The organism is Desulfuribacillus alkaliarsenatis (assembly GCF_001730225.1).
GTDB lineage: Bacteria > Bacillota > Bacilli > Desulfuribacillales > Desulfuribacillaceae > Desulfuribacillus > Desulfuribacillus alkaliarsenatis.
The window spans coordinates 1-57,671 of record NZ_MIJE01000034.1 but is presented as its reverse complement, the minus strand read 5'-3'; the positions used below and the strand labels follow the sequence as shown (position 1 = coordinate 57,671).

Annotated in this window: 49 protein-coding genes and 2 pseudogenes (1 of these 51 running past the window's edge); 6 read left to right on the top strand and 45 right to left on the bottom strand. The window is 38.4% G+C overall.

Features of this window, described 5'->3' with window-relative positions:
• Together amrA and amrS are read right to left on the bottom strand one after the other, a co-directional pair.
• Positions 1-997, bottom strand: partial view of an AmmeMemoRadiSam system protein A gene (amrA, locus tag BHF68_RS13115; RefSeq protein WP_069644126.1) — the 5' portion only. The gene continues 440 nt to the left of window position 1, outside the view; only the first 997 of its 1,437 coding nucleotides appear in the window; the start codon lies at positions 995-997; the stop codon falls past the left edge of the window.
• A gap of 33 nt (positions 998-1,030) precedes the next feature.
• Positions 1,031-1,888 carry an AmmeMemoRadiSam system radical SAM enzyme gene (gene amrS, locus BHF68_RS13110; protein WP_069644125.1) on the bottom strand — a complete coding sequence of 286 codons (858 nt, stop codon included), beginning with the start codon at positions 1,886-1,888 and terminating at the stop codon, positions 1,031-1,033.
• Positions 1,889-2,011: 123 nt separating this feature from the next.
• On the opposite strand from amrS, the gene BHF68_RS13105 reads away from it, so the two are divergent.
• Positions 2,012-2,779 (top strand): esterase family protein, encoded by a 768-nt coding sequence (locus tag BHF68_RS13105; protein ID WP_069644124.1) that lies wholly within the window; start codon positions 2,012-2,014, stop codon positions 2,777-2,779.
• A gap of 34 nt (positions 2,780-2,813) precedes the next feature.
• Here the strand turns inward: BHF68_RS13105 and BHF68_RS13100 are convergent, their stop codons facing one another.
• The 12 genes from BHF68_RS13100 to BHF68_RS13045 all read right to left on the bottom strand — a co-directional run bounded on the left by BHF68_RS13100 (position 2,814) and on the right by BHF68_RS13045 (position 15,177).
• Positions 2,814-3,218, bottom strand: a complete 405-nt coding sequence (locus BHF68_RS13100; protein ID WP_176719945.1) for a bacteriohemerythrin — start codon at positions 3,216-3,218, stop codon at positions 2,814-2,816.
• Positions 3,219-3,324: 106 nt separating this feature from the next.
• Positions 3,325-5,268 (bottom strand): thioredoxin domain-containing protein, encoded by a 1,944-nt coding sequence (locus BHF68_RS13095; RefSeq protein ID WP_069644122.1) that lies wholly within the window; start codon positions 5,266-5,268, stop codon positions 3,325-3,327.
• A 146-nt stretch (positions 5,269-5,414) separates the two neighbouring features.
• Positions 5,415-6,173 carry a response regulator transcription factor gene (locus tag BHF68_RS13090; protein ID WP_069644121.1) on the bottom strand — a complete coding sequence of 253 codons (759 nt, stop codon included), beginning with the start codon at positions 6,171-6,173 and terminating at the stop codon, positions 5,415-5,417.
• 389 nt (positions 6,174-6,562) lie between these two features.
• Positions 6,563-7,234 carry a TVP38/TMEM64 family protein gene (locus BHF68_RS13085; RefSeq protein ID WP_069644120.1) on the bottom strand — a complete coding sequence of 224 codons (672 nt, stop codon included), beginning with the start codon at positions 7,232-7,234 and terminating at the stop codon, positions 6,563-6,565.
• A 100-nt stretch (positions 7,235-7,334) separates the two neighbouring features.
• Positions 7,335-8,165, bottom strand: coding sequence for a GDSL-type esterase/lipase family protein (locus BHF68_RS13080; RefSeq protein ID WP_069644119.1), 831 nt, complete (start codon positions 8,163-8,165; stop codon positions 7,335-7,337).
• Positions 8,166-8,179: 14 nt separating this feature from the next.
• Positions 8,180-9,193, bottom strand: a complete 1,014-nt coding sequence (locus BHF68_RS13075) for an ABC transporter permease (RefSeq protein WP_436796442.1) — start codon at positions 9,191-9,193, stop codon at positions 8,180-8,182.
• 15 nt (positions 9,194-9,208) lie between these two features.
• A complete protein-coding gene (locus BHF68_RS13070) occupies positions 9,209-10,108 on the bottom strand; it encodes an ABC transporter ATP-binding protein (protein ID WP_069644117.1) in 900 nt (299 codons plus the stop codon).
• 140 nt (positions 10,109-10,248) lie between these two features.
• Positions 10,249-11,262 carry an ammonia-forming cytochrome c nitrite reductase subunit c552 gene (locus BHF68_RS13065; protein WP_069644116.1) on the bottom strand — a complete coding sequence of 338 codons (1,014 nt, stop codon included), beginning with the start codon at positions 11,260-11,262 and terminating at the stop codon, positions 10,249-10,251.
• Positions 11,263-11,292: 30 nt separating this feature from the next.
• Complete coding sequence (locus tag BHF68_RS13060) at positions 11,293-12,297, bottom strand: ammonia-forming cytochrome c nitrite reductase subunit c552 (RefSeq protein ID WP_069644115.1); 1,005 nt, start codon at positions 12,295-12,297, stop codon at positions 11,293-11,295.
• A 256-nt stretch (positions 12,298-12,553) separates the two neighbouring features.
• The gene (locus tag BHF68_RS13055) at positions 12,554-13,147 is read right to left on the bottom strand and encodes a TetR/AcrR family transcriptional regulator (protein ID WP_069644114.1); all 594 of its coding nucleotides are present in this window, start codon (positions 13,145-13,147) and stop codon (positions 12,554-12,556) included.
• A gap of 186 nt (positions 13,148-13,333) precedes the next feature.
• On the bottom strand, positions 13,334-14,191 hold the full coding sequence (locus BHF68_RS13050; RefSeq protein WP_069644113.1) for a sugar diacid recognition domain-containing protein: 858 nt from the start codon (positions 14,189-14,191) through the stop codon (positions 13,334-13,336).
• Positions 14,192-14,319: 128 nt separating this feature from the next.
• The gene (locus BHF68_RS13045) at positions 14,320-15,177 is read right to left on the bottom strand and encodes a methyl-accepting chemotaxis protein (RefSeq protein ID WP_069644112.1); all 858 of its coding nucleotides are present in this window, start codon (positions 15,175-15,177) and stop codon (positions 14,320-14,322) included.
• A gap of 260 nt (positions 15,178-15,437) precedes the next feature.
• Here BHF68_RS13045 and BHF68_RS13040 point away from each other — a divergent pair, with 260 nt between their 5' ends.
• From BHF68_RS13040 to BHF68_RS13030, 3 genes are read left to right on the top strand one after another with little or no spacing between them, the layout of a single operon-like run.
• Entirely contained in the window at positions 15,438-16,430 is a 993-nt protein-coding gene (locus BHF68_RS13040) for an ABC transporter substrate-binding protein (protein ID WP_069644111.1), read from the top strand.
• On the top strand, positions 16,430-17,212 hold the full coding sequence (locus tag BHF68_RS13035; RefSeq protein WP_301553644.1) for an ABC transporter ATP-binding protein: 783 nt from the start codon (positions 16,430-16,432) through the stop codon (positions 17,210-17,212). Before BHF68_RS13040 ends, BHF68_RS13035 begins: the two co-directional genes overlap by 1 nt.
• Positions 17,202-18,029: an ABC transporter permease gene (locus tag BHF68_RS13030; RefSeq protein ID WP_069644110.1), complete on the top strand. Its 828-nt coding sequence runs from the start codon at positions 17,202-17,204 to the stop codon at positions 18,027-18,029. Before BHF68_RS13035 ends, BHF68_RS13030 begins: the two co-directional genes overlap by 11 nt.
• A gap of 73 nt (positions 18,030-18,102) precedes the next feature.
• Here the strand turns inward: BHF68_RS13030 and BHF68_RS13025 are convergent, their stop codons facing one another.
• The 10 genes from BHF68_RS13025 to BHF68_RS12980 form a co-directional block, all read right to left on the bottom strand.
• Entirely contained in the window at positions 18,103-19,107 is a 1,005-nt protein-coding gene (locus tag BHF68_RS13025) for a DUF697 domain-containing protein (RefSeq protein ID WP_069644109.1), read from the bottom strand.
• 81 nt (positions 19,108-19,188) lie between these two features.
• The gene (locus BHF68_RS13020) at positions 19,189-20,217 is read right to left on the bottom strand and encodes a sulfate ABC transporter substrate-binding protein (protein ID WP_084019447.1); all 1,029 of its coding nucleotides are present in this window, start codon (positions 20,215-20,217) and stop codon (positions 19,189-19,191) included.
• Between the two features lie 100 nt (positions 20,218-20,317).
• Entirely contained in the window at positions 20,318-21,007 is a 690-nt protein-coding gene (locus tag BHF68_RS13015; RefSeq protein ID WP_069644107.1) for a lytic transglycosylase domain-containing protein, read from the bottom strand.
• 163 nt (positions 21,008-21,170) lie between these two features.
• Positions 21,171-21,995: a dimethyl sulfoxide reductase anchor subunit family protein gene (locus BHF68_RS13010; RefSeq protein ID WP_084019446.1), complete on the bottom strand. Its 825-nt coding sequence runs from the start codon at positions 21,993-21,995 to the stop codon at positions 21,171-21,173.
• Positions 21,995-22,561 carry a 4Fe-4S dicluster domain-containing protein gene (locus tag BHF68_RS13005; RefSeq protein ID WP_069644105.1) on the bottom strand — a complete coding sequence of 189 codons (567 nt, stop codon included), beginning with the start codon at positions 22,559-22,561 and terminating at the stop codon, positions 21,995-21,997. The genes BHF68_RS13010 and BHF68_RS13005 overlap by 1 nt, the downstream gene beginning before the upstream one ends.
• A 12-nt stretch (positions 22,562-22,573) precedes the next feature.
• On the bottom strand, positions 22,574-24,772 hold the full coding sequence (locus tag BHF68_RS13000; protein WP_245669685.1) for a molybdopterin-dependent oxidoreductase: 2,199 nt from the start codon (positions 24,770-24,772) through the stop codon (positions 22,574-22,576).
• Positions 24,744-25,556, bottom strand: coding sequence for a TorD/DmsD family molecular chaperone (locus BHF68_RS12995; RefSeq protein WP_176719944.1), 813 nt, complete (start codon positions 25,554-25,556; stop codon positions 24,744-24,746). Before BHF68_RS12995 ends, BHF68_RS13000 begins: the two co-directional genes overlap by 29 nt.
• Positions 25,462-25,773 carry a hypothetical protein gene (locus BHF68_RS15435; protein ID WP_069644102.1) on the bottom strand — a complete coding sequence of 104 codons (312 nt, stop codon included), beginning with the start codon at positions 25,771-25,773 and terminating at the stop codon, positions 25,462-25,464. Before BHF68_RS15435 ends, BHF68_RS12995 begins: the two co-directional genes overlap by 95 nt.
• A gap of 146 nt (positions 25,774-25,919) precedes the next feature.
• Positions 25,920-27,617 (bottom strand): PucR family transcriptional regulator, encoded by a 1,698-nt coding sequence (locus tag BHF68_RS12985; protein ID WP_069644101.1) that lies wholly within the window; start codon positions 27,615-27,617, stop codon positions 25,920-25,922.
• A complete protein-coding gene (locus BHF68_RS12980; RefSeq protein ID WP_069644100.1) occupies positions 27,614-28,189 on the bottom strand; it encodes a 4Fe-4S dicluster domain-containing protein in 576 nt (191 codons plus the stop codon). Before BHF68_RS12980 ends, BHF68_RS12985 begins: the two co-directional genes overlap by 4 nt.
• A gap of 61 nt (positions 28,190-28,250) precedes the next feature.
• Between BHF68_RS12980 and BHF68_RS12975 the strand changes: the two genes are divergently transcribed.
• Positions 28,251-30,269, top strand: coding sequence for a molybdopterin-dependent oxidoreductase (locus BHF68_RS12975; RefSeq protein ID WP_069644099.1), 2,019 nt, complete (start codon positions 28,251-28,253; stop codon positions 30,267-30,269).
• 22 nt (positions 30,270-30,291) lie between these two features.
• On the opposite strand, the gene BHF68_RS12970 is transcribed toward BHF68_RS12975, so the two are convergent.
• On the bottom strand, positions 30,292-30,795 hold the full coding sequence (locus BHF68_RS12970) for an RDD family protein (protein ID WP_176719943.1): 504 nt from the start codon (positions 30,793-30,795) through the stop codon (positions 30,292-30,294).
• Between the two features lie 171 nt (positions 30,796-30,966).
• On the opposite strand from BHF68_RS12970, the gene BHF68_RS12965 reads away from it, so the two are divergent.
• Positions 30,967-32,205 carry a BREX system ATP-binding domain-containing protein gene (locus BHF68_RS12965; protein WP_069644098.1) on the top strand — a complete coding sequence of 413 codons (1,239 nt, stop codon included), beginning with the start codon at positions 30,967-30,969 and terminating at the stop codon, positions 32,203-32,205.
• Positions 32,206-32,303: 98 nt separating this feature from the next.
• Here BHF68_RS12965 and BHF68_RS12960 read toward each other — a convergent pair whose 3' ends face one another.
• The 20 genes and pseudogenes from BHF68_RS12960 to BHF68_RS12870 form a co-directional block, all read right to left on the bottom strand.
• The gene (locus BHF68_RS12960; protein ID WP_069644097.1) at positions 32,304-32,492 is read right to left on the bottom strand and encodes a ferredoxin; all 189 of its coding nucleotides are present in this window, start codon (positions 32,490-32,492) and stop codon (positions 32,304-32,306) included.
• 147 nt (positions 32,493-32,639) lie between these two features.
• A complete protein-coding gene (locus BHF68_RS12955; protein ID WP_218070367.1) occupies positions 32,640-33,146 on the bottom strand; it encodes a chemotaxis protein CheW in 507 nt (168 codons plus the stop codon).
• A 12-nt stretch (positions 33,147-33,158) separates the two neighbouring features.
• Complete coding sequence (locus BHF68_RS12950) at positions 33,159-35,261, bottom strand: methyl-accepting chemotaxis protein (protein ID WP_069644095.1); 2,103 nt, start codon at positions 35,259-35,261, stop codon at positions 33,159-33,161.
• A 59-nt stretch (positions 35,262-35,320) separates the two neighbouring features.
• Positions 35,321-36,415: a protein-glutamate methylesterase/protein-glutamine glutaminase gene (locus BHF68_RS12945; RefSeq protein WP_069644094.1), complete on the bottom strand. Its 1,095-nt coding sequence runs from the start codon at positions 36,413-36,415 to the stop codon at positions 35,321-35,323.
• Positions 36,416-36,468: 53 nt separating this feature from the next.
• Positions 36,469-37,065 (bottom strand): hypothetical protein, encoded by a 597-nt coding sequence (locus BHF68_RS12940; RefSeq protein WP_084019443.1) that lies wholly within the window; start codon positions 37,063-37,065, stop codon positions 36,469-36,471.
• A gap of 11 nt (positions 37,066-37,076) precedes the next feature.
• Positions 37,077-37,925 carry a CheR family methyltransferase gene (locus BHF68_RS12935; RefSeq protein WP_069644093.1) on the bottom strand — a complete coding sequence of 283 codons (849 nt, stop codon included), beginning with the start codon at positions 37,923-37,925 and terminating at the stop codon, positions 37,077-37,079.
• Positions 37,926-37,937: 12 nt separating this feature from the next.
• On the bottom strand, positions 37,938-40,070 hold the full coding sequence (locus BHF68_RS12930; RefSeq protein ID WP_084019442.1) for a chemotaxis protein CheA: 2,133 nt from the start codon (positions 40,068-40,070) through the stop codon (positions 37,938-37,940).
• 12 nt (positions 40,071-40,082) lie between these two features.
• The gene (locus BHF68_RS12925; protein ID WP_069644092.1) at positions 40,083-40,463 is read right to left on the bottom strand and encodes a response regulator; all 381 of its coding nucleotides are present in this window, start codon (positions 40,461-40,463) and stop codon (positions 40,083-40,085) included.
• Positions 40,463-40,753, bottom strand: coding sequence for an STAS domain-containing protein (locus tag BHF68_RS12920; RefSeq protein WP_069644091.1), 291 nt, complete (start codon positions 40,751-40,753; stop codon positions 40,463-40,465). Before BHF68_RS12920 ends, BHF68_RS12925 begins: the two co-directional genes overlap by 1 nt.
• Positions 40,754-40,771: 18 nt before the next feature.
• Positions 40,772-42,598 (bottom strand): hypothetical protein, encoded by a 1,827-nt coding sequence (locus BHF68_RS12915; protein WP_069644090.1) that lies wholly within the window; start codon positions 42,596-42,598, stop codon positions 40,772-40,774.
• Positions 42,599-42,759: 161 nt separating this feature from the next.
• Complete coding sequence (locus BHF68_RS12910) at positions 42,760-45,999, bottom strand: DEAD/DEAH box helicase (protein WP_084019441.1); 3,240 nt, start codon at positions 45,997-45,999, stop codon at positions 42,760-42,762.
• A gap of 85 nt (positions 46,000-46,084) precedes the next feature.
• Positions 46,085-46,423, bottom strand: a complete 339-nt coding sequence (locus BHF68_RS12905; RefSeq protein ID WP_069644089.1) for a hypothetical protein — start codon at positions 46,421-46,423, stop codon at positions 46,085-46,087.
• Positions 46,410-48,044, bottom strand: a complete 1,635-nt coding sequence (locus BHF68_RS12900; RefSeq protein WP_069644088.1) for a SpoIIE family protein phosphatase — start codon at positions 48,042-48,044, stop codon at positions 46,410-46,412. Before BHF68_RS12900 ends, BHF68_RS12905 begins: the two co-directional genes overlap by 14 nt.
• Positions 48,045-48,204: 160 nt before the next feature.
• Positions 48,205-48,945: pseudogene (phnC, locus tag BHF68_RS12895) on the bottom strand (phosphonate ABC transporter ATP-binding protein).
• A 12-nt stretch (positions 48,946-48,957) separates the two neighbouring features.
• Entirely contained in the window at positions 48,958-49,716 is a 759-nt protein-coding gene (phnE, locus tag BHF68_RS12890; protein ID WP_069644087.1) for a phosphonate ABC transporter, permease protein PhnE, read from the bottom strand.
• A gap of 60 nt (positions 49,717-49,776) precedes the next feature.
• Positions 49,777-49,947, bottom strand: a pseudogene (locus BHF68_RS15875) (phosphate/phosphite/phosphonate ABC transporter substrate-binding protein); the annotation flags it as partial.
• A gap of 164 nt (positions 49,948-50,111) precedes the next feature.
• Entirely contained in the window at positions 50,112-51,998 is a 1,887-nt protein-coding gene (locus BHF68_RS12885) for a SpoIIE family protein phosphatase (RefSeq protein WP_069644086.1), read from the bottom strand.
• A 145-nt stretch (positions 51,999-52,143) separates the two neighbouring features.
• Positions 52,144-54,948: an HD domain-containing phosphohydrolase gene (locus BHF68_RS12880; protein ID WP_069644085.1), complete on the bottom strand. Its 2,805-nt coding sequence runs from the start codon at positions 54,946-54,948 to the stop codon at positions 52,144-52,146.
• A 172-nt stretch (positions 54,949-55,120) separates the two neighbouring features.
• Positions 55,121-57,139, bottom strand: a complete 2,019-nt coding sequence (locus tag BHF68_RS12875) for a methyl-accepting chemotaxis protein (protein ID WP_069644084.1) — start codon at positions 57,137-57,139, stop codon at positions 55,121-55,123.
• Positions 57,140-57,242: 103 nt separating this feature from the next.
• The gene (locus BHF68_RS12870) at positions 57,243-57,422 is read right to left on the bottom strand and encodes a hypothetical protein (RefSeq protein ID WP_069644083.1); all 180 of its coding nucleotides are present in this window, start codon (positions 57,420-57,422) and stop codon (positions 57,243-57,245) included.
• Positions 57,423-57,671: the final 249 nt, after the last annotated feature.

Genomic DNA, 57,671 nt, shown 5'->3' with positions numbered 1-57,671 from the left:
CGTCTTTAATAAGCTCTTTATAGATAGACCAATCTAGTTCTTGTTTATTATGTACCCACTCCGTAATGACAGCTCTCGCAAACTGTACATAGTCATCCTCGGACTTTTTACGCGCATTATAGCGCTCCTCTATCCCCTGCTCTATTACCTGTAATATGCTGTCACTTTGAATGTCAGCACCTGATAAGATAGCATTCATATAGCCAACACCAAAGGGCCCTTCATAGGAAAGCACATGTGCATCAACTTTCTTCCCTTCGAACAAACCTAGGGTTATTACAATCGACTCCATGGCGCAGGTGGCTGCAGGCTCTATTACATCCTCTGAAATTGAGAATATTTTTTGGAGCTCATTGGATCTAAAAGCTTCCACAATTTTATTATCAAACTCAGGCCCAGCTGGCTCATATCCATAGGGTCCGTCTTCCTTAAGTGTATGGGATAAATCTCCACTGGCCATGACAACTGTTGGGATTCCTGCATTATCGATTGCCGTCCTAAGGGCCATACCTACTTCATATAACTCTTTAGTACTCATTTTACCAACAGTAATATGTACGATTTCATAATTAGTATACTCACGGTCAATATAGTATAGCGGCACTAGACAGCCGTGGTCGAGCTCTGTGCTCACCTGATATTGCTGGGCGTTTTTCTCATCCATGAATACGCTAGGAATCTGTTCAGCTTGAAACGTGCTTTTAATCGTAGCTAAAAACGGCTGATTTACAGCTTTAGTTAATTTCAAATCTGGGTTTCCGAAGTTCGCAAAGCTACCTGATAGCTCTGCCTTATCTAATACACAAATTCCATCAGAAAATACATTTCCGTGGGGTGTAATACATATAATTACTTGAGGCTTTAAGACACTAATATGTTTAGCAATACCGACAAGACCATCTACGGTTATCTGAGCTTCTTTTTCTTTGCCTTTGCCGATTTCTGGCACAATTATAGGTGGGTGTGGCACAACTACTGCACCTAAGTATTTACTCATGATTTAATAACTCCTTTTAAAATCAATATAGTGTTACATGTTTCCAAGATAAACGTGTTGCAGGTGTTTTTTTGCTACTTGCTCAGCCTTATACATTAGCTGTAGCTCCGTCGCTTGTTCATCGTATTTGTAGTTAGGGAAGTACCTTGATAGGTGTAACGGTATGTCAGATCTTATCGATGCCAGCCAAGCAGCAAGTTCTTCTATTTCCTCAATGTTATCGTTTATCTTTGTCACAACGAGGGTGGTTACCTCTACATGAATTCGTTTGGCTGCTATTTCAATTGTCCTTTTGACTGGTTCTAGCATACCACCCATATAGTCTGTATAGCAATCATTAGTAAAGCTTTTCAAGTCAATATTCACAGCGTCAATATAGGGTAGTAATTCCTTCAGTGGCTCTTCTTCTATATAGCCATTGGACACTATTACATTGCTTAGCTGTTTTTCCTTTGCTAGTTTCGCTGTATCTAGCATAAATTCATAAAAAATAGTCGGCTCATTGTATGTGTAAGAAATAGACGGTGTGTCATACTCGAGCGCCAACCCAACAATTTGTTCAGGTATCATATGGCTTGTAGGAGCAATAGACTTAATATCCTTCTCCTGTGCGATATGATGATTTTGACAGAACACACAGGTAAAGTTACAGCCAAAGCTGCCAAATGATAATGTTTTTGTTCCTGGCAGGAACTGATATAGTGGCTTCTTCTCAATCGGGTCAATCTGCAATGCTGCAATTTTGCCATAGTTTAAGGAATATAGTATGCCTTGATTATTCTGGCGCATGCCACATTTGCCAATCTTTGTATCCTTAAGGTGACAATGATGCGGACACAGCTTACATATAACATATGTGGATTCACGTTCATAAAATAGAGCTTCCTTCATCGTGTCATCATCCTAGCATATTTTAATTAAATAATATGCCCCTGCGACATATGTATTAATTATACGACTAGTATTTACCAGCTTCAAGTTTTTAACTCAGAGAAGTATGGGAGGCAGATATATATGAAAGTTGATTATAAGGCTTGGTACAGCAAAGAACTAGGCCAAAAAATGGAGTTTAAAATCTATGGTGATTCTGGGAAGCCTGTGTTAGCTTTTCCTGCAACAAATGGCCGCTTCTATGATTTTGAAAACTTCGGCATTATAGATGCATGTAAAGACTATATAGCTAACGGTCAAATACAATTATATACATTAGACAGCGTAGACCAGCAATCGTGGTTAAACAAGCATATATCAGCTCAAAAAAAAGTAGCAAGACATAAGCAATACGTTTCATATATTATGAAAGAAATTGTACCTTTCATACAGAATAATAGTACGCACAATGGTAGCTTTATGGTAACAGGCTGCGGCATGGGTGGCTATCACAGTGCTAATTTTTACTTCCGTTATCCAAATATCTTTGATAGCATGATTTCCTTAAGTGGACTTTATAGTTTAGATTTTGCAGTTGGTGATTACGTAGATGAGGATATCTATTTTAATTCTCCGATAGCATACCTAACAAATCTAACCGATGCTAATTATTTAAATAAATACTGTGGCGGCTGCATTGTCATTGCCACTGGACAGGGAGCAGGATACTGGGAAGAGCAATCATTGAAGGATGTCTATGCATTAAAAGGTATTTTGGAGCAGAAAAACATCTTTGCCTGGGTAGATATTTGGGGCCATGACGTTACCCACGATTGGTATTGGTGGAGAAAGATGCTGCCCTACTTTTTAAGTCATTGTGGTATGAAAAAAGAGTGTCGCAGAACTACTTAATTCAAGTAGTTAGCGGCACTCTTTTTATAATTACCTACTTTACGCTATCAACAAATCTCTTATCTGTTTCATTAATATGCTCTACTAATAATTCTACAATAATATATTTTAAGTCCTCTGCAAACTCTATGTCATAGCCCGTTTCTTTTAGTTTTTTATTTAATTTGCCGACTTTTTTAATAAACTGAGTATGCTCTGCTTTATGGCTTTCAAAATCTTCGTAATTACATTGCTTCATCAGATTTTCTTCTGCATTAAAGTGTTCAAACATATAAGATATTAGAAATTTAAAGTCCTTTAGCAGCTTTTCTTTACTATCTTGGTCTATATTTTCCGTTGCCGTTAGCTTAAACACTTCATCCGCCTTTCGAAATATTTCCTTATGTTGGTCATCAATTTGCTTATTCCCTGTCGCCAGCTGCTCCGTCCAGATGAACACTACCATCATCTCCCCTGCGATTATTATAAATATAAATGTATTATAACATGATAGTAGGTGTTTTTATTATATAATTGTTACAATCCTATTGAAAAAACCCCAGGCATTATGCTTGGGGTTGTGATTGTGTTTGGTATTGTGTTTGTGCTTGAGTTTGAATTTGTGCTTGCGCTTCGTCTGTGGGCACTAGTTCTTGTATGTCCTTACTATCTTCTGTAATTGGTGGTCTACGGCCCGTATTACCAAGGGCAAACTGAATAGCAATTAAGAAGAAGCTATAGGCCCGAGGATACTCGTTAATCGTACCAGCAAAGGCCCTCATTATTTGTTCGGCCTCCTGCTCGTACTCTTGCTTTCCAGTAATCCTTGCTAATCGAAGGGCATTATACACTGCTACTGAATTGCCAGACGGAATTGCACCATCATATATTTCCTTAGGACGGCTAATTAATTCCTCGCCATCATTGCCATAGAAGAAGTATCCGTGCTTCTGCTCATCCCAGAATAACTCCTTCATCTGCTGATGCAATTCAATTGCCTGCTCTAAATAACGCATCTCAAAGCTGGCTTCATATTGCTCAATAAGACCCCAAATTAGAAAAGCATAATCATCTAAGTACGCTAAATACTTTGACTCGCCATCACGAAATCTAGCTAGCAAACGTCCATCTGAACGTCGCAAATACGTCATTATGAAATCAATCGACCTACGAGCTACGTCTTTATAGATTGGTTTCTTTAAAACCTGGGCACCTTTAGCAAAAGCGGCAATCATTAATCCATTCCACGCTGTTAGAATTTTATCGTCTTTAAGGGGCTTAATTCGTTTGTCTCTTGCATCAAATAACTTTAGTCTAATTTGCTCAAGCCTTGTACGTAACTCCTCCTGAGAAATTCCGTACTCATGGGCAATCCGTACATAGGAAGTATTGATTAAATTAGGGATGCTTTTGTTTTCAAAATTCGCACATTCGCTAATATCGTACACCTTGCAATAGAGTGCAGCATCTTCAAAATCCAAAATATCGTTGACCTCCTGAGGTGTCCACACATAAAATTTACCTTCTTCTCCTTCAGAGTCTGCGTCTTCGGCAGAGCAAAACCCACCCTGTTCGTCAGTCATATCACGCAAAACATAGGTGAAAATCTCGTCAGCAGCACGGGCATAGTCGTCCTTCCCTGTAGCTTGATATGCCTCTAAGTACGTATATGCTAGCAGAGCATTGTCGTATAGCATTTTTTCAAAATGAGGGATTAACCACTGCTGATCGGTAGAATATCTTGCAAATCCAAAGCCTATATGATCATAAATGCCACCTCGATACATTGAGTCTAACGTCTTTTCTACCATGTTTAATGCCTGCTCATCGCCAGTTTGTTTCCAGTAGCGAAGTAGGAACATTAGATTATGGGGTGTCGGAAATTTAGGCGCCCCACCAAATCCGCCAAACTTAGTATCATAATCAGCGGCAAACTGTTTATACGCACGCGTCAATGTTCTATACTCGACCTCACCTGGCTCAAACTTACTATAGCGCGGCTCTACCGATTTCACCATCTGTTCACTTGCTGCCAACACTTTGTCGTGCTCATTCTCCCACTTCTCATGTAGCTGTTGAATGACTTCTATAAAACCAGGTTTACCCCATTTGGATTCAGGCGGAAAATAGGTGCCAATATAGAATGGCTTTTTGTCAGGTGTCATAAAAACCGACAGAGGCCAGCCTCCATGTCCTGTCATTGCTTGACAAGCAGTCATATATATATGATCTACATCTGGTCGTTCTTCGCGGTCTACTTTTATTGAGATATAATGCTCGTTTAAGTATTTAGCTATCTGTTCATCTTCAAAGCTCTCCCGCTCCATGACATGACACCAATGGCAAGTCGAATAGCCTATACTTAAAAAGATCGGCTTATTCTCTGCTTGAGCCTTCTCGAATGCTTCATCACACCAGGGATACCAATTTACAGGATTAAGTACATGTTGTAGCAAATAAGGGCTTTTCTCATTTTTTAATCTATTAGGCTGCATATTATTGTTCGTCATTTAATCACACCTTTTGAATTGATATAACTTGCAATTGAAATGATTTGAAATCAAAATAAAAAAGCAGAGCGCTATACAATATATAGTGCCCCACTTTACCAGCTTTATTAATAATTGTCTTCTTTAGAGAATCAATAGGTTTTTCGTTAAGATAGTACTCCCGCAACAAGTTTTGCCAATGACGTTGCATCTCTATCTGCAGTTACATTAACCACATTCGATTCCTTTATTACTATATCATCCATGCCCAGGCTCTTTGTTATTTTATCTAAAACAATCTTAGTTCCTGCTTCATCAGTTAACGGTAGTATTAGTAATATAGCTTTGTTTTTTCGAATTAATATTTGATCGATTTCCCTTAATACTTCAGCCATTTTTACAACAGCTCTCTGAATTAGATTGCCCTCAACCTTAACCCTCATAAAAGCAACTGACTGTTTCCCACGAATTGCTCGACTATATTCTATACTTAGTAGTTTTTCAATTTCCTTATCATCTATATACGGAACTCGATTTTCCTGCTTAAGAAGTTGATTTTTAAGGATATTTTCCACCCTTTTTATTAACTGCTTTTCCTCAAAGGGTTTGACAATATAGTCAACTCCACCTGCATTGAGTGCGTTTTTCACTGTAGGTATATCACTCCTACTAGTTAGAAATATCACTGGAATCGTATTATATTCACTATGATTTCTTAACCAATGTGTCGCATCAATTCCGTTTGTTCCTGGAAGGCCTATATCCATAATAATTAGTTTTACGTTTTGCAAATAGAGATATGGCGAGTCAATCATTAAATCTGCTGTCTCTATTGCTACTACATCTTCGTACCCATTATTTTGTAATGCGCTTTTAATATGCGTTCTAAGCATGCTTGAATCTTCAATAATTAGTATCTTGTGCACCTTTTACACCACCATAATCAAACTCTCAACAATAATTATAGCCTTTAGCTTTTCATATCTATTGTATTCCACTAATCGATGTATAAATCCTGCTTTGAAACAGTTTTTGTCATTTAGGTTTTAGCACAATCTTATTAAATCATAGCATACGCCTAGTCCGTTTTGTTTTCTTTATGCATTTATTGTTAGTAAAAGGAGGCGATTAATATGAGTGGTTGTTATCCTGATAAACACACATTACGTTTTTATGGCTTTATCCTAATTGCTATAGGGTACTTTCTCTTAGCATACTCACAGTTTTAATTTTGGCTTAAATAAGCCGCATACGAAGACCCCTGGGAGACTATTCAGGGGTCTTAAACTTAAATAAAGCTACATTTAGTGGTAGCCTATTTAAAATTGTAGTCACTCTTAGCTCTATTTTGATAAGCCTTCGCTAACAGCACGGAAGCTAGAATAATTATTAAAAACACAGCAATCGCTATCCAAAACTGTTGACTTCCCACATCTAAGACATTAGCACCTAAATAGGAGTATGCAAATATCCTCGGTGTGACTCCTAGAATTGTCGCTAATAAAAATGTTTTCATCCTTATTCCCGCAAGGCCACCAGCATAGCTTACTAAATCGAAGCTCAGCATAGGTATTAAGCGGATTAATAGTATATTTCGAAACCCTCGATTATTTATCCTCCCCTTAATATAAGTGATTCGTCCTATCCATTTATCAGAAAGAAAGCTAGTTCCTGTTTTGTAAACAATGCTATAAGCAACAAGAGCACTAATTGATGCCCCTGTTAAAGCAATTACTCCTCCCCATAATGGCCCAAACGCCAAGCCGCTTGCAAGATAATATATTGTAATAGGGAAAAATACTAACGGACGTATTAAGGCCAGCAGCAAAAAAACTAGCGGTGCATACCAACCGAAGGATAGTACCCAACCTTGCAATACTTCAGGTGTTAAGTGCTCATAGGTTTCCTGCAGTGAACTAATGACCATTATCCCGATGATAAACGCTAGAACTAAATATAATGGTTTTTTACTTGCCGTTGCCGCCATATCTACTTCTCCAATTCTTAATGATAACATTTGTATTATTATAATTCACAATTCGTATATAGTAAATGTATGGAGTTGAAAGTAAGGATATGACAAAGTATCACAGCCCGATAGCCGAACGAAAATAATTTGCTAACCTTTTCGAAATCGCTTGATAACCCTCAGCATTTGGATGAATATTATCATAGGATATATACTGCTCTGTGTTCCATTTAAACAAATCATATGTTGGCAGGTATATAGCTAGCTTGTCCTGCTCAATAAGCCGCTGTGCCTGGTAGTTCCATTCTAAGAAATAGTCCATATATTCTGTATCAAGCATCATCATCTCCATTAAAAAATCATTGAATGGATTATATAATCCGACTAATACAATATGGCAATCTTCGTTTTTGTCTCTAATAGCTTGTAAAGTCAGCTCTAGATTATATATGTACTCTGACAACCGCCCCTGAAATCCTGAGGGTTCTAAAAATGTCCCATCCCGCCTTAGCAGGCCACGAAGATCATTGCCTCCAATAGAAATAATCGCTATGTCCGTGTTCTTTAACAATTCCTGATTAGCTTCTAATTGAATTAACTCTAGTAGCTCCTCGGACACGTAACCATCAACTGCTATATTTTTCACTTCTGTTTCAATGCCTTGCTCTTGCAATACATTTACAAGCTCTTTGGTTAGTCCGTAGCCAGATTGGTCTCCCGTCCCTCGGGCAATTGAATCTCCCATAACTGCAATATTAATGACATCTTCACGGTTTCTAAAATCTACTTGTTTATTATTTTCTATTGCTTGCAGATTTTGCCCGTTGTCATTACTTATATCCGTTTGGTTCAAAACTGTGACCTGAAAGGCCTGTATTATGCCGATTGCAAACACAACCACACCTACCAGAGACGTTCCGATAATCACAAACCATAATTTGCGCACCATACCACCTGCCTCCTCTATGCCAGTACATCCTGCTTATTAAATACATAGAAACTAATTACTATTGCTGCAAAAGCCCATACAACTAGGACTGTAAATGAGAATAAAAACGTCATTCCTTCAACTGGTTGCATAGAACCAGACAAATAATTAGTGATGTTTAGATTTAGCATAAATAGGTATTTAATAATTGGCCAATCATTTAGAAATACACGCATAAAACCGCCAGCTATAAGCACCGACATCATCACACCAATAGCAATTCCTGTATTCTTAACTAAGACTGAGACCATTAGTGTAAGGGCGCCTATTGTTATACCTACTACCCAAGCTAATCCATACACCATAAATATTAACTGCCATTGTGGTATATTTACAACATTTGTCGTATCTAAGTGCCCGTTGATAACAGTGAATCCTGTAGGCACAGGTGCATTCCATCCACCATAACCAAAAAGAATACTTGAAATCGTCGCGGCTACAGCAGCAATCATTATAGCTAATATTGTAACTAAAACTAGCATAGTCACTAGTTTACTCATAAGAATTTTCCACCGTGGTATTGGTTTCGTTAGCAATAGCTTGATTGTTCGGCTTGAATATTCACCAGAGACAATATCTGTAACCAAAACCATAACAAGCAGTGGTAGAAACAACAGAATTGACTGCTCCATAAATGAGCGGGTAAAAGTAGCACTACCCATAACTAAAGGATTGATTCCTTTCTCCAAATAATATTCATATTGCTCTACTTCTAGCTGTATGCTCGCCCTTCGAGAATCTGTGATGTACGGATTATCTAACCTATTCTGATGATCCCTTAGCTGTTGCTCAACCATAGGCCGCCAATCGCCTGTATGTTCAATTCCTAAGCGCTCCGCCATTCGCTCCATCGTCCGTTCTGAACGATAATGCTCTCCATAAGCAAATAATAATACTAGTAATGTAATAATAAGAAAAACAATCCCGAGCTTCCTTCTATATAATACCTTCACTACTTCATTCTCAATTAAAGACAGCAACAGAAACACCCTTTCCGATAATCATCAATTGGTCATTTCTAAAAATATGTCCTCTAAGGTCTTAGAATCCTTTTGTACGTAAAAAACTTGTATCCCCGCTTGAAACAATGAAGTGTTTATATCCCCTAGTAAGTTATTGTCAATTGCCGCTGATAGATGTCCCTTTTCTAAAACTGCAACATCTATATTCCATTTGCTCTTAAATATCCTAATAGCTTGTTCAGCATCCGATACTTGCCAGTAGGTTTTTTGGTCTTTTGTTAGCTCAGCTATCGAAGCTGTTTTAAGTAATGTACCGTTCCTGATAAAGCCTACCTTATCACACATAAGCTGGATTTCAGATAATATATGACTAGAAACAAAGACACCCATACCTTCCTGTTCAGCTAACATTCGAACTAACTCGCGAAACTCGCGAATTCCACTAGGATCTAAGCCATTAGTTGGCTCATCAAGAATCAATAGCTTTGGCTTACTCATAATTGCCTGCGCCAAGCCTAGACGCTGACACATACCTGTGGAATATTCTTCAACCCTATCATGTATGCGTTCTTTCAGACCGACAAGTTCTACTACTTCATCAATACGTTTTTGCGTAACCCCTTTATGCATGTTAGCAAAATGCTTTAAATTAGCCAGCCCAGACATATATCGGTACATATCAGGACTTTCTATTATACATCCGACATGCTCCATCGCTTTAGTAAACTGCCTTTGCACGTCATATCCACCTATCCGAACAGTCCCTTGTGTAGGTTTAATTAACCCTACTATCATACGGATTGTGGTTGTTTTTCCAGCTCCGTTAGGGCCTAGGAAGCCAAAAACCTCAGCTTCATTGACTGCTAAACTGACGTCCTTGACAATTTCTTTGTTTTTTATTTGCTTTTTCAGGTTTTCTATTTCTAGAACTTTTGATACCATCAGCAATTCTCCGTTTCCTAATGCAATGTAAACTTGTAAATAATTCCTTTCTAGTATAACTGTTTTTTACACTAAAAAACCCACTAGCGCAAATTCTTTTGCGTCTAGTGGGTTTTAAGTTTTAATTTAAGATTATTCTACTATTCAGCAGTTAATCTCTTTAGTGATTCGTTTAATAATGCTTTTGCATATGGAGGGTTATGAACACCATATGTTCCATCATATTTAACAGTATCACTACGTTGCCCTGCTACTAATTTGTAGTTATAAGCAGCAATTAGTTGTTCTTCAGTCATAGCACTGAATAACTCTGGATCAGGGTTGTTAGCAAAGATATCATCGATATCAAAGCCTTCTGGTAATCCAGCTTCAACTGCATTTTTAACTTTATATGCTAGTTCTTTAATCTCTTTTTGGAAGCTATCAATGTATTGACGATCAATACCTAAGTGACAGCTACCGCAAGAAGCTTGTAAGAACTCATCGCTCATACCATTACCCTTAACACCGAAAGCATGTGATGCATAGCCTTCGTTAGTTTGTGGCATATGGCAAGTTACACAGCTATCCTCTAGGTTACCATGTGTTCCTGATGGATAAGATGCATCAGCATACTTCATACCACCAAGTCCTGTAATAAGCTCCATAGCAGAACTGTAGTGAGGTGTTCTAACACGCTCACCAGCGTTAAATGCTGCTAATTTTTCATCTGGAGTACCATATCTAAGATCATGGCAGAACATACAAGTCGCACCTTTACCAACATTATCAATATAACCCATACGCTCTGACTCATATCCACCAGCATGCATTAAATCTTTACCAAAGCCAGTGTGACACGCTTGGCAAGTAATTCCAATAACATGTGGTCTTTCTTCAGATAATTCATTTCTTATATCTGGAAGCACTACATCAGTTCCATTTAGTGTAAAACCTAGTCCATCATGGCAACTAGCGCAGCTAGAAGAAGCACGTGCACCGTAACCAGACCAACCAGCAGTAAATTGCTTACCGCTATCCATCCACTCTTGCGTAATTTGAGTTGTTACTTGTAATCCATTTAGCTTAGGCTGCTCCGAAGCAGTAGCTTGAGCTCCCACAACTAGTGCTAGGGCACTCAATAATAATAACATTACGACTAATGTTTTCTTCATTTTTTAGTTTCTCCCCTTTCTTTAGAATTTTTACCACTCTAAAGTTTGACCAGTGATTTTTTCGTAAGGTACATTTAATAATGATTTTGTGTAAACTGGGTTATGAACTCCATAACTTCCATCACGATAAATCATATAATAGTTATACATAGCAGCAAATACTTCTGGTGCAATATTTTCTTTATTTGGAGCAATCGTTTCTCCACTTGCGTCTACAAATGTAATACCTGCACCGCCACCAAATCTAACTTCAGCAGCTCCACTAGCTTCAAATGCAGCATCGTATACAACCTTTAGATTGTCTTTAACTTTGTCTTGGAAACCTCTGAAGTTAAAGTCTGTTGCACTAGAGTGACAATCTTGACATCCTTCTACAGTTGCTTTAAACGTATGGCTCTTATAACCATCACCTGTTTCAGGCATGTGACAACCTACACAGCTCATATCAGTATGCACTGGAGATGTAGCATAATCTACATCTGGGAATTGCATTCCACCCTGACCAGATACTAATGCTGCTGGTCCATAGTGGTTGTACATAAATCCTGCTTCACCTTCAATGTAATTAGCAAGTTTTGCACTTGGATTACGTCTTCCGTTGTGACAAGCGATACATAATGCAGATGAGTCAGTTTCAAAACTCTCTGTAATATACGTATTGTTAAAGTACGGTAGGCTTGCATCTACTAAGCCTGTCTCGATAAAGTTAGCACCTACACCACTGTGACAAGCCGCACAGTCCATTCCTGTGAAGTGGCTTCCAGCTAGCTCCCCTGAGATTCCTGCAGCAAATGTTGCTCCATCATGACAATGTAAGCAGCTATTTGCATTCGTAGTTTCACCATAATGGCGCTCAACGATTGAATACGTAGCAAAAACTTTACCAGTTGTTGCCCACTCTTCAGTAATCTTCTCAGCGATTGCCAAATCACTTGGACCCGCTGGAACTACTGGAGCATCAATTGCGTCTTCACAGCCTGTAAATACAAACATCGCTGCAATGAAGACTAACATTAAAACTAATGCTTTTTTCATAATTCTTTTTTCTCCCTTCCTTTTTATGTAATACAAACCATCAAATGCAATGCAAGTGTACACTTGCATTACATTTGTAATCATTATATATGACGAATATCACATAATCAATACAAATATGAACTATTTTTGAAATATTTTTGTCTAACTTATGTCCGAAATGAAGAATATGAAGACCCAGCAACTAATCAGTGCTGGGCCTTCATATTCTATTTATTGTTATATTATAACTGCGTAATATTAAGTGTTAATTCTTTTACTTTCCGTTCATAAGTTTATTATAAAACATTTCTACACATTCTTTTACTATAGTTGCTTTATCTACTTGCATGATATTTTTAGCTCCCGACATACTATAGTTGCTAATTACATAATGATATAAGACACTATACATCATTTGGCTCGTCAAATAAAAGTCATTGTTTGGTATAATACCATTTTCATGTAACTTGTTGAGATAGTCAGCTAGAAAACCTGTAATCCGCAGCGCTATTTGCCCAACTAGACGACCCATCTCTGGATCTCTAGGTCCGTCCATCAATCCTAAATTTAAGAGCATAATTCTCTCACAGGCCGACTCTATGTAAGTATTGGCAAAAAGTGTTAAATCCTCTCTCAGATTTCCTATGAATTGCTTTTCAAATTCATCATTAAACACAGCAACCGTTGTTATGCTGCCCATCACTTCATTGAACAGATTTTCCTTACTACCGAAGTGTCTAAAGATTGTAACTTCATTGACATCAGCCCTGCGGGCTATCTCCTTAGTTGTACTATGGACATAGCCTTGCTCTTGAAACATCTCTTTTGCTACTTCGATTATTTTTTCCCGAGTCTTACTCTTTTGCAAAACTATTCCCCCCAGGCAGCTTAGCCAATCCAAACCTTAAGCAATATATATTTTTTATCATATATTTAATAAATTTTCTATCCGTATTTTATACCTATTATTTTTCAACAATAATCCTTCGAAAGGCAAAAAAAAGAAAACTAAGCTCCTACTTTAAAGAAGTTAGTTTTCTTATGCAACTTATATTTACAGTTGTTCAGCAATGTCTTTGAGACTTGTCACTACGTCCTGAACGGAATCTGCTAATCTTGCAATGTCCTGCAATGCCTTCGATTGTTCATTGGCAATTACACTAGTCTGTTGTATATCATTAGATACCCTTTCAATAACATCCTTAAGCGTCCCTAAAATCTGTACTATTTCTTCCGATGAATTGCGGCTATCTTCCGCTAGCTTACTTACCTCTTTAGCAACAACTAAAAAGCTACGTCCATATTCCCCTGCCCTCGACGCCTCAATTGCTGCATTTAAACCTAACATCTTCGTCTGTTGCGCAACCTTAGCCAATAAATCTAATATATTATTCGTATTTTGCACATAATTCGTGGCTTGTACTGCTGAAGTTGCTACTGTTTCACTAGTTGAAGCTAATTCTTCTGATGAAGCAGTAATTTCTTCAATCGCAGCCACCGTGTCTTGAGCAACATCATTTAAGGTAGAGACATATCCCTGCAACGTTTCCTTAGTAGCCTCGTCACGCAAGCGGACAGAAATAAGTTCTGCAGCAATATTGGCAATAGGAAGTGTATAATTTAAATCCCCAGTAATTCCGAATGTACCAATAATTTGTCCACTGAATATAATCGGTAGACTTGTCCCTTCTTTCATTGTTCCATTGGAATTAGTAGCCATTTCAGCTGTCACTTTAAAAATTTCCAGTTTATCTTGAATAATTTGTTTTGCACCACCATGTGTTTTGCCAATACGGGTGCCCGCAGAATCTGCAATTATCACAGCTTGTTCGTTACAAACTATTGAATGAAAGCCTGTTTTATCGTAAATAAAGTCAACAATATATCGCCCTATTCCCGCAGAAACCTCCATTACAATATCACCTCTCTATCTTTCACGCTCTAAACTTTAGAGTTGCTAATAATTAAACATTATATATGATAATTACTAGATTTCCAGTAGTTTTTCTACAATTATTTTATCACGTTTATTAGAGGGCTCTAAAGTTGTTCAGCAATGTCTTTAAGACTCTTTACTACATCTTGAACGGACTCTGCCAGGCGGGCAATATCCTGTAATGCTTTCGATTGTTCATTGGCAATTACACTTGTTTGCTGTATATCCTTAGATACCCTTTCAATAACTTCTTTTAGCGTCCCTAAAATCTGAACAATTTCTTCTGATGAATTGCGACTGTCTTCGGCAAGCTTACTAACTTCTTTGGCAACAACTAAAAAACTACGTCCGTACTCCCCTGCCCGTGATGCCTCAATTGCCGCATTTAGACCGAGCATCTTAGTTTGTTGGGCAACCTTAGCCAATAACTCTAAAATATTATTCGTGTTTTTCACATAGTCCGAGGCTTGTACAGCAGCAGTTGCTACCGTTTCACTTGTTGAAGCTAGCTCTTCAGAAGATGCAGTGATTTCTTCAATCGCAGCCACCGTATCCTGAGCTACGTCATTTAATGTGCCCACATATTCCTGTAGCGTCTCCTTAGTTGCTTCATCACGTAAGCGTACAGCAATAAGCTCTGCTGCTATATTTGCTACAGGTATAGTAAAATTTAAGTCTCCAGCAATGCCGAAACTACCTATCTTTCTACCCTCATAGAAAATGGGTAGATTTGCCCCTTCCTTCATTTTCCCATTAGATGCTGCCGATTCTTCTGCAGTAACCTTATAAATATCTATACCAGCTTTTAATACCTGTTTAGATCCAATATGTGTATTGCCAAGTCTTGTCCCTGCTGAATCGGCAATTATCACTGCCTGGTCATTACATACAATCGAATGAAAGCCTGTCTTATCATATATGAAATCTACAATATATTTTCCAATGCTCTTAGATATTTCCATGCTCATTTCCTCCCATTATCTAAATACAATCTTTTTCTATATGTTTCATTTAGCTCTATATATTCCCTAGTTATATTCTACTATATATGCCCATCTGTATCAGTCATTATTAACTACTGTTATTATACCATAAAAACGCGAATCATCCGCATATTTTTTTGTTGAACACACATAGGCAATTGTGAATACAATACAATATCCTATTTAGACTTAATTCACCTAAAAAAATTATAAAACTATTTTAAAGGAGTGATTTATTCATGAGGAAAGCGCAGTTTATATTAATCATGCTTATATCGGTAGCATTGTTGTTGCCAGCATGTGGAGGTAGTTCCAGCGATTTAACAAAAATAGAAGTAGCTGAAGTTACACGTTCAATCTTTTATGCTCCTCAGTATGTAGCCGTGACGGAGGGTTTTTTTGAAGATGAGGGATTAGACGTTACAATCACAACTACCTGGGGTGGAGATGTTACAATGACCACATTAATCTCTGGTGGAGCAGACATCGCCCTTGTCGGAAGTGAAACTAGTATTTACGTCTATCAACAGGGCGCAGATGATGTAGTTGTGAACTTTGCGCAGCTCACACAAACTGATGGGACATTTCTTGTTGCCAGGGAGCCTAATCCCGATTTTACCTGGGACGACTTAAAGGGTAGTGTGTTCTTAGGGCAGCGAGTTGGCGGTATGCCACAAATGGTTGGGGAGTATGTTCTTAAGAGCAAAGGAATTGATCCGCACAACGACCTTGATTTAATTCAAAACATTGATTTCGCAAATATCGCAAATGCCTTCGCATCAGGGACTGGCGAATATGTACAATTATTCGAACCTCAGGCAACTATCTTTGAACGGGAGGGCTTGGGTCACGTGTTAGCTTCCTTTGGTACTGAAAGTGGCAATATCCCTTATACAGTTTTCATGGCTAAGGACAGCTACATTCAGAAGAATCCTGAGATTATCCAAAAATTCACTAACGCTATTTATAGAGCACAAACATGGGTATATGAACAGCCAGCAGAGGTCGTTGCTGCGTCTATTGCACCATTCTTCGCCGACACAGAAATAGATATAATTACAGCAGTTGTTGACAGGTACCGAGCGCAGGAATCTTATGATAGAAATCCAATACTAGATGAGCAAGAATGGAATCTCCTTCAAGATATTATTGAAGAAGCAGGCGAACTACAGCTGCGTGTCGAGCACTCAGTTTTAGTAAATACTAGCTTTGCAGAGAAGGCAATGCAGTAATGATAGCTATGGATACTACTAAAATTCAACTGCAAAATATAACCCACGTCTATGTCAATTCAACCGAGGCTAACACTGCAATTGAAAACATTAATTTAGACGTAAAAACAGGTGAATTTGTTAGTATCGTCGGTCCCAGCGGCTGTGGAAAAAGCACAATCCTATCTTGTATTGCAGGGCTACTTAAGCCTACTTGCGGAAAGATATTAATAGATAATATAGCAATAACTAAGCCTTCATCAAAGGTTGGTTACATGCTTCAGTCCGATTATTTGTTTGACTGGCGCACAATCTTTAAAAACGCCTGTATCGGCCTAGAAGTAATGAAGCAGCTAACGAAGGAAACAGAAGAGTATGCCTTACACCTGTTGAAAGAGATGGGCCTAGCAAAATATAAGGATCATTATCCGAGTCAGCTATCTGGAGGTATGCGTCAACGGGCAGCACTCGTCCGCACACTAGCTGCCAAACCAGATGTGCTACTGCTAGATGAACCATTCTCCGCACTAGATTATCAAAACAAACTTAAGCTCGAAGATTTAGTCTCTATGACCTTAAAGAAACATAACAAAACAGCAATCCTTGTTACCCACGATATTGCCGAAGCAATTGCAATGAGTGATCGCATCATTATTATGGATAACTACCCAGGTAAAATTAAGGAAACCGTTATAATTCCTGATGAAATTCGAAATACTGTGCCCTTCAGTGCCAGAGAGGTTGAAGGCTTCTATGATATCTTCCATAAAATATGGAAGGAGTTGGATGTCGATGAACAATGATTGCGATAAAATATCTAACATAGACCCTAAGACGATACACGCCAATTACTTAAAAAATGAGCGCAAGACAAAACTACAGGTCTTATCGGTTCAATTAACAATCTTAATTGGCTTCTTTGCAACCTGGGAATTAGCGTCTGTCAATCGTTGGATTAACCCATTAATCTTTAGCTATCCATCGAGAATATGGAATCTGTTTTTAACAAAAATCAGCGACGGCACTCTACTGCCACATGTTACGGTTACACTAACAGAAACAGTCCTGGGATTTTTATTAGGGACGATTATAGGAACTATTGTTGCATCGACAATCTGGTGGTCACCGTTTTTAGACCGTGTACTAGAACCATACTTAGTAGTCCTAAACAGTATGCCTAAGGTTGCCCTAGGACCAGTATTCATCGTAAGTCTTGGACCGGGATTCTTATCAATCATGGCGATGGCCTTGTCTATTACCGTAATAATCACAACAATCGTAGTCTACAACAACTTCAAAGAAGTGAATAAGAACTATATCAAAGTTGTCGATAGCTTTGGTGGACGCAAGCAAGACACTTACACCAAAGTAATCCTACCAGCTTCATTTCCAGCAATCGTATCGACTCTAAAAGTTAACGTTGGCCTCGCTTGGGTAGGTGTTATAGTAGGGGAGTTTCTAGTTGCTAAAAAAGGGTTGGGATATTTAATCATCTACGGTTTCCAGGTATTTAATTTCACCCTTGTTATGCTTAGCCTACTTATCATAGCTTTAATAGCAACTATGATGTATCAAGCTGTATATCGCTTTGAAAAGTGGCTGCTTAAAGGCCGCGCATAAATATAGCTTATCGACTAAAAGACATTTAAGAGGGGATGTGCTTTATCGGCACATCCCCTTAATCATTTTCACCCTACACTTTGCTCTTGAAGAATTTACCAAAGAAGTTCTTAGATGTGCTCACTACAAACTCCTTACTAGCTTGATACGATTCCTCACCCGCTCGTTTAGCTGCCCTAATAACTGCTTTGCTAACTACAGCTGTCGATTCGTTAACAACTCCCTTTAACATCCCCACAGCCTCAACGGCTGCAAAGTGGCGTAGGCCTTGTTGCTCTACTTTTGTTACTGACGCACAATATTTTTTCGTTAATACGCCTACACGCAAAGTTAAATAGGCATTGGCCGACCCCTGCAAGACAGAGTTAATAATCACTGTAGCTACGGCATTACTGCCCGCGAGTACATTAGATACAGATCCACCTACCAGTGTACTTCCTAATACAGATGCAATTACAGGCTCGATTTGTTCTTCCATTAGCTCTATATCTTCAACCTGATTGACAAGCAGTGCCGTAGTAAATACGTTAATATACAAATAGACCATTTCCCTAATCGATGGACGCTGGTGAAAAATTCGACTCACTTGCCAAATCATACGCATTTGCGCTAATAATACAATCAGTCCATCAAGCCTTCCATGCTGCGAGATTGCCGTAGCGATAAACACCTGTGAAGCATTTGCTTTGATGCTCTCATCGGCTCTCTCCTGCAAAAAAACTAGCGCTTCCTCAATACTCTTTTTATCTGTTGAATCAACAACTACACCATGCTCTATTAAAATCTTATTGGTAGTCAGTCTTTCTCCCAATAGCTTTATATATTCTTGGTACTCTTCTGTTCCCTCCGCTTCAGGAGGCACTAGAGATTTAGGCATGCGATAGAACCAAATCAATGGCGCTATGATTGCCATTAGCGAACCAATAACTAAAACAAGCAAAACAGCTTGTCCTAATATCGGATGAAAATTAGCAGCTAAACCAGCTAATTGCGCTACCTGATTTAGCCATATTATAGCTAGAAACACCGCTAGAACAACACAAATGATTGTCACTAGTTTTTTCAAATCATTAAACATCCTGCACTCTCCTATAATAATTTGACACAAGAGAACCGTGAACTGCCCCCTTGTGTCTTTTGAACTAAGTTTTCTTTATCTTTATGGTCGATAGATTTTGTCGAAATATCCTCTGTCACTAAAGTGAGTCTCATGGGCCTTTGTCCAGCCACCAAACATTTCATCATCAATCGTAAATAGTTCAACATCTGCAAAAATGTGCCTATACTGATTTAATACTTGTTCATTTCTTGGTCGAAAATAGTGTTTAGCAATAATATGCTGCGCTTCTTCCGTATATAAATGCTCGAGATATGCCTGTGCTACCTCGTAGTTACCTTTTCTTTTTGCGTTTTTATCCACTAGAGCAACTGGTGGCTCACAGAGAATACTAACACTAGGGACAACAATTTCAAATGCCTTATCTGCAATTTCTTGTATTGCTAAATATGCTTCATTCTCCCATGTAATAAATACATCTCCAATGTCTCGTTCAACAAAGGTCGTAGTAGCACCACGCGCTGCCGCATCTAGTACTGGCACGTTTTTATAAAGCTTCGTAATGAATTCAAGGGCCTTTTTTTCATCATTGCCGTATGCATTCATCGCATATCCCCAGGCCGCCAAGTAATTCCAGCGTGCCCCGCCAGAAGTTTTCGGACTTGGGGTAATTACTGCAACATCATCACGAATCAAGTCGTCCCAATCTGTTATATTCTTAGGGTTACCCTCCCGTACTAAAAACACAATCGTAGATGTATATGGGGTTGAATTATATGGCAGCCGACCTTCCCAGTCTGATGGTAGTAAATTAGATAGCTTGTGAATCATATCAATATCATAGGCTAACGCCATTGTTACTACGTCGCCAGCAAGTCCTTCTATAACTGCACGGGCCTGACTTCCCGCCCCGCCATGTGACTGCAGCACATGCACCGTCCCACCAGTCTCTTGCTCCCAATATTCTATAAATAGTTGATTGAAATCACGGTAAAATTCCCTTGTAGGATCATAAGAAACATTAAGTAAGGTATAATCTGTATTGCTAATCTTCAGTCCGCAGCCTACTATTGATACACCAATAATACCCACTAACAGCAGAAAAATTGTTCGCACTCCCCACACCCCCATACTACTAATCGTAACCTATCTATAAATCAAGCTTGCATACCAGCAATTGAAGCTTACATACAATGTTTATGGGGGATGTTATGCATATATACCATAGCTACTAATTAGGAGAAGTATTTTTGAAGCTCTCATATAATTCAATAACTTTATTGCTATAGGTAGAGCTTGTACGTTGATTGTTTTCTATAAATCGTTCCAGTCCTGTAGGCCCTCTATTATAAGCTGTCAGAGCACTATGTAAGTTGTTATCATACATATCGAGTAGATAATCTAAATAATAGCATGCTAGCTCGATGTTATATAGCGGGTCATATAGTAGATCTATGGTAAAAGGTCGCTCTAAAAACTCTGCTAGCCACTCCCCTGTTACTGGCATTATCTGCATAATACCAATTGCTCCAGCATGACTGACGGCAATTGGATTATAGCTGCTCTCGACAAACATCACAGCAGCAATTAAATTGCTATTAAGTGACTCATAACGTCCTGCCTCTTCCACTATCTTTCGAGCTATTTCATCATCCAGACCTGTCTTATACTGGATAGCAGCAATCTCTTGTTTTCTAGCTACTTCTGTCAGTATCGCTTGCTCTAAAGCTTGCTGTTGCTCGTATGCTAGCTCAATAGCTAATCTACGTTGTTCTTCTGCTATTTTCGCTTCATAAATAGCTATTAGGGCAAATACTAGACTAATAATTAATACTATTAAATTAACTGTTAGATACACTATCCAATCTTTTTTCGTTAGGATTTTCAGTGGATTCATAGAATTATTATTTAGTCTAAACATAAATCACATCCAAGCTCTATAGTAAATTCATTAATATTTTATCTGGTATACTCACTAAATACAAACAATTAATACCGTATTAAAGATTGTGTGCAATATAAAAACGGTGTGGGCTTTGTTGTTTTAAGCTTACACACCGTTTTTGCTAGTTTAAAAGTTACATTTACAGGCCAATTTGCATACCTACAATAGCACTATAAAACAATTCTCTTCCTACAAGCTCGCCAACAAGTAGCAATAAGAACACAGTTATAACCACTGGTTGTGTCATTTTTTGCTGTTTATAGGCGAAATATCCGAGAATGCCCAGAGGTAATAACCAACCGACTGCAGCCCGTAGCCAAAACGCTTCGCTGGCAATTATGTTAACAGCCGTCAGGTTTTGTTCAATCACCCCTGCTTGCATTGTTGTCAGATACAGAACAAAGCTAATGATTGAGAATCCAAGTACTACAGAAACAGCTACAGGTATTTTAGGTGCCTCAATGTCGTCCTTAAATCTTAATACCATGAACGTGTATATCGGACCTAGCAAAAATGCTGTTACAAGGAAGAATAATACTGGTGAAAAGTTGTTCCATGCTGGCATTGCTGGTAAGACATAAATCATTCCTGAAAACATTACTGCTACTGTACCGATTATCGCAGTGACACAGCCGACAATTTTTCTTGCTTGCTGTTGTCCTTCCTTCCATTGCAGCAGATATACAAGTGCCGCCACGAAGAACAAGCCAAACATTAATATTTCTCTACTTAACCAAGAGTTTGCAATATTACTTAACGCTAGAAATGCCATCGCTGGGCTACCTAGATGGAATAACGAAATCACTATACCTACAGCAGTAATTCCCAAAACGGTAGTTGTCAAAAACTTTCCTGTTTCAACCTTAACTTTCTTGCCTAAGGTCTCTAGTAGCCACAGTGTAACTAATGCACCCACAGCAAGCTGTGTTAGGACCGTGAACAGAACTAAGGTAATTTCACTCATTATTTTTCCCTCCTTACTTGCATGAGAGCTTTAGGCTTAATAAATCTTGTTGTCGACTTAGTTATCTCAGGATTAGGAAATCCTGCATAATTAGTGTCCATACCAAAACCAGATATAGCATTTAGATCAATGATGTCTATCGCATCCACTGGACAACCTTCAACGCATGCTGGTTTATCTCCTCGATCAATTCTTTCGTAGCACATATGACACTTTTCTACTTTCTTCATGCTCGCATTGTATTCAGGAACATTATATGGACAGGCCATAATACACATCTTGCAACCAATGCAGCGACTTTGATGATGAACAACAATGCCATCTTGACGCTTACTATATGCCCTTGCTGGACACGCCTTCATACATGACGGTTCTTCGCAATGGTTACAGGCAACTGATATATATTCTCTTAGCGGGATAGTTGAATGAGCCCCTTCTTTAACTGCATATACTTTTCTCCAGCGAATTTCAGGATCTTGCTGATAATAGTTCTTGCATGCCATTTCACAGGAATGACAGCCCACACAACGATCACTATTTACTAGAAACCCTAATTTTTTCGACACATTAATCCCTCCTTACACTTTTGTTATGTTTACGAAATTATCATGGAATGCAATACCTGGCATACCTGTTGCTTTTGCACCCATATCTGCTGGTATCGCTTTAACAGTATAGTTGATATTGAAATTCTTGTTTTTATACCAAGCTTCATAAACAACTAAGGTATCTTCTGATATCGTACCTGTGATTTTAGCAGCCAGCTGGACATAACCTAAGTCGTTATAGACCTTAACCGCATCACCCGTTTGAATTCCTAGTCGTTTAGCTACATTAGGATGAATCTCTACAAACGGTTGATCATTGATTGCTTCCATCCAGTCAATATTTTGGAATTGACTATGAATATTCAATTTCCAATGTGGTGAAATGCAACGGAATGGATACCCACTAGGTGCTTGCATTTCTTCTACATACACTGGCAGCGGATGATTACCAAATTTCTCAGCTTCTTCTGAATACAGCTCATATTTTCTTGAAGGAGTACGGAAGTTCCCTCTTTCCCATGCGATTAAACCACTTTTAGCTTTTACCGTACCTTTTTGCTTTAACTCATCAAAGTCTTTTAAGCCAAATTGTTTTAAGATACCATCATTAAATTCTTTTTCTACCCATTCGTCTAAATCACCTGATGTTGGATAGGTGCATGAACCTGGTGATAGCTCGTTCATTTTTGCTGATAAGCCCATAGCGATCTCAACATCGTTCTTGCATTCACCTATTGGTTTTATTGCTTGTTCGTTTAAGTTCAACCAATAATGCCAATAGCTTACGTTAACTCCAGGTGATTCAAAAGGCGTGGTAACAGGAAGTACAATGTCTGACATTTTAACAGTATCATTCATGAATAGGTCTGCTGTTACTACAAAGTCCATAGCTTCGAATGCTTTTAAAACTACAGAAACTTCTGGGTCCTGTGCCACTGGATTACGGGCTGCAATCCACATCATCTTTATTGGTGGATCCTGTGCTGCCAAAACATCTGCACCAAAGTTATTCATATTTATGCCTCTGTCGCCATCACCTGTAGTACCTTCCGGTTGAGGTTTGACCATAGCATGGTAGTTAAAGCCCCATGTTTCTAGCTGAGCATACTGAGCACCGCCACCTTTTTTACCTACGTTTCCAGTAATAGCTGCTAATGCATCAATCGCGCGTACGTTAGCACCACCATTTGTGTGACGTTGCATACCATAACCTATCCAAATGTTTGCAGGGTCTGCAGTTGCATATTCCCTTGCAAGCTGTTCAATTACCGCTACTGGAATACCTGTTTTTTCTGCTGCCCACTCCAAAGTAATATTGTTGTTCACATAACCGAAAAATTCTTCGTACCCTTTAGCATTCCTAATCAACCAATCAGCGTCATAAAGGTTATTATCATAAATATATTTAGCCATTCCTAAGGCAAGTGCTCCGTCCGTACTAGGTTTAATCTGAATAAACATATCTGCCCTAGAAGCCGTAGCCGTTAAAATCGGGTCTATAGCAATGATTTTACAGCCATTTTTCTTCGCTTCCTCAATAATATACATGGAATGAACAGCGCACCAAGCAGGGTTTACTCCCCATAAAATTAAATACTTAGAATTTAAAATATCCTCTGGATCATTGTTATAGATTGTTCCAAAATCAAATGTCTGAGCGTCTATCCCCGCTGGCCAGCATGGTGTGCCGATTGCCCTTGTAGTGTAGCCAATGCTAGCCATTGTACCTTCAATACCATAGTGCATGATATCGAAGTTTCCTGAATATTTATTGAGACAAATAGGTAGTGTACTACCATAGGTTTCTTTGATTTTTAGAATATTCTGTGCGATTTCTGTAAATGCTTCATCCCAAGAGATTCTTTCCCAGTTGCCAGATCCTCTGCCCTTTTGACGCATTGGATATTTAATGCGATCTGGAGCATATACCATTCTCGTATAAGAGTTTCCTTTTACACATAGCTTTCCACGTGTATAGGTATTATCTGGATTACCAGTAACCTTTGTAATTACGCCATCTTCAACCGTTGTCAGAATGGCACATGTATCATAACAATTTCTCGGACAAGCATTTCTAAAAGTCTGCGCATTTACGTTGTTTTGAGCTTTGGCTTGTTGCAGTCCACTGAGTTCATACCCGGCTGTAAGACCCAAGCTTGCAAGCGCCCCTGCTGCCGCAGCCCCTTTTACAAATGTTCGTCTAGAAAGTTTGCATTGTTCGCTCATCATGTTTCCCTCCCTGTAAATCTATAAATACGTTCCTATCTGAATTTTCTACTTCCATCATACCTTTTAACAACAAAGCCATAGCACGACATATTACACTGCCACTATTCTCTAAAACCTGTTCACAATGTTTAGGCACCCACTGCAATATGTGCTGCTCCAAGAACTCTTTATAGACTTCTAAATACTGACTCTGCAAATTCTGTTCTTTTAAAATTTGTTCTTGTGAATTCTGTTCTTGTGAAATCTGTTCCTGTTGATTTTGCTCCTGCAATACACAGTGTAATAAGTAACTCATAAACTCTAATTCTAACCCTAAGTGATCATCAGGCTGACTTCCATTATCCTTACACTCAATACCGAGCTTTCTATAGAAATTTCTCACAGCTAAAGTCTCTTGCTGCATTAATAATCGTTTTGGATTCCTGTATACTGATTCATATGGAGGTGCTTTGACTTTTCCAGGACCTACAAATAGCTTGTTATAGTCAAATTCTGTCTGTTCTAAAGTCTTAGCGTCAATAAGACTGCTATCTTCTAGCATCTTTATAGCTGTGAGAATATGCTGATTATCGAAGTCTATATTATCAATAAGCATGCGTATTCTGTCATCATTGATTACTTTAACCCCATCTTGGTAATACATTGATGCCAGCTTATATACAATAATCCGCTGTTCTAATGAACTTCTATTAAATGTTTGGTCTGGCACGTTCCTCGCCCCCATCATCTTCTTCGTCTGATGATTGTTCGTCAGTATCTTCTTCATCACTACTATCTTTGTCATTACTTCCTTCAATTGTGACTTTTTGCACACCATTCTTCTTCTCTTCTTCTGTTAATTTGAATTCCATAGGAATTTGTGGATTTACTACCCCTTCGTATTCCTTATCAATTACCCCACTACTTACCGAAACTTCAGAAGTCTCAGAACCACAGCCTACTAAGGCGATTAACAACATGAATATACTAAGTGCTAAAACAATTTGCTTTCTTGTAAACATAAACATCCCCCTTTCAAATTTAGGTTTGTTAGACTAGTCTTGCTTATATTATATTTGAATTTTTTGTGAAGCTGATTGTGATATTATTCAAACCTTTCTATTGTTTTTTGTATTTTTTACAATCAAAAAAAAGCTCCACAGGGAGCTCATTTATTTTGATTCAAATTATGAATTAACGATGCAACATATAAATTTACAAAGTCACCTGGTTTTTGCAGGTCTACTTTTAGAATCTCTTCAGCTTTTTTTAGTCGGTAGCGCAGTGTGTTTGTATGAACATATAATTTTTTTGCTGCCGCCTTTAAGTTTCCATTTTCGGTAAAGTACACGTTTAATGATTGCAGGAAATTCGTGTTGTTTTCTTCATCAAACATCAAAAGCTCTTCTAAATATTCCTTAAAGAAATCCTCTAACTGCTCGTTCCTAATATTAGTTAACAGGCGCATTACACCCAAATCCTCGAAATGCATAATGTGTACATCTGGCATATACTTGCTTAACTCTACAGCAGTCTTGGCCTCTTGATAAGCTCGACATAAATCATCAGTTGTTGGGTAAAATCTGCCAATACCTACTGTGACTTTACTTTCAGGGAAAACATTTCTAATTTTTTCTTGGATTGTCTCGGCAATCGCCAATGCAGATTCTTTACGTTGTTTGCGGACTTTAGCTATGCCAATACTGTCTGAGTACATTACAACGATTTGTCCATTTAACTCTTCTACAATTGCCACTTTAAAACTACTAGCTAATAGATTTTTAATTAGTAATTGAGTGTGCTTATATTCCTCATGATTCAATTTAGTTATATTTTGCCTTGAAAATTCAATAAGTAGTAGCTGGTACGGCTTTGTTAAATCCCAGTCCCATAATTTTCCCTGGCTTATAACCAGGTCCGAAGCCTCCTCTAGGTTATTATGCAATAAATCATATAGAAAGCTTTGTTTATAGGATTTTTTAGTTTCAGTAATTTCCCGTTGTTTTAATAGCTCTGCTACTATTAACGGCAAAGCTCTTTGTACATGGGCTACATCAACTGCCTGTAATTGTCCGTTTTCTTCAAGTATTCCGACATACCCCTGTTGCATGTCAATTTCTATATTTAAGAGCTTCCAATTTTTCGTTTTTCCAGTTGCTGCACTTTTAGCTGTTAGTTCTATATGTTCCTGCTTAGTTCCTTTATACATTTGAAAAGCAGATCTTAATTCAGTCCACTCTTCTTTTTTTGCTGCTATTTCATCTACCATAGAATCCGTTAATGCTAATGGTTCAAGTCGTGAGTTGAATAGAAATATTGATTGCTGGATAGTCTGCTCCAAAAACGACCAGAGGTAGCTTATACCGTGCTTGTTTAATAATGAATATAGATAATTGTTTGAAGCTCTTATATATTCTAGTAGCATACCGCTTTCCTTAAGCTGCTTTGCAAATTGATAATAGCTTAGTAACTGCTCAAAGGTTAACTTCTCTAAAAATATTACTGGTATATGTACTTGCTTAATTGCTTGATATACGATTTCTGGTATAGCGATATTATTTTCATGTAATAAACAAAGGGCTTTTATATTGTCCTCTAATATATTTCTATGCATCGATTCTTGCTTCAAGGTGTCTATAGTATCCAATAGCGAACTGTTGTCTAATTCTAGAACTAGCATTGATTTTTCAGCTAGTTGTACATCTTTTCTGGCAGCCTTGTTGACATCTTTACTGGCAACGTTACTATCGAAGCATACTAATTCCGAGATTGAAATCTCATTAGTAATTACACCATTTAACAACTGGTACCTTACGAGGGGTTCCATAAATAACAGTTCCCGTAGTAACAATGAGTCTACTTTCATATTGAATCCTCCTTGCGCCGACCGCTTATGTTCGCTAAGTAGCGTTTCGGTTTTTCGGGCAATATAAAACGAACAGACGGTTCCGTAAATTGTGCCATTTTAATTCCCACTGGTAATTTACTATACTCGTTTTCCATTGAAGGTATGTCAACATGTACTAATGCTTTTGGAATGCATGCACTTACACAAGCAGGTAATAAGCTGGCTTGTTGACGATTTATACACATATTACATTTATCTATTTTTCCAGTTAATGCGTTAAACTTAGGTGCATTAAACGGACATGCTCCTATGCAGCTTTTGCAGCCTGAGCAGCGACTTGCATCATGTGAAACAATTCCATCACGCCTTTTTTTGAAACATTTATTAGGACAGATTGCCATACATGCAGGATTCACGCAGTGGTTACAAGACATCGATAAAAACCCGATAACATTTTCCCTTTCGCCTAAGGAGGTTACATTTCTCCGTTTATGGTCTTGGAGTCGATGTTCATTCTGGCAAGCCATCTCACACCCATGGCAACCTATGCATTTTTGTAAATTCATTAAAAATCCAAGTTGCTTCTTCAAATCTCATCACTCCACTATAGTCAATAGTATGATATATTTTGTAGAAAGGGGTGTATTTATCATGGCTACAGAAAATCAATCATATCGTATTACACGTCATGCTTGCCCAAGGAATTGTTATGATACTTGTAGTATACTTGCTTATACACAAAACGGCATTTTACATAAAGTAGAAGGCGACCCCTCACATAGTTACACCAACGGGAAGCTGTGTACAAAAGGGTATAGCTATACCAATAGAGTATATCATCCCGAACGTCTACGTACACCAATGCTGCAAACCCACAGAGGTTCTGGGAGATGGCAAGAAATATCATGGGAAGAAGCAATGAAGATAATTGCTGATAAAATCCTTTCCCTTAACCATCGTTATGGAAACAATCTTGCATTAGCATTGAATAAATACTCTGGTAATTTCGGAATTTTACACAATGCTGCTGAAGGTATGTTTAACAGTTTAGGACCAACGACGCAGGCTATTGGCTCTCCATGTTGGTCAGCAGGTTTAGACGCTCACACCTATGATTTTGGTGATTATTTGACATCTGACCCCGAGGAAATGGTTCATTCTCAGCTTATTATATTGTGGGGAGTAAATCCCGCATGGACTGCTGTCCATAGTATGCCTTTCATCTATAAAGCTAAAGAGCAGGGTGCAACTGTTGTTGTTATTGACCCTATATATACTACGACTGCTAGAAAATCGGATATTTATATCCAGGTTAATCCTGGTAGTGACATATATCTAGCACTTGCTATTGCCAAAGTAATCATAGAACAAAATTGGCAAGATACCAAGTTTATTAAGCAATATACACATGGCTGGGAGCACTACAATGAAAGCTTAAAAAATTACGACTTTAACGATTTATTAAGTCTCTGTGGTCAAACAATCGAAGTTATTACAGAGCTTGCTGAGCTAATGTATCGTAAACGGCCAATGATGATTTGGACTGGTTTTGGTCTTCAGCGTCATTTGCAAGGCGGCCAAACTATACGAGCAATCAATGCCCTTGCTGCAATAACTGGTAACATAGGAACTATCGGAAGTGGTGTGCAATTCGCCCAGCAACAAACATGGCAGTTCAACTATAATATCTTAATGCGTTCCGCACCGCATTCATTTCGAGCCGTTGATATAAATACCTTTGATACTGCACTGCAGGAATTAGATAATCCACCTATTAAGCTACTGTGGATTTCATGCAGAAATCTACTCACCCAATCACCTGCTCGTAAATCATTAATGAAGTCACTGAAAAATCTCGAATTAATCGTAACCGTTGATCAGTTTCTTACGCCTACGGCGCAGCTCTCTGATATAGTCTTACCTACTACCACTCAATTTGAGGAGTGGGATATAGTAGCGAGCTACTGGCATCATTGGATTGCTATCAACGAGCCAGCTATTAAGCCATACTACGATAGTAAAAGTGAGTTAGAAATAGCTCAATTGCTGTCTAAAACGCTAAATGTTCTTCAACCTGGATTCTGTCGTTTTCCAACTGATCTTAGCTCAGAAGACTTTATTGATAATGAATTTAATAATGAATTATACCAACAATTAGACATTAATAATTGGCGTGAGCTACTAGACGGTCCAAAAAAAATCAAGCTACCTACTGCTTGGGAGAATTTATCCTTTAAAACTCCGACTAAAAAGTTTGAGTTCTTAATGGCTACCCTAGATAAAAAAAGCAACTCCCCTAAATATCCTTATTGGCTTTTATCACCACATGCCCAGTTTGCGATAAATTCACAGTTCCAAAATAATCCTTGGATTCAAAAGCTGAAGCCAGAGCCTGAGGTTGTTATTAATCCTATAACAGCTACAGACTTGGCAATCATCACTGGTTCCATGGTTAAGGTTTTTAATCAAAATGGAAGTATAGTCGCTAAGGCTAGGGTCTCAAATGATGTTCCCGGTAACTCTATCGTCTTCTACCAAGGCTGGACACCTAAGTCGAATGTATTTGTAAATGATCTAGTCGAAAATCAACCTACAGACATGGGCAATTTTGTCACAGGTAGTCCTGGAGTAGCCTTTTATAACACATTTGTAAATATCCAAAAACTATAGCTTTTTGTCATCGAGTGCTATATTACCGTTTAACAACATAAGTCTTTGCTAGCATGTCATGTAATCCAGTATTTTTTGATGTAAAGGCAATCATTAGAAATCCAATATAGAATATGATTCCTGATAAGATTGTACCAAGGTACCTCCCTACAGAGCGTCCTACAGTTAGGCGGTTTCCATCTTGGTCAATTATTTTCAATTTGAATATATACTTACCAAAACTCGCTTGATATTTCGTGGTAGGCATATAGATAAAGTAAAGTGCGCTTAATATAAACATCAATTGTTGAAAGAACGGCGTTTCTTGCATTTGCTCTGTACTTAAAGGTATTGGCTGACCCATCATCATTGTTATTGCCGACGCTACAATACCTAAGATTGCCGCATCAATGATAAATGCAAATAACCTAGTGAGAAATCCACCGTATTTTTGTGGATTTTTTTCTTTATCTTCTTTATCCTTTGCAGTTTTTTCGATGATATCTTCGTTATCTAAAAGATTATAATTCTGATTATCGTTTTTCACCAAAGCGCCCCCTAACATTTTTTGAGATAATTGTGTGCTATTTTATATTATATTTTTTCTCTAAATACTACTATACTTCTTTTTTAGTTTTTTGAAAACGGTGACAATCTAGCACTTTGCCACTATAATACAAGTTAAGGTAAAAATTTCGGATATAAAGGAATTATAACTATGACCTTAAATAGCTTAGATGCAAAAAAAATCATATCAGCTTTAAAGAGTGGTGTCGTTCCCAACACTTCAGTGGAGTCGCTATTAGTCAGCCGAGAACCTGAGCTTGCTGAACTAAATCGTTGCTTGCAATTAACACAAGCAGGTAACGGAGTTACTAAGTTCATAAGCGGGGCATATGGCTCAGGAAAAACCTTTCTACTTCACTCTTTGCATCAGCAAGCCATAGATGACAATTTTATCGTTGCCCGCATGCAGCTTAATCAAAGCTTTACGATGAATAAATGGGCGGATTTATACAGGCAGGCTATGCATAATCTTTCAGTAGAATCAGCAGAGGTAATAGACACAGGCTTTGAGGAAATGTTTAAGTGCTGGCTCACTAAGCTGCAAAGCTATGAAAATCGCAGCCAGGCCTTCGAAGAAATCTCCCATATCACAGCACAATTAAGCCAATACCACGGAGATTATGCACGTGCTTTTATCGCCTATATTAGAGCTAAAATCCAGAAAAACCAAGACACTAGCTTGGCTGCAGCCTCATGGATAAAAGGCGAAACCAATATGCCAGCAAAGCTTAAGGCTGAATTCGGTATAAAGGGACAGGTAGATCGCTCTAATGCTTTATTATTCTTGAAAACATTTACTAGATTAGTTAATCTTTTAAAATATAATGGACTTGTTATTTTGATAGACGAGCTAGAAACTGCAATGCATCAACGCTCTGATATTAGGCACAGCATTTATGAAAATTTACGCTACATAGTTGATGGGACTAGCTCTGGGGAGTTTCCAAACTGTCTGTTTGTATTTGTCGGTACCGATGATTTGTTTAAGGACTCTGAGAAAGGCATTTGCACCTATGGACCTCTAGCTCAACGCCTACGCATAAGTGATAATGATATCTCCCTAGGATTTAGAGATTTGCGACAACCAATAATACACTTGCGTGCCTTAGAAAAACCTGACATCGATAAGCTCACACAGAATATTCTTGCGATACATAAACAAGCATACAACTGGTCACCAGAACATAACTGGGAAGCAATTCGAAATTGGAGCCTATTTAATTGCCGCCAAGGTAATGAACTTAAATTCCCTATCAATACTAGAACATATATACAAAATGTAGTTGATATATTAGATACAATGGAGCAGGGTACAAACCTATCAATATTTAAAATGCCACTAAATTTAGTGGAGAACAATGGTGGTTTTACATTTGTACCCCGCAAATAATTAACTCCCTATCAGCATTAGTTGTAATCTAATACTGATAGGGAGCTTTACTTTATTGCAAACTCTGTTCAAACTCTGTTATTGATATATCTTTTGCTTTATTCTTTACTAATTGCCTCTACTGGACATGCATCAATAGCTTCATCTACATGGGCTTCGTGCTCCTCTGGAACATCGCCTTCGATAGCTGAGGCCTTACCGTCATCATTCCAATCAAATACCTCTGGACAAATATCAATACAAGCACCGCAAGATATGCATAAATCCTGGTCTACTTTAGCTTTCATAGCATTTTCCTCCTCATTCTCATTTTAATGTCGTAGTTTTCTACAAATCTACTTTCTAATATTTCTATATTTTCTACTATACTTTACTATAGATTAAGATTTGCTACTAGACATGTCAAAAATGAATGTGTAATACAAAGGGTAAAGCTATTCTGTCGCTGCTATTTCATCTGTTGTATCTGTACCAGTGTATGATTGTTTTACCTTTGCATATTCTTCAAAGCTCATGACTCGATTAGAGTCTAACAGCATAATTATTCTGTTATCTTTTTTGGCCATAGCTTTGAGATGCTCGGTCATTACATCTTCAACAAACTCTCGATCTACAACCTGTATTTCCTCAGCATCGAAGCTAAGAATATCTGAAACACGGTCGACAATCATCCCCATTGTCTTTTTGTTAATCTCAATTATTATAACAACGGTATAGTCATCATACTCGATTTCTGGTAGTTTAAATTTCTTACGCATATCGATTATTGGTATTACATTACCGCGGAAGTTCATTACTCCCTTGATTGCAGGGTTTGCGTTAAACACCTTCGTAAGCTTCTGGTAGCGAATTATCTCCTGTACTAGCATTATATCTATTCCATATTCTTCATCGCCGATTTGGAAGGTGACAAATTGGGAGACTTGATTGCTTTTATCCAAAATAATCCCCTCCTAGAACTTTTCAAAATCCTTTTCATCAAAATCAAAATCATCTGTGTCCATACTTTGTTTCTGTTTTTTATTGTCGCTGGCAATCAACTTCTGATTCGGCGTGTGCGCTTGCTTCTTAGTCTGCTTCTGATATTGCTTCTGTTTTGATGTTGGCGCGCTAGGTAACTGCCTGAATTCTGAGCTTGCTACATCATTACTAAGCTTAAACATGCTCACCAATTTAGAAAGTTCCATTGCCTCACTGCTCATATTCTCACTTGAGCTAGCAATCTCTTCTACTAAGGAAGCATTTTGCTGTGTTACCTGGTTCAACTCATCAATAGCACGGCGAATATCTGTTGCTGCAACCGTTTGTTCTTTCAGAGATGCAGCAATTTCTCCGACAACATCTGTAGTCTTACGGGTGTTATCAACAATTGCGTGCAATACCTGCTGAGTTTCGTCCATTTGTTGGTTACCTCGGTCTACGCGCTCAATACTACTCTTAATCAGCATCTCAATCTCTTTCGCGGCTTCTGCCGATCTACCCGCTAGATTACGAACCTCTGCTGCCACAACAGCAAAGCCTCTGCCCTGTTCACCAGCTCGTGCTGCTTCTACCGCAGCATTTAGTGCTAATAAATTTGTCTGGAAGGCAATATCATTAACAGTAGAGATAATCTCAGAGATTTCTCTGCTCCCCTTCGTAATCTCAGTCATCGACTCCTGTAGGTTATTAACTACCTGTTCTCCATTTTGTACAGTTTCTAGTGTGCGTCTTGATAGATTATCTGCCTCTACAGCATTTGCTGACGACGCTTCCATAGAAGAGGTAATCTCTTCGACAGTTGATGCAATTTCCTCTAATGCAGAGGCCTGCTCCTCAGTGCGCTGTGATAAATCTTGGTTGCCCGCAGCAATCTCTTCTGCACCATGATTAACATTATCCACTGTCCGCTTAACTTGGTTTAAGCTCATATTAAGTTTATCTATTGTAGTATTAAGATCCTCTGCCATCATACCAATTTCATCGTTCGTAGTAACTTCAGCATGAACACGCAAATCGTTATTACCTACAAAGCTTAACACTTCCTGCATTCTAATGATTGGTTTAGCTAAGGATGTTGCAATTACTAAACCAAGAACTAAAACTAGCGGTATTGTAATTCCTAGTATAATATAGATAAAGCGTTGCATTGCTACAATGCCTGCATATGCCTCTGACTGATATATCTCTGCCACAAAGCCTACTGGTGTGTCTCCAAGCAGCACTACATCTAGTGCCCCAATTACTGGAGTTCCCTCATAGTCCAAGTATTCCATTCCTAGACCAAAACCTAAGTTGCCAGAACGAATCTGCGGGGTAGCCAGTTGCACTGCTTCTGTGTTAATTGTTGCGTTAAGAATCGCATTCTGACTGTATTCTCCAAACATGGTGTTAGTTAGTAGTAGCCCATCTGCATTAAACATATAAGCATCTGCTGTTTCACCGTATAATGGCAGGAAGCTATGAATCATATCTCCAACAACTTCACCCTCAACTACAACTGCTACTGCCCCAAGCAATTCACCATTAGCGCGAGAGTGTATAGGTGCAGCTGTAGCCATAAAGGTTTTGTTTATTAAATCTGAATACGCGTAGTCAGACCAAGACTGCTGTCCTCTAAAAGCATCCTGTACATACCCTCTATCTGATAAATTTAACCCAAAGAATGCTGGTTCAGAGCTATAAACAATTACTCCATCACTGTCCGTAATATACATGAGCTCATAATCAAAATCCTGCCTTGTTTGCTCCATTAATGCCTCAATTTCAGACAAGTAACCCTGCCATTGAGCGTTATTAAAATCAAAATCATTATCGGTTAGCACTTGCAGCCCTTGATAAATTTGCATTGAGTTACTTAAAGCTAACGCATTAGCGTTACGAGCCTCGAAGTAGTCATCTAATATCTCTGTTATGAATTCACTGAACATTTGACTTTGTTTAAATACTTCATCTTGGATATTTGTTCTCGCTTCGTTTAGACTGAATAATCCAATTACCAATGCAGGAATTAGTCCGACTAGTACGAATAATGTAATAAGCTTCGTCTTAATAGTCAGCTTCATGCTCTTAAACATACGACCCTATCCCCTTCCATAATATGTGATATTGTTAGTAGTGTAGTAAACTACTCTTTCTAGTTGATTATATAGTCAATAATCTTCTTAGGAATTGCGTCTAAGGCAACAACCTCTTTCACTGCTCCTAATGATATTGCTTGCTTCGGCATCCCGTATACAATCGAGCTTTTCTCATCCTGCACGATGGTATAAGCCCCTAAATCATGTAACTCCTTGAGTCCTTTAGCTCCGTCTCCACCCATCCCCGTCAAAATCGCACCCATAACATTGCCGCCCGCATGCTCGGCTATTGAAAGAAATGTCACATCAACGGATGGACGGTGACGATTATATGGTGGGTCATCCGTTAGTCGTATTTCATATTGAAAGCCGCTCTTGTGTATCTTCGTATGCTTGCCTCCAGAGGCAATATAGGCATAACCAAATTTGAGTGGTTCACGGTCTTCCGCTTCCTTTACATTCATACGGCACTGTTTATTGAGTCCTTGAGCATAAGACTTCGTAAAGCCTGCAGGCATATGTAACACTATAACAATTGGTGGTAAGTTTGAAGGCAACGCCTCAAGAATTGCCCTAACGGCTACTGTTCCACCCGTAGATGCTCCAATTGCTATAATCTTATCTGTGCTTTTTATAGCTGCCGACTGCGTAGATGTTGCTGGTAGCTCCACATAATTACTAGCCTGCCCATCTGTTTCTGATGCCTTTTTCAGAATTGGTGCTTTATGTAATTTACGCAACTTCTCCCTATCAACTGCTGCAGCTTGCTTAACCTTCTCAACGATTTCATGTTCTAACTCTTTCAGCCCTGAACCTACAGAAATGGCTGGCTTAGTAACAAAATCAATTGCCCCTAGCTCAAGCCCCCTAATAGTAGCTTCACTACCGCGCTCCGCTTTCGAGCTAATAATTACAACTGGTAGGGGCACAATCTTCATTAGCTTTCCTAAAAACGTTAACCCGTCCATCTTTGGCATTTCTAGGTCAAGGGTCAACACATTTGGCTTAACCTCTTTAATTACCTTAATAGCATGGATTGGGTCAGTGGCCCAACCTACAACCTCTATTTCAGGATCTTTTTCTAGCATGGTTTTTAGTACGTTTCTGACAAGTGCTGAGTCATCAATTATTAACACTCTAGCTATCACCATGGGCAACCCACCTTTTTAGATGAAGGTAATTATTTTTGTTAAGAAGTTGTTTTTTAGAAGAAGGTAATATTGTCGTCTTTGGCCTTCTCTTGCTCCTTTTTCTTATTCATAAACTGCATGAATTCTTTCTCCCTTGCAACGGCAGTTTCCAAAGTCTTGTTATAGCGAATCTTTTTAACATAGACTTCAAAGCTCTCTGGAAAGAAAAAGATTTTTCTTCCTACATCGGAGCCTACGTCCCTTGATAAGATAGGAATCTGCTCCATTTGCAAATAGCTTAGGGCAAATTGTACATTCGAATCTGAAACCGCCGTAACTGTTGTTCCAAGCACTTTGCCACCACCGAATACCTTAGCCTGTAAGCCATTTCTTGTAGCCCCAAGCTTCATCATGCTGTTAATTAATAACTCCATTGATTGCATTCCATAACGTGCATCGTCATTGAACAAAATGTTATCACCGCGAACGGCACTTGGGAGCATAAAATGATTCATGCCAGATATTTTAGTGGTTTTATCTCGCAGACATACTGATATACAAGAGCCTAGCAGGGTTGAGAACACCAAATTAGTATCCTTAGTAGAGTAATAATCCCCTGCAAAAATCTCACACACTGTGCGGTCTAACTGTCTGTTGTAACGCTGGTTCAAATCTACACCACCTATGTTAATCCTTTTGTATAAATCGTTTGACCTACTAAGTTCCACTTATTATCCGAGTTGAGTGAGTTAATTGACTCTGAATGACCTAGCATTAGTACACCGTCGTCATGCAGATTGTTTGCAAAACGATTTATAATTCCCTTCTGAGTCTGCTTATCAAAGTATATAAATACATTGCGACAAAAAATTATATGCAGTGGCTCAGTTATAGGGTAGGTATCAGTTATTAGATTTATTTGCTTAAAGCTGATAATTTTTTGTAAAGAATCCTTTGCCTTGAATTTTCCTTCATTTTCATTGACACCCATTTTGAAATAAGTTTTCAGGAAATTATAGGGAATCCCTGTTATTTCTTGTTTGTTATAGATTCCTGATTTCGCCTTATTTAATGCGTCAGTATTGATATCCGAAGCGAGTATTTGGATTTTCCATCCGGGATGCTGTTTGAAGAATTCAAGTAAGCACATAGCAATTGTATATGGCTCTTCCCCCGTAGAACAGGCTGAAGACCAGACCCGTAGCGATTTCTTCTGACTATGCGCAGGGTCAGCAACAAACTTAGGCAGGAATACGTTTTGTAAATAGTTAAAATGATGGCTCTCCCTGAAAAACTGCGTTACATTCGTAGTAATTTTATTGAATAATACCTGTAACTCATCGGGATCATTATTTACTAATTCAATATATTCCTGATAGCTCTTTATATTAAGCTCACGAACACGCTTTGATAATCTAGACATTACAAGCGCTCGCTTAGTATCAGTCAATTTAACACCAATAACTGATTCAATAAAAGCTTGTAGTGTTCTAAATTCTTGATCCGTTAAAGGCATATTTTCGATTGTCATAATAATTCACCATCAAGCTAAGCTTTTTATTGGCTTTGCTTCCTTTACCAGCTTATATATTGTAGGAATATCTAGGATAATTGCCACCTTACCATTACCTAATATCGTTACCCCTGCAATTCCGTCAATTTGTTGTTGCATGTTTTCCTTAAGGCTCTTAATTACAACCTGCTCTTGCCCAAGGATTTCATCGACCATCATAGCTAACTTGCGATTATTATTCTGAAGAATGACTAAAATCCCATCCGTTGGTGAATGGCATTCACCTTGCAGCTGTAATAGATCCGCCAAGCTGACATAAGGCATATTCTCACCACGCAAATGCATAAACAGTCCCTTACCTTCCGCCTTGTGCATATGTTCACTGGTCGCTTTATAGAATTCTGAAATCATATTAAGCGGGATAATGAAGCGCTCCTGCCCAACCCTAACCATCATTCCATCTATAATAGCAAGAGTTAGTGGCAGTTTAATCGTAATTGTTGTTCCCATACCTATCTCCGACTCCATCTCTACTGATCCGCGTAGCTTCTTGATATTAGTCATTACCACATCAAGACCTACACCTCTACCTGAGATGTCTGTAATCTGCTTAGCTGTAGAAAATCCAGGCTTGAATAGTAGCATATACATCTCCTGCTGCGACAGCTTTTCTTGCTCACTGACAAGACCCTTCTCTATAGCCTTAGCAAAAATAATCTGTTCATCAATCCCTTTACCATCATCAGAAATCTGAATTACAATATTACCCTCCTGATGGAAGGCTCTTAGTACTATCGTTCCAGCCCTTGGCTTACCCCTAGCCTCGCGCTCATCAGGGGTTTCAAGGCCATGGTCTAAGGCATTACGAATCAAGTGCTTAAGAGGATCTGCAATCTGTTCGATTACCGTCTTATCTAGCTCTGTTTCCTTGCCCTCAATATGCACCTTAACTTCCTTGCCTACTTCCTTAGCAAGATCACGCATCATACGCTGAAAACGGGTAAATGTACCACCAATTGGAATCATACTCGTATTCATTACCTTCTCTTGAACCACGCGGATAATCTTATCTACTTCATCAAAAGCAGATAAGATCTCCCTATTTACCGTATGATTGCGCTTTTCTCCTTGCCAGTTCATATTTGATATTACTAGCTCTTTTACCCTTGAATGAGAAATAAGCAATTCTGCTAGGTTATTCAGAATGCTCTCTAATTTGCTAGTATCAACTCGAATTGTACTGCTAGATTCTTGACTCTTAGCTTCCTCCTGCTTGCTCACAATCTTCTCTACTTGCTTCTTCAGCACTTTTCCGTCTTCTGCTAGAATGTCGCCGATACGCTTTTGCTTTGATAAACTATTTTCTATCTCTCGTTCTGTAATTAATCCTTTATCTACTAAAAGTTCACCAGTTTTTAGATTGTTATCAAAGGTGTCGCCTATGCTGTCCGTTATATCCTCTATAAGTATTTCATTATCGTCTACTACGAAAATAAAAATATCATCTATGTCTGATTTTGGCCTATCCGTTTCTAGGAACACTGTCCATTCAAGGTAAAAGCTATGGCTTACAAGCTGGTCAAGCTGAGGTAGCTTTGAAGTATTACAGTAGCATTCAACAACAGTCCCTACTTCTTGTAGCTCGCGAAGTAGCATAAGGGGATCCGTCCCCGTCTCAAGAATCGTCGTTTGAAATTGAAGGCTTATTTTAAATGTCCTTAAGTTCACTGTCGTGCTTTTAGAAACATCCATTGAAACTGCATCAGAAGCTGCTGTGTCAACCCCGTTATCCGAAAACTCTGCTAACATCAAAAATAGCGAATCTATATCAGAGGCGACCTGTTGTCCATCAAAGTCTGTCTCCTCAATCATTTTCTTTAATATATCTACGCTTAAAAACAGCGTCTTAAATACATCGTCCGATAGAGAAATTTGTCCATGACGAACTGAATCTAATAGATTTTCTACTTTGTGGGTTATTTCATTAACGCGGTTAAGTCCAACAAGACCTGCACCACCTTTGATTGTGTGCATAGCGCGGAAGATGACATTAATTGTATCCGCATCATCACGGTTAACTTCTAAATCAAGTAAACCCTCTTCCATAACCTGTATGTTCTCAGCTGTCTCCTCCAAAAACATTTCTAGTAACTCTGCATCCACTAAAGCCACCTCCTATTTGACAAACTTTTTCACAACACCTATTAGCTGATCGGGACTAAATGGCTTTACAAGCCAGCCCGCTGCCCCTGCCTTCTTTCCTTGCATTTTCTTTTCGTCCTGTGATTCTGTGGTCAATACTAGCACTGGAGTAAACTTGTAATGCATGCTTTTTTTAACCTCTGTTATAAAAGTTATCCCGTCCATATTAGGCATGTTGATATCAGAAATAATCATCCCAGGTCGGATACCTTTTTGTCTAAGCTCCTCTAGACGCTTAAGGCCATCCTGCCCATCTACAGCTTGTTCAACCTGATACCCTTCCTTCTTCAATGTGTATTCAACTGATGCCCTTACTGTCCGTGAATCATCAACTATAAAAACAACTTTACTCATTATGCTTCCTCTCTTTCTACTATAACTTTAGTCCCTGTTATATCTAACAATGCCATTATTTCATCATTAAGTTCAGTAATGCTATAGGGTATATTCTTCAATTCACAGGTCTTGTAGGCTGATAATAATAACTGTAGCCCTGCACCATCGATATCTGTTAACTCCCTGGCATTAAGAATTACCTGTTCATTCGAGTTTTGGCCAAAAATAATATTATTAATATATTTACTCAACGATTCAAGTACTTCCTCTGAATTAAATACCGTAATCGACTCTGGTAATTGAAACATATTAATCCCCTTTCTAGACTAGAATAATGTTAGTTCCCCATCCTCGCTACCTATATCAACCTGCTTATCATTCATATGAAGCTGTGCGACCACACGCTCAGAGTGAGTTGTAAAATGCTGAAGTATCTCTTCTAAATCATGGCTCTTATTCTCCCAAGTCTCTAATCCTAAATCATCGAGTCCCTGCCTATACTCGTCCTCTATTAATCCATATATATCAAAAAGTCTAGCTTCTATAGACTCAACCATTTGATAGATATCTGATTTAACAGTTAGTTTATCACCGATGCTAACTATCTCTTTATATAACTGTATGCTAGTCGCCCCTATTGGTCGTATTGCATCAATAATTAAACCTTCAATCATTGATAGCTTATCTTTAGCACTGATTACCACCTGCTTCATCTCTACAATTCTAGCTATATTGTTACCTAATACTAGCTGGAATTGTCGTAAATCATTTTGCAAGCGACCCTTTAATTGTGTTACGTATTGCTCGTTCTTATCGACTTCTTTAATAACCTGATCTGATATGCTCTGAATTTGACTGACAAAAGCTGTCCCTTGTAGATTAATGCGCGATAGCTCTATCCGACTAAGAATATTCAGCTTCTGCAGGTGTCCCACAGAAGACTTAATTTTTCGAATTCGCTTCTCTATCTCATTAATCTGTCCATAGAACGAGTCATTAATACTAGTAAATTCAGTCATCTGCTGCTCTAACTCAGTTAATTCCGTATCAAAAGTGTCTAAAAAGCTATTAACCTTCTGAAAAATCTCTTTAATAGCATTAGTGTCAAATTCCTTGCCACCAAAATATTCTGCTAATGCACTTTCGTCCTCAACCAACCCTGAGAGCTGGTGCTTCATAAGATTAATTGGCTGTTCAATTTCTTCTAATGACTCTAGTAATCTTTCTTTTATGCTCATTAGCAAATCAATTACTAATTGAATAAGAGCACGATTAAATGATAGAATATCCATGCGTTGTTCAGGTGTACACTTATCTTCAAGACAAAACTTCTGATTATTATCAACTACTGTTAATAGACATTTCTGTACATTTTCTAAACCTTGGCGCAAAATATCCTGCACCTGAATTTTTACCATAAGCTCCTGCACAGGCTCAACTGCTAAATACACTGTGGAGTTAAGCTCGCCTAGCACTTTGCGAACCGTTTCTAGCGACGAAAAGACAGAATCAAATATTCCTACAAATTCATGGATTTGTTCCGTTGTTAACCTGTTATGGTATTTCAATATAACGTCCAAGCTGTCCGTAAACTTCTGATTCCAGCTTCCAAGCCCCAAAGCATGCTCTTCCATAGAACGATATTGACTATCCACCTTGTTCGAGAAAGACATAATGTTATCTGAAATAACGCCAAAGGCCTTTCCCTCTTCACCTAGCTTACCAGAGAAGATAATCGCATTCATTGAAATAAGCTCAATGTCAGTAATCCGCTCTTTTACCTTATATATAACCTCCATCACATCTTCAACGCTTATTTCGTCCTCCGAGTCACCTTTACGTAGAAAGCTCTCAATAATCTTACGTATTTGTTGTTCATCAACCATATTTGCAGTTGTCTGACGAACTTCAGCTTCTACCTGTTTTAAAATCCTCGATAGCTGCTGCACTGACTCCCCTGAGCTTTCACGCTCATTATGATGGATAAAGAAATCTAAGAGTATTTCGACTTCCCTAGCTGTTAGGTCTATCTCGCTTTCTAAGCTAGGTAACTGATCAAAGATTGCGCCATATAAGTCCTCTGTTGTAGCTATTAATTGCTCTATATCTGAAGAAACTTCTTCAATTTTTTGATTGTTAGCTTCTATTGACATATTTCCACCTCATATAGTTAGCAAGCTTTTACACAAACTGTCAAGTTATCACTTATTATTATGGCATCTGCCACTTTTCTTCAATTATACTTCATAATCACTTTAAAATCATACAATATCGCGTTTTTTTAACATTAATTTTGCTTAAAGTTATATCATTTCTACTTAATACTCAATAATTCCTTTAATTCAGCTTCCGAAAGCTTTGAAAGCATAGTCTCACCAGATTGTATCACCTGTCCGATTAAGTCGCGTTTCTTTTGCTGTAGTTCGTAAATTTTTTCTTCAATTGTGCCTTGTGCTATCAAGCGAATCACCTGCACAACCTTCTCTTGTCCAATCCGGTGCGCCCGATCTGTAGCTTGATCCTCAACAGCTGGATTCCACCAGAGGTCATACAATATAACCGTATCAGCTCCAGTTAAATTAAGCCCCGTTCCGCCCGCCTTGAGTGAAATGAGAAATACATCTCCTTCCCCCTGATTAAAACGATTCGCCATATCCATGCGCTCTATCGCTGGCGTAGAGCCGTCAAGATAATGATAGGAGTATTCAGTTTGATCAATGGTATCTCTAATCAGCTTAAGCATACTTGCAAACTGTGAAAATATTAATATACGGTGTCCAGCAGCAATCATATCCGTTAAAATCTCCTGCAGTTGCAATAGCTTACCACTTTCGCCCTGATAGTCTTCAATAAACAGACCAGGGTGGCAGCAAATCTGGCGCAGACGGGTTAAGGCCGCTAGGATTTTAATTTGTCCTTTATTAAAGCCTTCCTGCTTTATGATATCTGTTATCTGTCCTTTAATTTGCTCTAGATAGGCCATATAGAGCTTTTTCTGATCTATTGTAAGTGCCGATATTAGTTTGTTCTCAATCTTGTCTGGCAGTTCCTGCAAGACGTCCTTCTTAACTCTTCGAAGAATAAAAGGCTTAATCCGCCTATGCAGCTTATCCAATGTACCTTCCCCGTACAAACGTTGGAACTGTTTTATCGACGGAAAAAACCCAGGTAATACAATATCAAATATCGACCATAAATCAGTTACGGAATTTTCTATTGGAGTACCCGTCAAAGCAAAATAACTACTAGCTCTTATGGTCTTAACTGCCTGTGCTGTTATGGTTGTATGATTTTTCAGAAATTGTGCCTCATCTAATATACAGGTAGAGAATTCTATCTGACGATATGCGTCAATATCTCTACGAACTAATGGATAGGAGGTAATTACAACATCGACTGTCTCTATCCGCTCTAATAGAAGCTGCCTTTCCTCTTGCGCCCCCGAAATTACAACAACACTTAGCTCACTCGCATAGCTTGCAAGCTCGCTTTGCCAATTATAGACTAATGATGTTGGTGCTAATACGAGCGCTGGCCTTTTTTCTGCTGCCGTAGTCTTTAACGACAATATATAACTAATAGCCTGCAAGGTTTTACCAAGCCCCATATCATCTGCTAGAATACCACCGAATCCGTAGTATGCAAGTGTATGTAGCCATTGATATCCTGTCTTTTGGTACGGCCTCATTATCTGCTCTAAATGTGCTGGTAACGGTACATTAATTTCCTGAGGGTGCTTAATTTTTCCTACAAGTTCTTGGAAATGCTTATCTTTACGCCAAATTGAACTGTTATTGTCAATGTCATCAAATAGCAGTGCCTGATGTAGTGGAAGCTGAATAGTTTCTTCTGCCCAATCAGATTTTCTTAACTGTAATTCATCCGTTAGACGAGCCATCTCCGCAACCTCTTCTATATCTTCAGCAGCTAATGAGATAAATGCCCCGTCTTTCAAGCGATAGTAGGTTCTTTTTTCCTTAATTGCGTTCAAAATTGATAACAGCTCAGTGCGCTCTACGCCTTCTAGCTCAAATTGAACCTCTAGCACATTAATAGAAGCATTAACAGCGATTTTCCCGCTGAATTTAGGCTTTTTCGTCCGATGTAAATTATTAAAGCGTTCACTGTAATAGATTTCTGCAAATTGCTGAAGCTCAGCAATTTGGCTGGCTAGAAACTGGTAAATCGCCCCTTCATCCTCAATAAACATCGTTTTCCCGTTATATTGGAAATCAAGCTGTTCGAAATAATCCATAACCCTTTGCTCTTGCTCTGTATCACGAATTAAAATTCTATCTATATCTTCACTGCTAGCCGCAGTATTGTTCTTAATAGTCTCAGTAAAAGGATCTATCACTATATCTCCATAACGATATTTCAAGTCGCACGAAATAACACCATGCTCGTAATCTAGGTAGACTTGCGCTCTTAATGGCGTTTGTATTAATCTCTGTTCTATGGATGGGGACACCTCAACATTCGCCCCCTGCTTAAGTTTGCGAAGCACACCTGATACAAATGGCTGTGCCTGTGTCTTAGGAATCCTAATTTTATCTGCCTGTAGTTTCCTTAAGCTCGTCAATACTGGTTGTAGCTGATGCTGCTGTTTGGCACTGACTAGATAAAATGTGTGTTGGTACAAAAAAATATTCCCGTCATTAAACAACTGCTCAATCTCACCATGCTTCTTAAGTGACAGTTCTAAGCCGTCATCTGCTTCAGATAATGCAAATTGGATAGGTAAATCCGCTTTAAACACTGGCACACCTTGATAAGGTACACCATTAACTTCGGCGTTAACTACACTTCCCTGCAGTATGTTAAACAAGCGCATAACGTAGCCTTTGGGCAAAAATACCCGTTTCCCCTGGAACACGTTACGGCTATAATAGCCCTCACGCAAGGACATCTGTTCATACTCATATATATCAAGTAATATTTTAACAATTTGCTCGTCTTTATCTGAGAAGTAGTGCTCCCAAGGAGAGTAGGTGAACAGCTTCGTAAAAGTATGCTCTCGCTGCTTATATACCGCCTCTAGAAACTGCTCTAAGCCGGTAACCACATACAGACGGTTAGTTCCTACCTTTAACGACAAATAACTATTCACATCCTGCTTGCTTCTAAACGAAGCTTCAAAATGAAACGTCAATTCTAATTGCAGCGGCTCTTTACGATTGCTTTCTTGTTCTTGATATTGTTCAATTAGTAGCCTTACCTGCTCCGCTTCCACCTTATCTGTAATAACAACATTCTCCACATGGTCTTTAATAGCAAATAAGGCAGCAACTATGTGCTTACAGTGACCTGGGAAACTAGAAAAAGCAGGACAGTCACAGCTAGATCGCATTAGAACACCATGTCTATTAAATTCAAAACGTTGATGATAATCATGCCCGCCAGCAACAATCGAGTGAAACAACTTACCAGGTAATAACTCTGCTATATCTTTAACTGCCCTATCTGCATAATATTTAAGTCCTTTTTTAAATGTGCTCTCCGCTACGCATCGATTACGTATTGATTCTTCCGTTAACTCTATGTTTGAATTCAAGTCCCTAAATCTCCTTTGAAAAAAGCAAAAGTGTTATCCCCTTATTGTACTACATTTCACTTGGGAATAACACGCTTATTGGTTATTATAGATTCTTCTCTATCTGCCATCCTTGCTGTTCACAAACTGCTTCTATGGCAATAGCTATTTTCTTAATCCATTTCTCCTCGGCTCCTGAATCTAAACGTAGAAATCCTACCCTACCACCGCCACTAATAATGTCTATCAATAAAGTTTGCTCATTTACTAATTTCACTATTATACACGCCATAACCTGACTGTTATTTCGCAGATAAAACTCTTCCGCTGTAAATACATACACATCATCCGACGGCTTAAAATTATAAAACTGCTCATCTTCTGCGAACATACTGACTAGTTCTGCCGCGTTCGTTCCAGTAACTTTTACTTTAACATATTTCATCTTTTCCTATCTCCTCTACCTTTCTCTTACATATTACATATGCTATATTACCTTTCTCATTATAGAACAACTGCTCACTCATTAATCTACTCATTGCTATGCCGCGTCCACGTTCTTCAGTTCCTTCAAGGGTCAGAGGTTTTTCAATTTGCTTCTTCCAAGCAAAACCTTCCCCCTCATCCCCTACTTGGGCAAATATATAATTATTGCATACACAAATTTCTAGCATTACTTTTTTAGCAGTATCAAAACGATTTCCGTGTTCTATCGCGTTCCCAATAACCTCTTGTAATACCATATACGTCATTTCAACATCTTCATGGTTTTTTAATTCTGTACTAAGCCAACTATACACTTCTTCTAATGCACTAAAATCGCTAGCAAAAATCATTGACTTACGTCGCACATCAGGCTCTTCAAGCTTTATTGCAAGCAATGTAATATCATCTTCCGCTTCAGCCCGACCAAGATTAAATTGATTGAAATCATTGTTAATTACTTGTATCAACGCCTTCGGCGGCAAACAACTCATCTGTTCAAACAATGCATTTAAACGCTCCATATACCTAGTATCAGCGACCTCTTGTTCAACTAGCCCATCCGTATTCATCAGCAATGTCGATCCAAATTGCATAACAATCTTACTCGCTTTGAAATCAAGCATCTCTGTCGGAACCGCTGTTGAAATAGGCAGACCTTTATTCTCTAGTGTAAGAGTATCGCCATTATTAAGCTTAACCAAAGGTGGGGTATGAAAACCCAGGCTAGAATACAACAACTCTTTACTATCTATATTTAAAACCATTAAACAGATACTGATAAAATACTCAGCCGTATAATCCATTATTTGATACTGGGTACTTAAAAATCGCAGAATATCCTCTGGATTTATATTTTCATCATCTGCTAAAGCTACAAAGCTGCTTATGGTATTTTTCACAAACATACTCATAATCGCGCCATCAAGCCCGTGACCCGACACATCCGAAACATAGAAAACTAGTTTGTTTTCTCGCTTTATTACATCATAAAAATCTCCACCTAGCTTCTTTGCAGGCTGGTAATAAGTTGCCACAGAAACACCTTCCACTATTGGCATTTCCTTCGACATTGTCTGTTCGTGAATACGCAGCGCTTTATCAATTTCTTCATCTAAGTGTCGATATAGTTCTTCCATTTCTACGTTTTTTAGCTCTAGCTCCATAATATATTCAAATATTTTTTCCTCGCTAACCCTCAGTGCCTCTTCTAGCTCTTTTTGCTTGCTAACATCTTTGGCAATGACGAGAATTACATCTTGATTGTTGTAGTTAATAACCTTGGTCTTGATTTCTGCAGGGATAATCACGCCATCTTTAGCCTTATGGGCAACTTCAAAAACAGCTTCTCTCTCTTTGAAAATCTTAGCTAACCGCTCATGAGCTAGCTTTGCATATTCAGGAGTATCTAACTCAAAGATTGATCTCCCACGCATTTCTGATTGTGTGTACCCTAGTCGATCACTCATTGCTTTATTCACTTCTAAATAACGTCCATGTCTATCTACAATCATAACGCCATTATCAATTTCATTTAATATTTCATTAAATTCATTTATCGGAATACTCAAATTGTTTTTCATAAGCATTCTCCTATACACATCCAATATAAACAAAGCAATTGTTCTACAGCTATTGTCCAACATTTATCAGTATTAGTCAACGCAGATAAGCACCCTAAGTGCTAGATCTATCTCTACCTCTCAGAGTGCTATTTGAATTTCATTTAATTTATTAGATTCTTTAATCGTATATCAATTGCATGACTTCTTCATCTACCTTATCTGGCGTGTCATCGAATACAACCTTACCATTGGATAAACCAATGATGCGTTCGCAAAAGGAAGTCGCCAAACCTACATCATGTAAATTTATGATAGTTGTCATACCTTCGGAAGCATGAATGTCTTTTATAAGCTGCAGCACCTTTTTACTGGTAACTGGGTCGAGACTTGCTACAGGCTCATCACCTAGCAATAGCTGCGGATTTTGCATTAATACGCGGGCAATTGCTACACGTTGCTGCTGACCTCCACTTAGCTGATCTACACGTTTATCTGCCATATGCACAATGCCAACGCGTTCTAAAGCTTCCATCGCTTGTTTTTTCTGTTCCTTAGTTGTTACGCCGAATACATTACTCCAGAAGTTACGGTAACCGAAGCAACCTAGCAGTGCATTTTGCATAACCGTTAATCTAGGGATTAAATGAAATTGCTGAAATATCATTCCAATATCGCGTCGTGCCAAACGAAGCTACTTGCCCTTGAGCGTGTGTAATGCTTTCTGGTTCCAATTGACCTCACCGCTGGTGGGTCGAACAAGCTGGTTTATACAACGAATTAATGTTGATTTCCCTGCTCCACTTGGACCTAATATTCCTATAAATTCACCTTTATTTATCGTAAGGGAAACATTATCTAGTGCTTTTTCAGCACCCTTTTTAGTTTTATAGACTGTCGTTAAGTTTTTTATCGTTAACATAGATGTCCCCCCTTATATTATCCTATTACGGACAAAGCTACCAAGCATATCTACCAAGATAACTAATGCCATAATAAAGATTACGTATAAGGTTACATCTGCATAGTGGAAAATTCTAAATGAATTAAACAGTAACTGTCCGATTCCACCAGCACCTATAAAACCAAGTATTAATGATGTCCTAATGGCAACCTCAAAACGATAGAAGAACTGCGATAACACATTTGGAAATATTTGAGGCATCACCCCATAGAGCGCAATCATTGACCTACCTAAGCCTAGGGACTGAATAGCTTCTTGCGGTCCTTTCTCTGCTGCCTCGATTAACTCTGATATTAGTTTTCCTAGAACTCCTACATTATGAAGCATAATTGCAATAACAGCAGGAAACGGGCCAAGTCCTACTGCCATAACTAGAATTAATCCTATTACTATATCAGGAACAGAACGCAGAAAACTAAAAGTTCCACGCACAGTATGATACAAGGTCATATTTGGTGCCGTATTTTTAGCAGCTAAAAAGCTTAAAGGAAGCACAACCACCAAAGCTATAAAAGAGCCTAAAAATGCCATTTGCAGGGTAAGCAAAGTTGCACTGAACGCTTGCTCTGCCTTACTCCAATTCGGCGGGAACCATAGCTCCATTATTTGAGAAAGGCGATCCTTAGCTTCTACTAGTTTCGTCCAACTTACCTGTGTCGCATCCGCGCTCCAAACTACCAAGAGCAGGAGCACGATTGCAATTATAATATTTTTAGGCTTTAACCACATAGAACTTCACTCATTTCGCCACTACTATTCTAGCTGATTTAGCAATATAGTTATGCAAATCTAGTTAAGCTTACCTGTACGAATCATTACCTGACGAATAGGCTCATAGTCTTCATCAGATGTAAGCGCAAAACCACTTGCACCAAAACCTCTTAGAATTTCTTCATCATCAATTGCTAGAAACGCTTCTTGTAATAATTGAATTGTTTCTTGATCAACTTCAGCGCCTACAGCCCAAGGGTACTGTTATTATAGTTGTCTATTAGAGTCAATACATAATTCCTAGTGTTTTTGTTGGCTTTGGAATATATACGGTTAATTTATTCCAAAAAAGAAATCCATCGGCATGTTCCTGTAACACCGATGGATTTCTAAACTATTTAAATATGCAATTGTTAGAATCGATTGTTTTTAGTGCTTGATAATGCAATAATCGTAACATCATCAGTATATGTGCTTTTTCTAGTATATTCGCGCAAATCCATTGCTATTGTGTTCAATAATTCCTTCGCATTAGGCTTATATCTGTTTTCGATTAGTCTTGCTATACGCTCTTCTCCATACAGTTCACCTTTATACTCTTGTTCTGGTAAACCATCTGAGCTAACTAACAACACCCAATCATCTACGTCTATTGTAAATACAGTATCTTCATATACCATGAGTTCCTTAGGGATAGATGTAGAGATTGGTAAACCTGCCTCTTTAAGTCTTTCAATCCGACCTTTTTTGCCAAAAAACGGAGTGATGTGATTCCCCGCATTAACATACGTAATCGTTTGCTGCTTAGAATCATACAGCATTATAACTATTGCAAAATGGTAATCAGCAGGAAATTCCTCTTTTAGATATTTACTAACCAAATAGTCTAACAGCTCCGAAGGCATGAATGATTCCTGCTGACTGCTTATAGTCTCTATATATTGATTAATTACATTACTAATAAAAACATTCATCATTGCTCCATCTAGTCCATGACCACTAACATCAACAATATATGTGATCAGCTTATCATCATACTTGATAGCATTATAAAAATCCCCTCCAACTAAACCGGAAGGCATGTAATATGCTGCCACCTCGGCCCCTTCAATAGTTGGTAATTTACTAGGCAGAAACTTCTTGTGTAGCTCTGCTGCTTTAGCAACCTCATCATTACGTAGTTTATATAACTCACTTAGTTTTTTATTAACAATGGTCAATTCTTGGTTTCTTACTTGTAACTCCTTTGTCTGGATATCTAATGACACCCGCATGTTTTCCATTGTTTTTGATAGTCTCTCTAGCTCATCACCAGAATTAACAATCTTTAATGGGATTTGTAATTGACCAGTGGCCCACTGGTCAGTTGTATTAATCAATTCATGGAAAGGAGAAAATAACCGATGTAAAAAAATAAAGCTAATTATACCAAACATACTAGCTAGAGCAATTCCAAAAATGACGTTATATCTAGTCTGCTGATGTTGTAATTGAATCATCTCTGTGTTATTATATACCCTCACTACTACCCAGTTAATTTCACCCTGATAATTATTCAAAGGTACTATGTTAATAATTTCTTTTCCATCTGTACATTCCGTTGTTTCTCCTAATGTAAGCATCTTTATATTGTCACTACACAATTCAGTCAACAAAGGCCCGCACGTACTAGCTAATAATTCACCAAATTCCCCATTGTTAAACTCATATAAGTACCATTCACCCGCACCCGCACGCTTCCAAACATCAAGAACATGATTGCCAATTGTTTCTCCAACCTCAAAACTTCCAATGTACTCACCATCGATAAATATTGGTTTAACAACTCTATAGTTAAGCCCTGATATTCCAAATTCAAAGCCACTGATTGACTCCTTATTCTCAGTAATCTCAAGTACCATATTTCGAAAATATAGATTATCACCATAAAGAGCTGGGTTATGCCCTCTATAGAATGTAGTTGCATCAGGTAAGTGAAAATGAAGTACATTTATATTATTCATAACAAGCTGTTCCATAATAGGATCTACTGCCCTAGCTAATTGCTCACGGTCTCTTTCTACAAAAGCAGAAATAATCTCATTATTGTGCTCAATTTGAATAGCGACTAGTTCCAGTTTACTATGGATTACACTGATTCTTCGCTCCACTGGGTCTAAGCTAATATGGGTTAATAGTTGTTGCCTTTCATCCAGCAATGCTTGGCTTTGTATGTTTAATCGCACAGTAAAAATTAGAGAGCAAAACATAATTAACACAACAATTGCGATAATCACCTTTGCTCTCAAACCAAATTCCATATCAATCGACCCCTGTCTTTGAAACTAACAAATGTCACTATAGTTAATCATACTATAATTAAACATTAAACAACAGGGCTATCTTCATCATTTTTTCATATTTATATTTATATTTATACTAATTCTTATTTATATATTGATCTTTTTAACATATATCATTATTGATAATCTCAGATAATAGCTTTACTACCTCTGGGTCAAATTGCTTGCCCGCTTGCTCTTGTAGCTTCCTTAAAGCGTCTGCTTCAGAAATAGCTTTGCGGTAAGAACTATTATGCGTCATACTATCAAAAGCCTCTGCTACTGATAAAACTCGCGAATGTATTGGTATTTCCTTTCCTCTTAAACCCTTAGGATAACCAGATCCATCCCAATGTTCATGATGCGACAATACAATTTCAGCTATATTAGAAAAATCATTGACTGCACTCAGTATGCGAAATCCGACCTCTGGATGCCGTTTCATTTCAATCCACTCTTCTTCCGATAGCGGACCTGCTTTGTCTAATATTTCCGTATTAATCGCAATTTTTCCTATGTCATGAACTTTTGCTGCAGTTATTAAGTCTTGTTTATCCTCACGAGGCATTACTAGTTTTTCAGCGATACACGTACAAAGTTTTGCAACTCGCAGGGCGTGCTGTTCTTCATCCTTACTGACGCGATGCAGATGTTGGTTGATTTTTTCAATTATTTGCCGCTTTATTTTATCACTGTAAAGCAGCTTATGTCGGTACATTCTGTCTTCCGCTTGCTTAAAAATCTCTTGAGTATCTTCACAGCTGTCTAACTTTGTAGCCCAGCCAACGGACAACGAAATAAGTACTGGAGCAAAATCAAATTCTTTAGTTAATTGTATAATCCGCTCTCCTACACTAGCCACTTGCTCAAGTGCTGTATTTGGTAATAAAACAACAAACTCATCACCACCCCAACGGGCTATAATCTCATCAGCCCGACATGCTGAGCGCAGGATTTCCGCTGTCTTTTGAATTAACTTGTCGCCCATCGTATGACCAAAGGAGTCATTAATCAGCTTCAAACTATTTACATCAATTACAATCATACTCAAAGGAAGATTGCGTTCTGTATCAACACGCTTAAGCTGCTCTTCAAAATATCTGCGATTATATAACCCAGTCAGCTGGTCATGGTAGCTTAGATATGTTATCTGTTCTTGCCTCTCAAATTCTTCTGTGATATCACGGAAAACAACTACAACACCTTGGATTTCCACGTTTTTAACCAAAATGGGCGCCGCACTATCGGCTATCATTGTTTTTGTACCATCTTTCGCTATCAATAAAGTATTCTCTTCTAAGGTCTCTATCTTCCCAGATTTCAACACTAACTCCACAGGGTCTTTGCACTTTTGTTTTGTTTCTTGATTAATTATTGTAAACACCTTAGAAAAAGGCATACCTGCAGCCTCTTCTTCAGAGTATCCGGTGAGAGTCTGTGCTACGTTATTAAGCATTACTACATTTGCTTGCTTATCCGTAACTATAACTCCGTCACCAACAGACATTAGAGTTGTACGTAACCGTTCCTTTTCTTTAAACGTCGCTTTCTCTAGCAAAACCCGATCCGTTATATCAAAAAAGATTACAGCAAACTGACCATGTTGAGGACTAAAGGCCGTTACCGAAAAATATTTTTCAACTTCTATTGAATAATTTTCAAATGTAATTGAAGTACCCTGCAGTGCAACCTTACCGTACTCTTCAATCCAGTACGACTCCGTATTTGGAAGGATATCTAAAACTCGTTGACCAACAATCTGCTCTTTTTGTAAACCAGTAATTCTTTCAAATGAAGGGTTCACATCTAGAAATCTATAATCTACGGCCTGTCCTTGCTCGTCACATATAATCTCATGAAAAGCAAAACCTTCCTGCATATGATCGAATAATGTTCGATACTTCTCTTCACTTTCATATAAAGCTTGCTGAGCTAACACACTGTCCGTAACATCTCGAAGTATATATAAATTATTGTTCGTTAGTGAATCTCTATTGTCAAAAATATCGATGGGGTTTACTTTTATTGAAAACCACAGTGCTTGTCCTTGATATCTAAATACTCCTTGAGCGTCAATCTTAGATAATATCTCGTCAATTGATTTCCCAATAACTTTTTCAAGTTCCCCAAAATATTTTTGGGCAGTGTGATTCATCTCCGTTATACAATGCTTGTCATTCGTTACGATTATCGCGTCCTGTAACGTATTGTATATAACATCTTTACTTATTGACACAGAACGAAACATTTCATATGTATAAACATTATAAAGATAAATAAACGCCGTTAATAGTGAAGATAAGGGCACCAAATCCAGATTCAACGAACTCGTACTAGTAACAGACACAATATATGCAAGTAAAGGAACAGCCGCACCTATAGAAAGTAACAAAAATCGTTTACTATTATTATCTTGCTTGAACTTAAAATAGCTATATATCAATAGCGCTAAACCAATTAAAACAGAAAGTAATGCATAGACAAAAAATATATAATATCCGAAAAGTAAATTGTACTTAACAAGTGTAATCCCTTCAACAAATTCTAGCTGTACCCCTGAGTATAACCAACTATCTACAAAAGTTGAATTAGCAGACAGGACTGTTATTGCTGGTATTGCTCCAATCCCAATCATCTTGCCAGGTGTTAACCAATACCCTAAACCACAATAACGAATTACGAACACCAACCATATTCCTGGAATACTAGCGGCTCCAATATATTGAAAGTTAATCCATGTAGTCACCGCTTGCTCGTCAGTGCTTTGTAATTGAAAAAAATATCCTAAGCAATAAACGGCAGTTGCAATCATAAGTACAGAGAAACCATAAGCACCTTCAACCTCTCGATACTTTAAAGCAAATCCTGCAATTATTAAATATAGAAATACAGCAAGTAGAAGAATGTATAAAAATATTGAAAAATCCACTAACCCACCCCCGTGCAAATGCACTGATATGCCATTATTCGACAAATATCTCCGAAATTTATTATAGCACGATAACGGTGGGATATGGAATTATAAATTTGGATCTCCAAAACAAAACTCCCATAGTATAGTAGTTTATTAACTACCTACATGGGAGTTTCGCTTACTTACTCTATATCTTAAACTTCTCTACAATCTTCTTTAGTTCATCTGCCATATTGGATAGACTGTCAGCTAGCTTTGTTACCTCTTCCATGGTTGCTAGCTGTTCTTCAGAGGTGGCCGCTAGGCTCTGCATATGGTCTGAAGATGTCTTCGCTATGCTTGCTAAATCATTGACCGATGCTGTTACTTCTTCTGCTCCTGCAGACATTTCTTCTGATGCAGAAGATATCTCTTCTATCTGGCTTGTTACAGCTTGAATTGAGTCCATTATTTCTTTGAAGATAACTCCTACGTTCTCAACCATTTCCGTACTATCAATAACCTCTGTTTTGCTTTGGTCCATCGAGTTAACAGCTTTATTGGTGTGCTGTTGTACAACTTCAATTAGTGCTTTTATTTGTCCTGCTGAATTTGATGATTGATCTGCCAGCTTACGAATTTCATCAGCTACAACAGCAAATCCTCTGCCCGCTTCCCCTGCCCTAGCAGCTTCTATGGCAGCGTTTAATGCTAGTAGGTTTGTCTGTTCTGCTATGTTGGTGATAATCCCTATGATGTCATTAATTTTAGCCGATTGCTCGTTTAATGCTTTTATAACTGAAGCCGTTGATTCTGTTCCCTGTCTAACGGATCCCATTTTCATAATTGTCTGTTTTAATGCTTCATTTCCTTCTTTGGCTTTATTCTGCATGTCACTTGCGGACTCAGAGATACTCATGGAAGATTCGGCAACCCTTGTTACCCCAAGTGCCATTTCCTCCATTGCCCGCGCTGTTTCGTCTGAGCTAGCGACCTGCCTTTCTGCTCCTTCTGCTACTTCCTGAGCAGATGCTGCAGATTGATTGGTCGCATCCATAGTCTGTTCGGCGCTGGCTAGTAGCTGTTCTGATGATGAAGCTACCTGCTGGGAATTCATTGACATTGCAGAAACAATTTCCGTTAGGTTTTCTTTCATATTATGAATCGCTATTGCAATCTCGCCTGTCTCATCTTTTCGGCTCATTACATCAGCTGGTACAGAAGGTGTTAAATCACCTGTTGAGATAACCTTCACCGTCTCTGTTATCGTTCGAATTGGAGTTGAGATATTTCTGCCAATAAAATATGCAGCTATTAGACCTATCAATAGAGCAAGTGCACTTCCCGTCATTAATGATCTTCTCATAACTGGAATATCTGCTAGAACTTCTTCTTTATGAACACCGACTGCTACTGACCAAGTGCTGTTTTCCACAGGTGCAAACCCTACATACAAATCAACATTGTTAAATGTATACTCCCCGTAGCTATTCTCACGGTTAATCATCCGTTGTACCTGTGCAGCCAAGCTCTGATATTGAACATCCGTCCTTGCCGATTCAATTGGGTTGAACTGAGTTTCAACATACTCAACATTAGGATGGGCTATTATTACCCCTTCCGCATTAATTATATATGCGTACCCTGTGTCTCCATATTGAATGCTTTCTGCTATATTGTTCAAATAGGCTGCTTGTCCAACAGCAATAAGCACACCCACTGTCTGGTTGTTATGATAGATTGGTACTGCATAGACGATAATTGTTGCTCCATGGTCGTCAGGATTAACACTTACGGTCGGTTCCATAATACTTCGATTGCCATCCAGCGCTTCGTAGTAATAGTCCCTCTGTGAAACATCAACGATTACATTAGTCTCTAAATAAGCATCGGAGGCGTAAGCGTTCCCTCTCGTGTCAGCGTACAATAATCGCGAAAAATTGCTCCGTTCATGCTCCCTCTGCATAATCAGAATCTTCTCTTCAAGGGGTATCGTAGGGTCACTGATAGTCTCGATTTTGGCAACACCTTCTAGAAAAGTAAACTGAGCATCCATCATGCTGTCAATTAATTTTGCCGCATCTTCTGCTTTCTGAGGGATTACTGTTTCAATTTCTGCCTCTAGTGCATTGGACGCAATATAAACTGCCCCCATGCCTAAACCTACACAGACAATAGCAATAAGCCCTCCAAATAAAATTATTAATCGACCACGAATCCCACTCATTTGCCACTAGCTCCTTTTCGCTATCTATATCTATTATATTTACCTATATTCTATTCTTTTCGTAGCTAGTAGTAAAGAGGGATTGTGTTACCAATCTGATTATTTACACTTTGAACTGTGCCATCTTAACAGCTAGTTGCTCAGTATTGTTTCTAGTCTCTTTCATTTGTGAAACCATATCTTCAGTTCTACTCGTAAAAACACTTGCTTTTTCTGCTATATTGGTAATTCCTTCTGCTCCTTCATTAGTGGCCTGTGTAACTTCATTAATGGCGTTCAACATCCCGGGTCTTTGACACTTTAATAAAGAAAAAATCCCAACAAGCCTTGATGTAGGCTTATTTTTTTGTCAATTTTTCTATTTATATAGTGCACAATGTTTCACAATGTGTTATAATATAAGCAATCGACAAGGGGACGGTGTATAAATGAGGCTACAAATTGTTAATTCAAAAAATGCTGCATCTTTATATGTGGTTAAATCAATTTACGAAAATGGAAAGCGTTCTTCCAAAGTTGTTGAAAAGCTCGG

Coding starts and splice junctions, on each gene's coding strand:
- amrS (WP_069644125.1), bottom strand. CDS start 1,888: ATGAAGGAAGCTCTATTTTATGAACGTGAATCCACATATGTTATATGT.
- BHF68_RS13105 (WP_069644124.1), top strand. CDS start 2,012: ATGAAAGTTGATTATAAGGCTTGGTACAGCAAAGAACTAGGCCAAAAA.
- BHF68_RS13095 (WP_069644122.1), bottom strand. CDS start 5,268: ATGACGAACAATAATATGCAGCCTAATAGATTAAAAAATGAGAAAAGC.
- BHF68_RS13085 (WP_069644120.1), bottom strand. CDS start 7,234: ATGGCGGCAACGGCAAGTAAAAAACCATTATATTTAGTTCTAGCGTTT.
- BHF68_RS13080 (WP_069644119.1), bottom strand. CDS start 8,165: ATGGTGCGCAAATTATGGTTTGTGATTATCGGAACGTCTCTGGTAGGT.
- BHF68_RS13070 (WP_069644117.1), bottom strand. CDS start 10,108: ATGGTATCAAAAGTTCTAGAAATAGAAAACCTGAAAAAGCAAATAAAA.
- BHF68_RS13065 (WP_069644116.1), bottom strand. CDS start 11,262: ATGAAGAAAACATTAGTCGTAATGTTATTATTATTGAGTGCCCTAGCA.
- BHF68_RS13060 (WP_069644115.1), bottom strand. CDS start 12,297: ATGAAAAAAGCATTAGTTTTAATGTTAGTCTTCATTGCAGCGATGTTT.
- BHF68_RS13050 (WP_069644113.1), bottom strand. CDS start 14,191: ATGGAGGTTTCTGCGGGAATAGGGCGATATATTGTTGACTTTATTTAC.
- BHF68_RS13045 (WP_069644112.1), bottom strand. CDS start 15,177: ATGGAAATATCTAAGAGCATTGGAAAATATATTGTAGATTTCATATAT.
- BHF68_RS13040 (WP_069644111.1), top strand. CDS start 15,438: ATGAGGAAAGCGCAGTTTATATTAATCATGCTTATATCGGTAGCATTG.
- BHF68_RS13035 (WP_301553644.1), top strand. CDS start 16,430: ATGATAGCTATGGATACTACTAAAATTCAACTGCAAAATATAACCCAC.
- BHF68_RS13030 (WP_069644110.1), top strand. CDS start 17,202: ATGAACAATGATTGCGATAAAATATCTAACATAGACCCTAAGACGATA.
- BHF68_RS13025 (WP_069644109.1), bottom strand. CDS start 19,107: ATGTTTAATGATTTGAAAAAACTAGTGACAATCATTTGTGTTGTTCTA.
- BHF68_RS13020 (WP_084019447.1), bottom strand. CDS start 20,217: ATGGGGGTGTGGGGAGTGCGAACAATTTTTCTGCTGTTAGTGGGTATT.
- BHF68_RS13015 (WP_069644107.1), bottom strand. CDS start 21,007: ATGTTTAGACTAAATAATAATTCTATGAATCCACTGAAAATCCTAACG.
- BHF68_RS13010 (WP_084019446.1), bottom strand. CDS start 21,995: ATGAGTGAAATTACCTTAGTTCTGTTCACGGTCCTAACACAGCTTGCT.
- BHF68_RS13000 (WP_245669685.1), bottom strand. CDS start 24,772: ATGATGAGCGAACAATGCAAACTTTCTAGACGAACATTTGTAAAAGGG.
- BHF68_RS12995 (WP_176719944.1), bottom strand. CDS start 25,556: ATGACAAAGATAGTAGTGATGAAGAAGATACTGACGAACAATCATCAG.
- BHF68_RS15435 (WP_069644102.1), bottom strand. CDS start 25,773: ATGTTTACAAGAAAGCAAATTGTTTTAGCACTTAGTATATTCATGTTG.
- BHF68_RS12985 (WP_069644101.1), bottom strand. CDS start 27,617: ATGAAAGTAGACTCATTGTTACTACGGGAACTGTTATTTATGGAACCC.
- BHF68_RS12975 (WP_069644099.1), top strand. CDS start 28,251: ATGGCTACAGAAAATCAATCATATCGTATTACACGTCATGCTTGCCCA.
- BHF68_RS12965 (WP_069644098.1), top strand. CDS start 30,967: ATGACCTTAAATAGCTTAGATGCAAAAAAAATCATATCAGCTTTAAAG.
- BHF68_RS12960 (WP_069644097.1), bottom strand. CDS start 32,492: ATGAAAGCTAAAGTAGACCAGGATTTATGCATATCTTGCGGTGCTTGT.
- BHF68_RS12950 (WP_069644095.1), bottom strand. CDS start 35,261: ATGTTTAAGAGCATGAAGCTGACTATTAAGACGAAGCTTATTACATTA.
- BHF68_RS12945 (WP_069644094.1), bottom strand. CDS start 36,415: ATGGTGATAGCTAGAGTGTTAATAATTGATGACTCAGCACTTGTCAGA.
- BHF68_RS12935 (WP_069644093.1), bottom strand. CDS start 37,925: ATGACAATCGAAAATATGCCTTTAACGGATCAAGAATTTAGAACACTA.
- BHF68_RS12925 (WP_069644092.1), bottom strand. CDS start 40,463: ATGAGTAAAGTTGTTTTTATAGTTGATGATTCACGGACAGTAAGGGCA.
- BHF68_RS12920 (WP_069644091.1), bottom strand. CDS start 40,753: ATGTTTCAATTACCAGAGTCGATTACGGTATTTAATTCAGAGGAAGTA.
- BHF68_RS12915 (WP_069644090.1), bottom strand. CDS start 42,598: ATGTCAATAGAAGCTAACAATCAAAAAATTGAAGAAGTTTCTTCAGAT.
- BHF68_RS12905 (WP_069644089.1), bottom strand. CDS start 46,423: ATGAAATATGTTAAAGTAAAAGTTACTGGAACGAACGCGGCAGAACTA.
- BHF68_RS12900 (WP_069644088.1), bottom strand. CDS start 48,044: ATGAAAAACAATTTGAGTATTCCGATAAATGAATTTAATGAAATATTA.
- phnE (WP_069644087.1), bottom strand. CDS start 49,716: ATGTGGTTAAAGCCTAAAAATATTATAATTGCAATCGTGCTCCTGCTC.
- BHF68_RS12885 (WP_069644086.1), bottom strand. CDS start 51,998: ATGGAATTTGGTTTGAGAGCAAAGGTGATTATCGCAATTGTTGTGTTA.
- BHF68_RS12875 (WP_069644084.1), bottom strand. CDS start 57,139: ATGAGTGGGATTCGTGGTCGATTAATAATTTTATTTGGAGGGCTTATT.
- BHF68_RS12870 (WP_069644083.1), bottom strand. CDS start 57,422: ATGTTGAACGCCATTAATGAAGTTACACAGGCCACTAATGAAGGAGCA.